Source organism: Flintibacter hominis, from assembly GCF_014287965.1.
Taxonomy (GTDB): domain Bacteria; phylum Bacillota; class Clostridia; order Oscillospirales; family Oscillospiraceae; genus Lawsonibacter; species Lawsonibacter aceti.
Genome location: NZ_JACOPO010000004.1, coordinates 228159 through 285829, shown reverse-complemented (window position 1 = coordinate 285829; position 57671 = coordinate 228159). Strand labels below are relative to the sequence as shown.

50 protein-coding genes, 1 other RNA gene and 1 riboswitch (2 of these 52 cut by a window edge) are annotated in these 57671 nt (G+C 58.8%); of the genes, 20 read left to right on the top strand and 31 right to left on the bottom strand.

The window, feature by feature from the left end; genetic code table 11:
• The 5 genes from kdpC to H8S11_RS08360 form a co-directional block, all read right to left on the bottom strand.
• On the bottom strand, positions 1–221 hold the 5' end (the start) of the coding sequence (gene kdpC, locus H8S11_RS08380) for a K(+)-transporting ATPase subunit C (RefSeq protein ID WP_186852818.1). Its footprint begins 463 nt before the window's first position; the window shows 221 of its 684 coding nt (coding positions 1–221); it begins with the start codon at positions 219–221; the stop codon falls past the left edge of the window.
• A 15-nt stretch (positions 222–236) separates the two neighbouring features.
• Positions 237–2297 carry a potassium-transporting ATPase subunit KdpB gene (gene kdpB, locus H8S11_RS08375; protein WP_147570861.1) on the bottom strand — a complete coding sequence of 687 codons (2061 nt, stop codon included), beginning with the start codon at positions 2295–2297 and terminating at the stop codon, positions 237–239.
• A gap of 15 nt (positions 2298–2312) precedes the next feature.
• Positions 2313–4136 carry a potassium-transporting ATPase subunit KdpA gene (locus tag H8S11_RS08370; protein ID WP_186852817.1) on the bottom strand — a complete coding sequence of 608 codons (1824 nt, stop codon included), beginning with the start codon at positions 4134–4136 and terminating at the stop codon, positions 2313–2315.
• A 36-nt stretch (positions 4137–4172) separates the two neighbouring features.
• Complete coding sequence (gene kdpF / locus H8S11_RS14250; protein WP_081692053.1) at positions 4173–4250, bottom strand: K(+)-transporting ATPase subunit F; 78 nt, start codon at positions 4248–4250, stop codon at positions 4173–4175.
• A gap of 281 nt (positions 4251–4531) precedes the next feature.
• Entirely contained in the window at positions 4532–6481 is a 1950-nt protein-coding gene (locus H8S11_RS08360) for a DUF4118 domain-containing protein (protein WP_243200986.1), read from the bottom strand.
• A 495-nt stretch (positions 6482–6976) separates the two neighbouring features.
• On the opposite strand from H8S11_RS08360, the gene H8S11_RS08355 reads away from it, so the two are divergent.
• The 4 genes from H8S11_RS08355 to H8S11_RS08340 all read left to right on the top strand — a co-directional run bounded on the left by H8S11_RS08355 (position 6977) and on the right by H8S11_RS08340 (position 9953).
• Positions 6977–7177, top strand: coding sequence for an alpha/beta-type small acid-soluble spore protein (locus H8S11_RS08355; RefSeq protein WP_147570859.1), 201 nt, complete (start codon positions 6977–6979; stop codon positions 7175–7177).
• 340 nt (positions 7178–7517) lie between these two features.
• Positions 7518–8420 carry a transporter substrate-binding domain-containing protein gene (locus H8S11_RS08350; protein WP_186852816.1) on the top strand — a complete coding sequence of 301 codons (903 nt, stop codon included), beginning with the start codon at positions 7518–7520 and terminating at the stop codon, positions 8418–8420.
• A 93-nt stretch (positions 8421–8513) separates the two neighbouring features.
• Positions 8514–9155: an amino acid ABC transporter permease gene (locus H8S11_RS08345; protein ID WP_147570857.1), complete on the top strand. Its 642-nt coding sequence runs from the start codon at positions 8514–8516 to the stop codon at positions 9153–9155.
• Positions 9156–9167: 12 nt separating this feature from the next.
• Complete coding sequence (locus H8S11_RS08340; RefSeq protein WP_186852815.1) at positions 9168–9953, top strand: amino acid ABC transporter ATP-binding protein; 786 nt, start codon at positions 9168–9170, stop codon at positions 9951–9953.
• Between the two features lie 130 nt (positions 9954–10083).
• Here H8S11_RS08340 and clpB read toward each other — a convergent pair whose 3' ends face one another.
• Positions 10084–12678: an ATP-dependent chaperone ClpB gene (gene clpB / locus H8S11_RS08335; protein ID WP_186852814.1), complete on the bottom strand. Its 2595-nt coding sequence runs from the start codon at positions 12676–12678 to the stop codon at positions 10084–10086.
• A gap of 186 nt (positions 12679–12864) precedes the next feature.
• Positions 12865–13296: an Hsp20/alpha crystallin family protein gene (locus H8S11_RS08330; protein ID WP_243200985.1), complete on the bottom strand. Its 432-nt coding sequence runs from the start codon at positions 13294–13296 to the stop codon at positions 12865–12867.
• Positions 13297–13539: 243 nt separating this feature from the next.
• Between H8S11_RS08330 and H8S11_RS08325 the strand changes: the two genes are divergently transcribed.
• The gene (locus H8S11_RS08325; RefSeq protein WP_186852813.1) at positions 13540–14529 is read left to right on the top strand and encodes a 2-hydroxyacid dehydrogenase; all 990 of its coding nucleotides are present in this window, start codon (positions 13540–13542) and stop codon (positions 14527–14529) included.
• A 63-nt stretch (positions 14530–14592) separates the two neighbouring features.
• On the opposite strand, the gene H8S11_RS08320 is transcribed toward H8S11_RS08325, so the two are convergent.
• The 5 genes from H8S11_RS08320 to H8S11_RS08300 all read right to left on the bottom strand — a co-directional run bounded on the left by H8S11_RS08320 (position 14593) and on the right by H8S11_RS08300 (position 23949).
• Positions 14593–15924 (bottom strand): 2-hydroxyacyl-CoA dehydratase, encoded by a 1332-nt coding sequence (locus H8S11_RS08320; protein ID WP_147570854.1) that lies wholly within the window; start codon positions 15922–15924, stop codon positions 14593–14595.
• A gap of 120 nt (positions 15925–16044) precedes the next feature.
• Entirely contained in the window at positions 16045–18978 is a 2934-nt protein-coding gene (locus tag H8S11_RS08315) for an acyl-CoA dehydratase activase (RefSeq protein ID WP_186852812.1), read from the bottom strand.
• 253 nt (positions 18979–19231) lie between these two features.
• Entirely contained in the window at positions 19232–22807 is a 3576-nt protein-coding gene (locus tag H8S11_RS08310) for a M56 family metallopeptidase (protein ID WP_186852811.1), read from the bottom strand.
• Complete coding sequence (locus H8S11_RS08305) at positions 22804–23184, bottom strand: BlaI/MecI/CopY family transcriptional regulator (protein WP_147570851.1); 381 nt, start codon at positions 23182–23184, stop codon at positions 22804–22806. The genes H8S11_RS08310 and H8S11_RS08305 overlap by 4 nt, the downstream gene beginning before the upstream one ends.
• A 105-nt stretch (positions 23185–23289) precedes the next feature.
• On the bottom strand, positions 23290–23949 hold the full coding sequence (locus H8S11_RS08300; protein WP_186852810.1) for a Crp/Fnr family transcriptional regulator: 660 nt from the start codon (positions 23947–23949) through the stop codon (positions 23290–23292).
• Positions 23950–24042: 93 nt separating this feature from the next.
• Between H8S11_RS08300 and H8S11_RS08295 the strand changes: the two genes are divergently transcribed.
• The 3 genes from H8S11_RS08295 (at position 24043) to H8S11_RS08285 (ending at position 26040) form a co-directional block, all read left to right on the top strand.
• Entirely contained in the window at positions 24043–24726 is a 684-nt protein-coding gene (locus H8S11_RS08295) for a 4Fe-4S binding protein (RefSeq protein ID WP_186852809.1), read from the top strand.
• Between the two features lie 236 nt (positions 24727–24962).
• Positions 24963–25463: an SLOG family protein gene (locus H8S11_RS08290; protein ID WP_147570848.1), complete on the top strand. Its 501-nt coding sequence runs from the start codon at positions 24963–24965 to the stop codon at positions 25461–25463.
• A 10-nt stretch (positions 25464–25473) separates the two neighbouring features.
• Positions 25474–26040, top strand: a complete 567-nt coding sequence (locus tag H8S11_RS08285; RefSeq protein ID WP_240286953.1) for an epoxyqueuosine reductase QueH — start codon at positions 25474–25476, stop codon at positions 26038–26040.
• A 92-nt stretch (positions 26041–26132) separates the two neighbouring features.
• Here H8S11_RS08285 and gltS read toward each other — a convergent pair whose 3' ends face one another.
• The 13 genes from gltS to H8S11_RS08220 form a co-directional block, all read right to left on the bottom strand.
• Entirely contained in the window at positions 26133–27377 is a 1245-nt protein-coding gene (gene gltS, locus H8S11_RS08280; protein WP_186852808.1) for a sodium/glutamate symporter, read from the bottom strand.
• A 124-nt stretch (positions 27378–27501) separates the two neighbouring features.
• Positions 27502–27858: a 50S ribosomal protein L20 gene (gene rplT, locus H8S11_RS08275; protein WP_147561805.1), complete on the bottom strand. Its 357-nt coding sequence runs from the start codon at positions 27856–27858 to the stop codon at positions 27502–27504.
• Between the two features lie 21 nt (positions 27859–27879).
• Complete coding sequence (rpmI, locus tag H8S11_RS08270) at positions 27880–28089, bottom strand: 50S ribosomal protein L35 (RefSeq protein WP_050625289.1); 210 nt, start codon at positions 28087–28089, stop codon at positions 27880–27882.
• Positions 28090–28107: 18 nt separating this feature from the next.
• Positions 28108–28695, bottom strand: coding sequence for a translation initiation factor IF-3 (gene infC, locus H8S11_RS08265; RefSeq protein ID WP_262669332.1), 588 nt, complete (start codon positions 28693–28695; stop codon positions 28108–28110).
• A 455-nt stretch (positions 28696–29150) separates the two neighbouring features.
• The gene (gene tsaD / locus H8S11_RS08260) at positions 29151–30161 is read right to left on the bottom strand and encodes a tRNA (adenosine(37)-N6)-threonylcarbamoyltransferase complex transferase subunit TsaD (RefSeq protein ID WP_186852807.1); all 1011 of its coding nucleotides are present in this window, start codon (positions 30159–30161) and stop codon (positions 29151–29153) included.
• 131 nt (positions 30162–30292) lie between these two features.
• The gene (locus H8S11_RS08255; protein ID WP_186852806.1) at positions 30293–30901 is read right to left on the bottom strand and encodes a GNAT family N-acetyltransferase; all 609 of its coding nucleotides are present in this window, start codon (positions 30899–30901) and stop codon (positions 30293–30295) included.
• The gene (rimI, locus tag H8S11_RS08250) at positions 30888–31343 is read right to left on the bottom strand and encodes a ribosomal protein S18-alanine N-acetyltransferase (RefSeq protein ID WP_147570844.1); all 456 of its coding nucleotides are present in this window, start codon (positions 31341–31343) and stop codon (positions 30888–30890) included. Before rimI ends, H8S11_RS08255 begins: the two co-directional genes overlap by 14 nt.
• 44 nt (positions 31344–31387) lie before the next feature.
• Entirely contained in the window at positions 31388–31849 is a 462-nt protein-coding gene (locus H8S11_RS08245; RefSeq protein WP_186852805.1) for a hypothetical protein, read from the bottom strand.
• Positions 31850–31979: 130 nt separating this feature from the next.
• Positions 31980–32663, bottom strand: a complete 684-nt coding sequence (locus H8S11_RS08240) for a CPBP family intramembrane glutamic endopeptidase (protein ID WP_186852804.1) — start codon at positions 32661–32663, stop codon at positions 31980–31982.
• A gap of 265 nt (positions 32664–32928) precedes the next feature.
• Positions 32929–35619: a DNA polymerase I gene (gene polA / locus H8S11_RS08235; RefSeq protein ID WP_186852803.1), complete on the bottom strand. Its 2691-nt coding sequence runs from the start codon at positions 35617–35619 to the stop codon at positions 32929–32931.
• A gap of 152 nt (positions 35620–35771) precedes the next feature.
• Positions 35772–38882 (bottom strand): S-layer homology domain-containing protein, encoded by a 3111-nt coding sequence (locus H8S11_RS08230; protein ID WP_186852802.1) that lies wholly within the window; start codon positions 38880–38882, stop codon positions 35772–35774.
• 189 nt (positions 38883–39071) lie between these two features.
• Positions 39072–39686, bottom strand: coding sequence for an NAD(P)H-dependent oxidoreductase (locus H8S11_RS08225; RefSeq protein ID WP_186852801.1), 615 nt, complete (start codon positions 39684–39686; stop codon positions 39072–39074).
• A 2-nt stretch (positions 39687–39688) separates the two neighbouring features.
• Positions 39689–40672, bottom strand: coding sequence for a pyruvate kinase (locus tag H8S11_RS08220; protein WP_186852800.1), 984 nt, complete (start codon positions 40670–40672; stop codon positions 39689–39691).
• A 212-nt stretch (positions 40673–40884) separates the two neighbouring features.
• Here H8S11_RS08220 and H8S11_RS08215 point away from each other — a divergent pair, with 212 nt between their 5' ends.
• The 4 genes from H8S11_RS08215 to H8S11_RS08200 are packed head-to-tail and all read left to right on the top strand — an operon-like array spanning position 40885 to position 43435.
• Positions 40885–41625 carry a WecB/TagA/CpsF family glycosyltransferase gene (locus H8S11_RS08215; RefSeq protein ID WP_340405266.1) on the top strand — a complete coding sequence of 247 codons (741 nt, stop codon included), beginning with the start codon at positions 40885–40887 and terminating at the stop codon, positions 41623–41625.
• Positions 41622–42290 (top strand): dTMP kinase, encoded by a 669-nt coding sequence (locus H8S11_RS08210; protein ID WP_186852798.1) that lies wholly within the window; start codon positions 41622–41624, stop codon positions 42288–42290. The genes H8S11_RS08215 and H8S11_RS08210 overlap by 4 nt, the downstream gene beginning before the upstream one ends.
• Before the next feature lie 16 nt (positions 42291–42306).
• Complete coding sequence (locus H8S11_RS08205) at positions 42307–42855, top strand: DJ-1 family glyoxalase III (protein ID WP_186852797.1); 549 nt, start codon at positions 42307–42309, stop codon at positions 42853–42855.
• Positions 42836–43435: a 5-formyltetrahydrofolate cyclo-ligase gene (locus H8S11_RS08200; protein ID WP_147570834.1), complete on the top strand. Its 600-nt coding sequence runs from the start codon at positions 42836–42838 to the stop codon at positions 43433–43435. The genes H8S11_RS08205 and H8S11_RS08200 overlap by 20 nt, the downstream gene beginning before the upstream one ends.
• A 24-nt stretch (positions 43436–43459) precedes the next feature.
• Here H8S11_RS08200 and H8S11_RS08195 read toward each other — a convergent pair whose 3' ends face one another.
• Positions 43460–43630 carry a hypothetical protein gene (locus tag H8S11_RS08195; protein ID WP_186852796.1) on the bottom strand — a complete coding sequence of 57 codons (171 nt, stop codon included), beginning with the start codon at positions 43628–43630 and terminating at the stop codon, positions 43460–43462.
• Between the two features lie 124 nt (positions 43631–43754).
• Here H8S11_RS08195 and mltG point away from each other — a divergent pair, with 124 nt between their 5' ends.
• From mltG to gluQRS, 5 genes are read left to right on the top strand one after another with little or no spacing between them, the layout of a single operon-like run.
• Positions 43755–44870: an endolytic transglycosylase MltG gene (mltG, locus tag H8S11_RS08190; protein WP_186852795.1), complete on the top strand. Its 1116-nt coding sequence runs from the start codon at positions 43755–43757 to the stop codon at positions 44868–44870.
• A gap of 56 nt (positions 44871–44926) precedes the next feature.
• Positions 44927–46147, top strand: a complete 1221-nt coding sequence (locus H8S11_RS08185) for a peptidase U32 family protein (RefSeq protein ID WP_147570832.1) — start codon at positions 44927–44929, stop codon at positions 46145–46147.
• A 13-nt stretch (positions 46148–46160) separates the two neighbouring features.
• A complete protein-coding gene (locus tag H8S11_RS08180) occupies positions 46161–46544 on the top strand; it encodes a metallopeptidase family protein (protein WP_147570831.1) in 384 nt (127 codons plus the stop codon).
• A gap of 26 nt (positions 46545–46570) precedes the next feature.
• Entirely contained in the window at positions 46571–46759 is a 189-nt protein-coding gene (locus H8S11_RS08175; RefSeq protein WP_186852794.1) for a PF20097 family protein, read from the top strand.
• A gap of 1 nt (position 46760) precedes the next feature.
• On the top strand, positions 46761–47675 hold the full coding sequence (gene gluQRS / locus H8S11_RS08170) for a tRNA glutamyl-Q(34) synthetase GluQRS (protein WP_243200984.1): 915 nt from the start codon (positions 46761–46763) through the stop codon (positions 47673–47675).
• Positions 47676–47713: 38 nt separating this feature from the next.
• On the opposite strand, the gene H8S11_RS08165 is transcribed toward gluQRS, so the two are convergent.
• The 5 genes from H8S11_RS08165 to ffs form a co-directional block, all read right to left on the bottom strand.
• A complete protein-coding gene (locus H8S11_RS08165) occupies positions 47714–49087 on the bottom strand; it encodes an MATE family efflux transporter (RefSeq protein ID WP_186852792.1) in 1374 nt (457 codons plus the stop codon).
• Positions 49088–49250: 163 nt separating this feature from the next.
• Entirely contained in the window at positions 49251–49481 is a 231-nt protein-coding gene (locus H8S11_RS08160) for a hypothetical protein (protein WP_147570828.1), read from the bottom strand.
• Between the two features lie 302 nt (positions 49482–49783).
• A complete protein-coding gene (locus tag H8S11_RS08155; RefSeq protein WP_147570827.1) occupies positions 49784–50131 on the bottom strand; it encodes a YbaB/EbfC family nucleoid-associated protein in 348 nt (115 codons plus the stop codon).
• A 27-nt stretch (positions 50132–50158) separates the two neighbouring features.
• On the bottom strand, positions 50159–51883 hold the full coding sequence (dnaX, locus tag H8S11_RS08150; protein ID WP_186852791.1) for a DNA polymerase III subunit gamma/tau: 1725 nt from the start codon (positions 51881–51883) through the stop codon (positions 50159–50161).
• A 643-nt stretch (positions 51884–52526) separates the two neighbouring features.
• Positions 52527–52791, bottom strand: an RNA gene (gene ffs, locus H8S11_RS08145) — signal recognition particle sRNA large type.
• Between the two features lie 331 nt (positions 52792–53122).
• Positions 53123–53220, top strand: a riboswitch (glycine riboswitch).
• 137 nt (positions 53221–53357) lie between these two features.
• Here ffs and H8S11_RS08140 point away from each other — a divergent pair.
• The 3 genes from H8S11_RS08140 to H8S11_RS08130 all read left to right on the top strand — a co-directional run.
• A complete protein-coding gene (locus tag H8S11_RS08140; protein WP_147570825.1) occupies positions 53358–54752 on the top strand; it encodes an alanine/glycine:cation symporter family protein in 1395 nt (464 codons plus the stop codon).
• A 115-nt stretch (positions 54753–54867) separates the two neighbouring features.
• Positions 54868–56235, top strand: a complete 1368-nt coding sequence (gene rlmD / locus H8S11_RS08135) for a 23S rRNA (uracil(1939)-C(5))-methyltransferase RlmD (RefSeq protein ID WP_186852789.1) — start codon at positions 54868–54870, stop codon at positions 56233–56235.
• A gap of 170 nt (positions 56236–56405) precedes the next feature.
• A protein-coding gene (locus tag H8S11_RS08130) for a sodium-dependent transporter (protein WP_147570823.1) crosses the window boundary here: on the top strand, positions 56406–57671 show its 5' portion. Its footprint extends 69 nt past the window's final position; 1266 of the gene's 1335 nt are visible here — the first part of the coding sequence; its start codon is at positions 56406–56408; its stop codon lies off the right edge, out of view.

The window sequence follows — 57671 nt, the reverse complement described above, 5'->3', positions numbered from 1 at the left end:
CACATGAAGTAGTCCTCAGTGAACTCCTGCCCCACATTCTTGGCGCCTACTGCCACGCCGTCCGCCATTACCAGAGTGCCCTGGGCCTGGCTGGGGAAAATCAAGGCGGACAGGCCGCTGAGAAGCACCGGGAACACCAGGCCGCACAGCACCAGCAGCGCCACCGTAACCAGGAAGGCCTGACGGATATTGTGGCCCATACCATATTTTGTCTCGTTCATAGTTCAGGTCCCTCCTTAGATTCCAAAGCCAATCATAGTCAGCAGCGGAGCGATAATCATATCGATGACCTTAATGCCGATAAAGGGGGCAATCACACCGCCCACGCCGTAGATCATCATGTTCCGGCCCAGCATTCTTCCAGAGGACATGGGGCGGTACTTGACGCCCTTCATGGCCAGGGGGATCAGGCAGGGGATGATGATGGCGTTAAAGATCAGGGCGGAGAGAATGGCGCTGTAGTTGCTGGCCAGCCCCATGATGTTCAGCACGTTCAGCTCAGGGATAGCCAACTGGAACATGGCGGGGATGATAGCGAAGTACTTTGCGATGTCGTTGGCGATGGAGAAGGTGGTCAGAGAGCCGCGGGTAATCAGCAGCTGCTTGCCGATCTCCACCACCTCCAGGATCTTGGTGGGGTCGCTGTCCAGGTCCACCATGTTGGCCGCCTCCTTGGCGGCGGTGGTGCCAGAGTTCATGGCCAGACCCACATTAGCCTGGGCCAGAGCGGGGGCGTCGTTGGTGCCGTCACCAGTCATGGCTACGATCTTGCCTTCAGCCTGTTCCTTTTTGATCAGGGCGATCTTGTCCTCCGGCTTGCACTCTGCGACAAAGCCGTCCACGCCGGCCTCCTTGGCGATGGTAGCTGCCGTCAGGGGGTTGTCGCCGGTACACATGATCGTCTTGATGCCGATGGCGCGCAGCCGCTGGAATCGCTCCACCATGCCGGGCTTTACTGTATCCTTCAGATAGATGACACCCAAGATCTTATTGTTTTCACACACCACAAGGGGGGTGCCGCCCAGGGAGGAGACCTCCTCCACATGGGTGTGCAGGTCAGCAGGAATCCTGCCGCCGTTTTCCTTTACATACTGCTCGATGGCGTCGCTGGCGCCCTTGCGGATCTTAGTGCCGTCGGGCAGATCCACGCCGCTCATGCGGGTCTGGGCAGTGAATTCGATGAATACAGAGCCTGTGGTCTCCTCACTGCTGTCACCCAGCCGGCGGGCCAGCTCCAGCGTGGACTTGCCCTCGGGGGTCTCGTCGTGGAGGCTGGTGAGGGCGGCGCAGCGAATCAGGTCGCTGCGGTTGGCCCCCTCCACCGGGAAGAAGTCGGCCGCCAGACGGTTGCCGAAGGTGATGGTGCCGGTCTTATCCAGAATCATGGTGTCCACGTCGCCGCAGGCCTCTACCGCCTTACCGCTCATAGCGATAACGTTAAAGCGGGTCACCCGGTCCATACCCGCGATGCCGATGGCGGACAGCAGGCCGCCAATCGTGGTGGGGATCAGGCATACCAGCAGGGCAATCAGGGTGGAAACAGGGATCTGCACACCGCTGTACACAGCGAAGGGGTACATGGTCACCACCACAATCAGGAAAATGATGGTCAGAGATACCAGCAGGGTGTTCAGCGCAATCTCATTGGGGGTCTTTTTGCGGGAGGCACCCTCTACCAGAGCGATCATCCGGTCCAAAAAGCTGTTTCCCGGCTCAGATGTAATGCGGATTTTCAGCCAGTCGGACACCACGGTAGTGCCGCCGGTGACTGAGCAGAAGTCGCCGCCACTCTCCCGGACCACAGGGGCAGACTCGCCGGTGATGGCGGACTCATCCACCGAGGCGATACCCTCGATGACCTCGCCGTCACCGGGGATGACTTCGCCAGCCACCACCATGACCACATCGCCCTTCTTCAGCTCGCTGGAACGGACGATGCTCTCGTTGCCGTCCTCATGGAGCAGGTGAGCCTCGGTGTCCTTCTGCGTCTTTTTCAGACTGGCCGCCTGGGCCTTGCCGCGGCCCTCGGCCACGGCTTCGGCGAAGTTGGCAAACAGAACGGTGATAAAGAGAATGACGCACACAATGATATCATAAATCCGTAGGGAGGCCGCGTCCACATCCCCGAACAGGCCGGGGAAGAAGGAGAGCAGCAGGGTAATGAAGAAGCCAATCTCCACCACGAACATAACGGGGTTTTTCATCATATAGCGGGGATTGAGCTTGACAAACGCGCCCTTCACCGCCCCCCGGAGAATCTCCGGGGTGATAAATTTCTTGTTTTGTTTCTTACTCATATGAAAACGCCCTCCTTAGGCCCACAGGGTCAGATGCTCTGCGATGGGGCCAAGTGCCAGCGCGGGGAAGAAGGTCAGCGCTGCGAAGATATAGACTACGAACACCAGGATCACAGCGAAGGACAGAGTATCCGTACGCAGGGTCCCGACGGTCTCGTTGACGAACCGCTTGCGCATCAGGGAGCCGGCGATGGCCAGCTGAATGACGATGGAGAGATACCGGCCGAAGAACATGGCCAAGCCTGCGGTGATGTTCCAGAAGTAGGTGTTGTCTGCCAGGCCCTCAAAGCCGGAACCGTTGTTGGCCGCGGAAGAGGAATATTCATACAGCACCTGGCTCAGGCCGTGGAAGCCTGGGTTGGTGATCCCCTCCAGACCTCCGGAGGTGGAAACCGCCAGGGCGGAGAAGAACAGGATCAGGAAGGGATGGATGATAATGCACAGCGCGGTGAGTTTCATCTCCCGGCCCTCGATCTTCTTACCCAGGTACTCGGGCGTGCGGCCAATCATCAGCCCACAGATGAACACCGCCAAGATGGCGTACATAATCATATTCATCAGTCCAACACCCTTGCCGCCAAAGACCACGTTGAGCATCATGTGCAGCAGGGGGATCATGCCGCCCAGGGGGGTCAAGGTATCGTGCATGTTGTTGACGGTGCCTGTGGTAAACGAGGTGGTAGTTGTGGTGAACATGGCGGACTGCGCGATGCCGAAGCGCACTTCCTTGCCCTCCATGCTGCCCATGGACTGGCTCAGGCCAATCTTGGCCAGCGCCGGGTTGCCCTGAAGCTCGGCCCAATAGCAGACGCTCAGACCAACCAGGAAGATGATGCCCATAGCCAGGAAAATCGTGCGGCCCTCCCAGCCGTAGATGGCAGCGGTCAGGCTGTGGTCGTTCAGGCGGGGACCATGGGATGTGCCAGCGGAAGATGTGGTAGACAACTGACCGCCAGAAGCGCCGCCCTTAGGCGAATTCTTATCATCGTCGTCCTTGTCATCTTTCTTCCTGCGGCCGCGGACCATCTTGCCGAAGGTGATGACGCAGGCGCCGGGGAAGAGCATCATGGAGTACAGCTCAATCAGGTCGGAAATAATGGTGGGGTTCTCCAATGGAGTGGAGGAGTTGGCACCCAGGAAGCCGCCGCCGTTGGTGCCCAGGTGCTTGATGATCTCAAGGGCGGCGATGGGGCCCATGGCGATGGTTTGGAAGGTGCCCTCCAGAGTATTCAACACGACGTTGGAATCAAAGTTCTGGGGCACGCCCTGCCACACCAGCAACAGGCCGCCCACAATGGAGAACGGCAGCAGCAGACGGGTGGTGATGCGGGTCAGGTCGGCAAAAAAGTTGCCCACATCATCTTTGGTCTTGCCGGTCAGCCCGCGGATAAACGCGATGCAAGCGGCGTAGCCGCTGGCGGCAGAGACGAACATCATAAAGATGATGACCAGCATCTGGCTTAAGTAACTCAGTCCGGACTCGCCGGAGTAATGCTGTAGATTCGTGTTGGTCATGAAGCTGATGATGGTGTTGAACGCCAGAGTCGGCTCCATGTTGCCAATGTTGTTGGGGTTGAAGATCCCGACGCTCTGAATACGCAGGATCAGGTAGCCGATGGCCACCATGACCGCGTTGGTCCCCACCAGGGCCAAGGCGTACTGTTTCCAGTTCATGCCCTGATGGGGATTTACGCCGCCAATTTTGTAAATAACGCCGTCCAGACGGTCAAAGACCGGATCGGCCAAGGTGTGGTTCCATGTGGCGATATGATACATATACCGTCCAACCGGAATGACAATAATCAGAAAAATGATAATTGTCAGCGCCAGCTGCAACATATCGTATTCCTCCTATTTTCTGCGGTATTAGGCATCTCAGAAGCGCTCCGGGTGCACCAGCGCGTAAACGAGATAGGCGCCCAGCAGCAGAACGATAATTCCAAGTGCAATCACAGTTTTGCTCTCCTTTCCGTGAGATTTAGGATTCCGGGTTATCCAACTGCTTTTGGCACCAGCGGATCAAGAGCCATACCAGACCGAAACTGACCGCCAGAGTCCCTATCATGAAAATGTCCATCATTCAATCATTTCTCCTTTCTCTTCTGGCTGACAGCTAGTGTTTGTCAGCCTCAAATTACCTCCATAGGATACTGCAATCCATAAAAAGCGAGGATTAAGGATTCCACGTTCGTATTAACAGAAAATAAAAATTGGCTGCACTGTCCTCTAAGAAATTACTCCTGTGAGCGGTCCATTCCCCAGGTCTGCTCCGATTCCACGCGGATACGCTCCTGACTGAGTCCGCACTCGCCAAGGATAGCGATCATCAGGTTTTTCTCAAAGGCATCCGGCACAGGATAACCGGAAATGGGGATCCCCACGATTCCCATGGGCCCACGGGTACCACGCACGGACAGAAACAGCCATTTGGAGTCAGGCAGCGTGTTGGTGGTAGCTCCGGCGTGCTTGTTGTTCTTCTGTACCCACTTGGCCACACCGATATCTTCCGTACTCAGCCCTGCTACCAGTGCCTGTTCGTCCGCTGGCTCGATCCGAAAACTCAGTTCCGTCTCTGGGCTGCTCAAAGCATAAAGAACGGGTCTATCAAACAGCCGGCTGAGTTGTTCCGCTGTTAGGCGCAGGCAATCCCATTCCGTGCGGACAGTCTGCAGCTTTTGGCTGCTCTCCAGCAACAACTCCGTGTAATAGCTTTTCTCCGCCGCCATACTGGCCTGCGTTTTCACCCGGCTGGCCAGAGAGCTGGCAATAATGCTGGAGGTAAGCATGATCAGGAAGGTCACAGGATAGCTGGGGTCGGTGGCCTGAAAGGAGAAGCGTGGCTCTGTAAAGAAAAAATTGAAGGCTGCGACACTGATAAGAGAACTAGCTGCGCCGTACAGGTGCCCGTTGGTGGAGACTGCAGTCAGCAGCACGCCGAGAATGTAGACGGTAATGATATTGGACTCGCTGAAGCCGGCCTGGTAAAATCCGAAGCCAAGCGCCGTAGCAAGAAGCAAGCAAAGCAGAGTAGTCCCCAAGTCCCGAATGGAGAATCGTTCCTTTGACCGCCGGACCTTCTGCATCGGCCTTTTATAGATCGGCTGCCTGTCAGGGATGATATAGACATCCAGGTCTGTCTGCTCAATCAGGCGGTCGGCCAGGCTCTTTTTCCGCAAGATGGGGTTCTGTTTGTGGTTCATTCGGCCCATGACGATCTTCGTCACTCCGCTGACCCGGGCATATTCCGCGATCTGTTCCGCCGGATCGGTACCGTAAACAGTGGCGATCTGAGCGCCTAGCTGCTCCGCCAGGCGCAGGTTGCTCCGCAGGCGTTTAATATTTTCCCCAGACAGCTCCTTGGTCTCCGGCGTCTGGACAAACAGTGCCGTGAACCCGCTGTGGAATGCCTCTGACATCCGAGCGGCGGCTCGGATCACCTTTGCGTTTGACGGGGCGGAGGACAGGCAGATCAGGATATGTTCGCCCGCCTTGGCGCTTTTCTCTTTCCCTTTGCTCACCGCGGAGCGGTTGAGCTGGTCTGCGGTCCGGCGCATGGCAATCTCCCGCAGGGCAGCCAGATTTTCCGTAGTAAAGAAATTCTGCAATGCCCGCTTTGCCTGCTGTGCACGGTAGATCTTCCCCTCCTTCAAACGTTTCTCTAGGTCGGAGGGTTCGATGTCCACCAGTTCCACCTGGCTGGCCCGGTCAAATACATAGTCGGGGATTCGCTCATTCACCACTACGCCTGTGATGGAGGAAACTAAGTCATTTAAGGATTCCAGATGCTGGACATTCACGGTGGTGTAGACGTTAATGCCCGCCTGGAGGAGTTCTTCCACATCCTGATACCGCTTAATATGGCGACATCCAGGGACATTGCTATGTGCCAGTTCGTCCACCAAGATGAGCTGTGGATGACGGTCAAGAGCTCCAACCAGGTCGAACTCCCGCAGCTTGATCCCACGGTAGTCCGTCTCCATAGTGGGAAGGACCTCCAGCCCATCCAGCAGCGCCAGAGTCTCCGGCCTGGCATGGGGCTCTACATAACCCACCACCACGTCAATGCCCTCCCGTTTAGCATGGTGAGCCGCCTCCAGCATGGCATAGGTCTTGCCCACCCCGGCGGCATAGCCGAAAAATATTTTTAATTGACCGGAAGCTACCAGGTTCCCTCCATCATGCAAAGGATTGTCCTTCCCTGAAACCATGTGAACTTCACTTCCCCTCCGATTTATTCTGGAAATCATTTTCTATTTTGCTATCCTATCATGCCAGACATTATTGCGTTATTAAGGAGTGTATATCTGATATTAAGATGGGCTTAGGATATAGCCAATTAAGAGTATTTTGGCGGAAAGAGCTAGGCAAAAAATAAAAATGGATTGTCTCTCCGAAGTTTGTGTGCTCCAGTTGGATTGTATAGAGGCAATATTTTGTGGTTGGCGTTTTATCCTTCAAGAGAAATAGGAAAGTATCGCGCGCAGCTATTTGTCAGTTGTGCGGTGTACGCTAAAAGAGAAATTTGCTTATTTAAGCAATCATAAGAGGAAAGGATATTTCAGGAAAATTGCCTGGATAAGGAAAGATGATACAGGTATAGTTGATTCGGCTGGGGAAATGATATGCGTGGATGTTCCATCCAAACCAAAACAGTCAAACAGTAAAAGGAGAGAGGAATCATGTCTAGTAACAACAGCAATAAAATTATGGTGCCTAATGCCCGTGAAGCGATGAACAAGTTTAAGATGGAAGCTGCCAACGAGGTGGGCGTCAACCTGAAGCAGGGTTACAATGGCGACCTGACCAGCAAGCAGGCTGGCTCCGTGGGCGGCCAGATGGTCAAGAAGATGATCGAGTCCTACGAGAACGGCATGAAGTAATCTGGTCCACATTGGCACAGATTATGAGCGCCTTTTGAGTGACGCAGATCAGGGGCCGGGCGGTTTATCTCTCGGAGGAGCACTGTCAGTTGGACATGAGGATGAACGACCTCATTCCCGTGACAGTTTTCCTCCAACAAAGGGGATGGCCGTCCGGCCCCCTTATCTTGTGGAAGGTGATATTTTTTCCGGAAAGAGGAAGGAGAGTGTTTGGCAAAAAAGAAAATCAAAAAAATTTTTCATTTTCCTCTTTACAATATCGCATTAGCGTGCTAAAATGCGAAAGTGTCACAGGGAGTGATCCCTGGGGTTTGCTGAAAGAATTGGAGGATACATAACTATGAAAAAGACTCTTTCTCTTGTTTTGGCCTTGGCCATGTGCCTGTCTCTGGCCGCCTGCGGCAATAACGGCACTCAGGACCAGTCCAGCCAGTCCGGCTCCAATACCTCTGCCTCGGATGTCAGCTCTGGAAGCCAGCAGGGGGACAACAGCTCTGTGGACGCGGCGGACTCCGACTGGGCTAAGATCGAGAGCAACGGTACGATGAAGATCGGCATTACCTATTTTGAACCCATGAATTATTTTGACGACAATGGCGAGCTGACTGGCTTTGAGACTGAGTTTGCCACCGCCGTCTGCGAGAAGCTGGGTGTCACCCCTGAGTTTGTGGAGATCAACTGGGACAGCAAAATCATGGAGCTCCAGGCCCAGACCATCGACTGTATCTGGAACGGCATGACCATTACCCCTGAGCTGCAGGAGGCTCTGACCATCTCTGATCCCTACATCAAGAACTACCAGGTGGTGGTGATCCGCTCCGACAACGCCGATGTCTATACGTCCACCGCCGACCTGGTGGGTAAGACGGTGGAGGCCGAGGCCGGCTCTGCCGGTGAGGCCGCCATCATTGGCGAGGGTGCAGACGAAAGTCTAAAGCAGGCTGAGTACATCTCCGCTGCCAAGCAGACCGACACCCTTCTGGAAGTCAAGACCGGCGCCGCCGACGCCGCCGTACTGGACTTTGTACTGGCCGGCGCTATGGTGGGCCAGGGGGACTACTCCGATCTGATGATTATCCCCAATCTGCAGCTGTCCGTGGAGGAGTACGGCGTCGGCTTCCGCAAAGACTCCGACGCGGCTGAGAAGGTCAATGAGGCCATGCAGGCGCTCATTGAGGACGGCACTTTGAATACCCTGGCTGAGAAATATGACTTGGCTGAACTGCTGCTGGCCAATCAGTAAAAAGAAAAGACACGGCGACCAGACCGCAAGGCAGGGGGGAGCGATCCCTCCTGCCCTGTGCTGTGTTTGATGGGAAGGCAAAGGAGAGAGAACATGAGTTTTCAGACTGTGAACGTCATGCTGGGGAAGAGTTTTTTGCTCAACTGCCAGATATTCTTCGTGACACTGTTGCTGGCGCTGCCGCTAGGGCTGATCGTGTCCTTTGGGTCCATCAGTCGCTGGAAGCCGTTGAGCGGGGTCTCCCGGCTGTATGTCTATCTGATGCGCTCCACCCCACTGATGCTCCAGCTGGCCATTGTATATTATTTGCCCGGTTTTTTGAATCCTGGACATATGCTTCCCAGGATGACGGCCGCTTGTCTGGCCTTTGTGCTTAATTACGCGGCCTATTTCTCAGAAATTTTCCGGGGCGGTATCCAGGGCGTACCCAGAGGGCAGCAGGAGGCTGGACAGGTGCTGGGCATGACAAAGGGCCAGATCTTTTACCACGTCACGCTCCTCCAGGTCATCAAGCGCATCGTCCCGCCCATGGGAAATGAGATCATCACCCTGATCAAAGACACCTCTCTGGCTAACTTTATCATGGTAAAAGAGGTCATCGCCATGGCGAAGGAGTTTGGAAACAAGGCTATGATCTGGCCATTGTTCTATGCCGGTGTGTTTTTCCTGGTGTTCAATGGACTGGTCACATTTCTGTTGAGCCGGACAGAGAAAAAGCTGGATTACTTCAGATGAGGAGGCGCTGAAATGGCTGTTTTACAGGTCAAGAATATCGAAAAGCACTTTGGGGCCACCCGTGTGCTGGAGGACATCAGCTTCGAACTGGAGCAGGGCCAGGCCCTAGCCATCATCGGCTCCTCCGGCAGCGGAAAGACCACGCTGCTACGCTGCCTAAATTTTTTGGAAACCCCGGATCAGGGACAGATCCTGGTCCAGGATAAGGTCCTTTTTGACGCCGCTGACCCCTCTACCCAGAGGGAGAGCGAGATCCGCAAGAAAAGGCTCCACTTTGGGATGGTTTTCCAGTCATTTAACCTCTTTCCCCAATACACCGCGCTGGAAAATGTGACCCTAGCCAGCCAGCTTCTGGCCAGGGAACGTCCCGATTTTAAGGAGAAAAAAAAGGAGATCTACGCCCAGATTGAGAAAGATGGCCGGGAACTGTTGGGCAGGATGGGGTTGGCCGACCGGGCTGGCCATTATCCCCACCAGCTCTCCGGCGGCCAGCAGCAACGGGTGGCCATCGCCCGGGCGCTGGCTCTCAAGCCGGATATTCTCTGCTTTGACGAGCCTACCTCTGCCTTGGACCCGGAGCTCACCGGCGAGGTGTTGAAGGTTATCCGCTCCCTGGCGGAGCAAAAGACCACCATGATCATCGTCACCCATGAGATGGCCTTTGCTCGGGATGTGGCTGACCAGGTCATCTTTATGGATGGGGGTGTCATCGTGGAACAGGGACCTGCCCGCCAAGTCATTGAGCACCCTGCGCAGGAGAGGACCCGCCAGTTTCTTGCCCGATATGCGGAGAGCTGAATGGAAAAATAGAAGAGGGGCACAGCCGCGGCTGTGCCCCTCCTCTGTTTTTGGGGATAAATATGGGGGAAATTCCTATCTTTGGAGCTGTTAGGGGCAAATCGACCTGATGAAATGAGGAATCGAAAACTCAAAGCACAGTCAACTGGCCATCCCTGACATCAACAGACAGATGGGCACCAGGCTCCACCTGATCGGCTATGATCTTTCGACCGATGAGGGTCTCCACTGTGTGCTGGAGATAGCGGCGCAGGGGGCGAGCCCCGTAGATGGGGTCATAAGCCGCGTCAATGATATGGGACTTAGCGTCGGCAGTCAGCTCCACGGTGAGCTGCTGATCCGCCAGGCGGCGGTTCAGATCGGCCACCAGAAGGTCAATAATATGGGTGACGTTATCCTTTGTCAGCGGCTTGTAGAACACAATTTCATCCAAACGGTTGAGGAACTCCGGGCGGAAGGACCGCTTGAGCAGCTCGCTCACTTGGTTCCGGGCCTCCTGACTAATCTCACCGTCTGAGCCGATGCCGTCCAGCAGGAACTGGCTGCCCAGATTGGAGGTTAGAATGATGATGGTGTTCTTAAAGTCCACCGTTCTTCCTTGACTGTCCGTAATACGACCGTCATCCAATACCTGAAGTAATATATTGAATACGTCAGGGTGAGCCTTCTCCACCTCATCAAAAAGGATGACGGAGTAGGGCTTTCTCCTCACCGCCTCCGTGAGCTGGCCGCCCTCCTCATAGCCCACATATCCCGGAGGGGCGCCGATGAGCCGGGACACGGAGAATTTCTCCATATATTCGCTCATGTCGATGCGCACCAGGTTCTTTTCGCTGTCGAACAGGGCTTCGGCCAGAGTTTTGGCCAGCTCGGTCTTACCTACGCCGGTAGGGCCCAGGAACAGGAAGGAGCCGATGGGCTTGCTGGGGTCGGCGATCCCGGCCCGGCTGCGCAGGATAGCCTCGGATACCAACCTTACTGCCTCGTCCTGTCCTACCACCCGCTGGTGGAGGATATCCTCCAGGTGGAGCAGCTTGTCCCGCTCCCCCTCCATCAGCCGGGCCACCGGGATGCCGGTCCAGCGTTCAATGATGCGGGCGATTTCCTCCTCGGTGACCTTGTCCCGCAGGAGAGAGCGGGCCTTGCCCTCGTTGGCGATGCTCTCCTCCGCCTCCAGGGCTTTCTTCAGCTCCGGGATGCGGCCATATTGCAGCTCGGCGGCTTTCTCCAGGTCGTACTCCCGCTGGGCTTTCTCCAGGGCGGCGTTGGCCGCCTCCAGCTCCTCCCGCAGCTTCTGTACCTTGCCGATGGCCCCCTTCTCGTTGTCCCACTGGGCTTTCTTGGCCTTGAACTCTTCCCGCATATCGGACAGTTCCCTCTGAATCTCAGCCAGATGCTCCTGGGACAGCTTGTCGGTCTCCTTCTTCAGGGCGGCCTCCTCAATCTCGTGCTGGATGATCTTCCGCTGGATGATGTCCAGTTCAGTGGGCATGGAGTCCATCTCGGTGCGGATCATGGCACAGGCCTCGTCCACCAAGTCGATGGCCTTGTCCGGCAGGAAGCGGTCGGTGATATAGCGGTTGGACAGGGTCGCGGCGGCAATGATAGCCCCGTCCGTGATTTTGACCCCGTGGTACACCTCATACCGCTCCTTGAGCCCCCGGAGGATGGCGATAGCGTCCTCTACTGTGGGTTCGTTGACCATCACGGGCTGGAACCGACGTTCCAGGGCGGCGTCTTTCTCGATATACTGCCGGTACTCGTTGAGAGTGGTGGCGCCGATGCAGTGGAGCTCGCCACGGGCCAGCATGGGTTTGAGCAGGTTGCCTGCATCCATACTGCCCTCAGTCTTGCCAGCGCCCACAATAGTGTGCAGCTCATCAATGAAGAGGATGATGCGGCCCTCGGACTTTTTGACCTCGTTGAGGACGGCCTTCAGCCGCTCCTCGAACTCCCCCCGGTACTTGGCCCCGGCCACAAGGGAGCCCATGTCCAGGGAGAAGATCGTCTTGTCCTTCAGGGAACCGGGCACATCTCCCTTGACAATCCGTTGAGCCAGACCTTCAGCGATGGCGGTCTTGCCCACGCCGGGCTCGCCAATGAGCACAGGGTTGTTCTTGCTCTTACGGGAAAGGATGCGGATGACATTCCGGATTTCATCGTCCCGGCCGATGACCGGGTCCAGCTTGTTCTGGCGGGCCCGCTCCACCAAGTCGGTGCCGTATTTCTTCAGGGCGTTATAGGTATCCTCCGGGTTGTCCGAGGTCACCCGTTGGTTGCCGCGGACGCTGGCCAGAGCCTGCATCACCTTCTCCCTGTCCACATGGTAGGTGCGGAATAACTCCTTTAAGGCACTGTCAGGCTGTGCCAGCAGACCGAGGAAGATGTGTTCCACTGAGATGTACTCGTCCTTCATGGCCTGGGCCTCTTGCTCCGCGCCGCGGAGGGCCCTGTCCACATCCTGGGACACATAGACCTTGTCCGCTTCCCGGCCGGACCCGGACACTTTAGGCAGTTTCTGGACCTCCCCCTTCACTGCCGCCTCAAAGCTGGGAACAGTCATGCCCATAGCGGCGAGCAGCTGGGGAATGAACCCCTCGTTGTCACTGACCAGGGCCAGCAACAGGTGGGGCTGCTCGATCTGCTGATTGCCGTATTCCTGGGAGATGTCCCTGGCCCCCTGGATGGCGGCCAGGGATTTTTGAGTAAATCGATCCATATTCATGAAAAGAAACCTCCTTTAACTTTGGTTTCAAGATTGTCATAAATTAGCACTTGACTGAATTGTTTGCTAAAACAAAAATACACCAACCTGAGATATTTTGCAAGAAAAAATTTGACGCTCGCTGGCTGGCGTATACACCGGCACCCCCAAAAAAGGGCAGGCTCTGAAGCCTGCCCTTCCTTCTGGTCACTGAATGGCAATCCTTCTGCTTTGAGGCTGTATCTCAGCCATCTTAGGCAGAATCAACGTCAACACTCCGTTCTCATAGGAGGCTCGGATAGCGTCCTCCTGAATGCCAGAGGCATCAAAGGAGCGGACAAAAGAGCCGACCCGGCGCTCCCGACACAGGTATTGGCCCTGGTCGTCCCGCTTCTCCTGCTTTTCCTCGTGCTGGGCAGAGATGGTCAGGATGCCTTCCTTCAGCTCCAAATGGATATCCTCCTTTTGGAAGCCAGGCAGTTCAGCTTCCAAAAGGAAGTGGTCACCCTCATCCCGGATATCGGTCCGAAAGGCGGTGGGCTGGCGGTTTGCGGGAGGGAAGAAGCTGCGCTCCAGGTCATCAAAAATCGTGTCTAGACCGCCGTGATAGCGGCCAAAGGGGATCATACTGTACATCATAAGAAACTCCTTTCTGAGGTGGGGGTCCGATCTCAGCGGCCCTTCCTGCCTCACTTAACTTTGGTCCTAGTATATCGTCCAAATGTGAACAGTTCTTGCACACTTTGTGTATAAATTGTAAATATTAGCACTCTTATTATTTGAGTGCTAATATTGGAGTGTTGTACCAACAAAAAAAGTGTGCTACAATATTTATATTCTTTCCCAGAGGAAAAAATTTATCAATGACCGGGAGGATGAATCATGAAAGTATTGATCTTAGGGCCGAAGGCACGCTATGAGGCCTATATGCCGGAGTTTGTTGCACAGCTGCCCTTTGAAACGGCCTACTGTTCTCTGGACCAGTCCCCACAACAGGCGGCGCGGGAAAACGCTGATGCCCAGATCCTGTTCACCGACCCCATCGTGGACGTGACGGGAGAACTGATGGACCTGATGCCCGGTCTGAAGCTGATCCAATCGGAGGGGGTGGCCTACAACCGGATTGATCTGGAGGCGGCCAGGGCCAGGAACATTTTTGTGTGCAACAATAAAGGCTGCAACGCCGCTTCAGTGGCGGAGCATACGGTGATGCTCATGCTCATGGCTCTACGTCACGGTATTACTGGCCACAACGCCCTTCGGGCAGGCCGTCAACGCGAGATGAAGGAGGCGGTCATGGCCTCCAACTCTCCGGAGCTGGGTCTATCCACTGTGGGCTTGGTAGGGCTGGGGGACATCGGTACCGCCACAGCCAGGCTGCTGGCTCCCTTCGGCTGCAAGATGTACTACTACACCGCCCACCGCCGTCTACCCCAGGTAGAGGAAGAGCTGAACGTGGAATATCTCCCACTGGAGGAGCTGGTGTCCCGGTGCGACATTGTATCTCTCCATTGTGCAGTTACCCCGGAGACCACTCATATGGTGGACAAGGCTCTGCTAGACAAGTTCAAGCCGGGAGCCATTTTAGTGAACACCTCTCGTGGCCTGTTGGTGGACAGCCTGGCCGTCCGGCAGGCCCTCATCGACGGCCGACTGGGTGCCATCGCTATGGATGTCTTTGAACCGGAGCCCACTCCCGCTGACCACCCCCTGGTGGACCTCCCTCTAGAGGTCGCGGATCGGGCCATCTACTCGCCCCATCTGGGCGGCAATACCGGCGGCTCCTTCCACCGGGCCCACACCAATATGTGGACCTCGGCCCAGCTGGTGCTGGAGGGGAAGCGGCCCAATTTTATCGTCAATGGGCTGTGAGAAAAAAGAAAAGAGGACCCGGTACACCACTGTACCGGGTCCTTTTTTGTTGAGAGGGAAAGCTTAACTGTGGGCATGAGCCAGCTTGGGAGCCACTTCAGGCTGGGGCGCTCTGGGCGCGGGGGACTCCTGATGAGTCAGGCCCTTGGCGTTGGCCAGCATCAGCTTGATGCGGTTCTCCTGGTTGATCTTGGTGGCGCCTGGGTCGTAGTCGATGGCCACCACGTTGGAGTAGGGGTACTCGTCCTTCAGCTTGCGGATCATACCCTTGCCCACGATGTGGTTGGGCAGGCAGCCAAAGGGCTGGGTACACACGATATTGTTGGTGCCGGAGTGGATGAGCTCCAACATCTCGGCGGTGAGGAGCCAGCCCTCGCCCATCTTGTTGCCGTCGCCCAGATAGCCATGGACCAGGGAGTGGAGCTCCTGGAAGGTGCCGGGGGCACGGAAGCGGCCGGACTTCTTCAGAGCGGCGATCATATCCTTCTGACAGCCCTCGATATAGGACATGAAGGCCCGGCAGGCGGCCTTCTTGATCCACTTCCCGCCGTACAGATCCACATCGGCCACCCGGTTGTAAATCTTGAAAATAATGAAATCGGTCAGGCCGGGGACTACGGGCTCCACGCCTTCGGAGAGCAGGAACTGCTCCAAATTGTTGTTGCCCAGGGGGGCGAACTTCACATAGATTTCCCCAACCACGCCCACACGAATCTTGGGTTCACCCTGGACAGGGATGGAGGCGAAGTCGGCGCAGATCTGGTCAAAGAGAGCCCGCATCTGCCCTCGGCTCATGCCCTTCCCACTCTGGAAGCCGTCTACCAGCTTCTGAGACCAGTGGGCGATCATGGCGTCGGTCTTTCCCTGCTCTACTTCATAAGGGCGGACCTGATTGGCCACGTTGACGATGATGTCTCCATACATCATGGCAAAGACCGCCTTGCGAATGAAGGGGAGGGTCAAGGAAAAGCCGGGGTTCTTCTCCAGGCCGGACAGATTGACGGAAACCACAGGAATATAGCCCATGTCCGCTTTCTCCAGAGCCTTGCGCAGCAGGTGGATATAGTTGCTGGCCCGGCAGCCGCCGCCAGTCTGGGTGATGAGCAGGCCCACCTTGTGGGGGTCATAGCCGCCGTGCTTCACCGCGTCGATGAGCTGGCCGATGACCAGCAGAGCGGGATAGCAGGTGTCGTTATGGACATATTTCAGGCCTTCATCCACAATGCCCCGGTGGTTGGTGGTGAGCATATCCACCTTGTAGCCCTCACACTCCAGCAGCTTCTGCATCATGCCGAAGTGGACGGGGAGCATCTGGGGCATCAGGAGGGTATACTCCTCCTTCATCTCCTTGGTGAACAGCAGACGGCCAGTTTCGTCATAAACTAATTTTGCCATAAAAAGTCCCTTTCTGAAAAGAGTGGAGAGCGGGGATTCAGTGTCCGGCTCCGCCGGGTGATTCAAAACCTGTTCGCCTTCAACGAACACAATATCTCCAAGCTTTACACCTAGAAATACTCAACTCTGTTTTCTGGCTTCAATAGCGGCCATCAGGCTCCGAATGCGGATCTTGACGGCGCCCAGGTTGCTGATGTCGTCGATCTTCAACTGGGTGTACAGCTTGCCGCCGTCCTCCAGGATGGAGCGCATCTCGTCGCCGGTGATAGCGTCGATGCCGCAGCCAAAGGATACCAGCTGGATGAGCTCCATATCCGGCTGGGTGCACACATACCGGGCGGCGTTATACATCCTGGCGTGATAGGTCCACTGGTTGAGAACATGGCGGGGAGCCTTATCCTCCAGATAGGCCACCGCATCCTCGGTGACCAGAACAAAGCCGTAGGAGGTGATAAGATCGTTGATACCGTGGTTGATCTCCGGGTCCATATGGTAGGGGCGGCCAGCCACCACAAGGATGGGGCGTCCCTCTGCCCGTGCCTGGGTGATATACTCCCGGCCGCGGGCCCTTAGATCCTCCTTATAGGCATCGTAGGCCGCATAGGCGGCTTTGACGGCGGACACAGTCTCCCGCTTAGGGATTTGAAACTCGTTGAAAAACCACTCGCTGGCTTTGCGCTCGAAATCCTTGGGGCGGTGAAGGCCAAAGTAGGGGTAGAGGAACCGGGTCTTTTTCAGGTCGGGTACGTTGGCGGCCAGCAGTTCGGGGTAGTAAGCTACCACCGGGCAGTTGTAGTTGTTGTCGCTGACACCCTCGTCAAAGTTATAGGGCATACAGGGGTAGAAGATGGCGTCCACGCCCTCCTCCACCAGCGCCTCCACATGGCCGTGGAGCAGCTTGGCGGGGTAACACACGGTGTCAGAGGGGATTGTGCGTTGGCCCTTGAGATAGAGCTTGCGGCTGGACTGGGGGGAGAGGACCACCCGGAAATTGAGTCGTGTGAACAACTCGAACCAGAAGGGGAGGTTCTCATACATATTCAGGCCGAAGGGAATACCGATTCTCCCTCTGGAGCCATCTCCCTGCCCCGTCCCATGGAGGGAGCGGAGGTGGTCGTATTTGTAGCGCATCAGGTCGGGCAGATGGCTGGGCTCCTCCCCCAGAGGACGGGAGCACCGGTTGCCGGAGACGAAGCGCCGCCCCCCGTCAAAGGAGTTGACGGTGAGGGAGCAGTGATTGGTGCACAGGCCGCAGGTAGCGGGTCTGGCGGTGTGGGAGAAACGGTCCAGAGCCTCCCGGCCCAGCAGCTGGCTCTTGTCCAGGTGCAGGTCACGGGCAGCCAAAGCGGCGCCGAAGGCGCCCATGATGCCCGAAATCACAGGACGGGTCACATTCCGGCCAAGCTCCTGCTCAAAGGCCCGGAGCACCGCGTCATTGAGGAAGGTGCCTCCCTGGACCACAATGTGTTGTCCCAGATCGTCGGCGGAGGCGGCCCGGATAACCTTATAAATGGCGTTTTTCACGATAGAGGTGGACAGACCGGCGGAGATATCTTCCACGCTGGCCCCGTCCTTCTGGGCCTGCTTGACGCTGGAGTTCATGAACACAGTGCACCGGGAGCCCAGATTTACCGGATGTTGGGAGAAGAGTCCCAGCTTGGAGAAATCCGCTATGTTGTAGCCCAGAGCCTTGGCAAAGGTCTCAATGAAGGAGCCACAGCCGGAGGAGCAGGCCTCGTTGAGCATGATGGAGTCCACGGCGCCGTTGCGGATCTTAAAGCACTTCATATCCTGACCGCCGATGTCGATGATGAAATCCACGGAGGGCTCAAAGTGGGCGGCGGCCTTGTAGTGGGCCATAGTCTCCACCAGACCGAGGTCGCAGGAGAAGGCGTTTTTGATCAGGTCCTCGCCATAGCCGGTGACGGCGGCGCCGCGGATCACGATACGGTCACCGCACATGGCGTAGATGGTCCGCAGCTGTTCCAGCACGATGGCCACGGGGTTACCCAGATTGGAGTGGTAATAGGTATACAGCAGGCCGCCGTCGGCGGTGATGAGGGCCAGCTTGGTGGTGGTGGAGCCAGCGTCGATGCCCAGCCAAGCCGGACCGGAGTAGGTATGGATATCCACCTCTGGGGGGCGGCTGGCGTTGTGCCGGGCACTGAATTGGTCGTACTCCTCCTGACTGGAGAACAGGGGAGGCATGGTGTCCACCAGGGTGGTGGCCTCGGCGCTGTCGGCCAGCTTTTTCAGCACCTCCTCAAAGGGGACAGGCTGATAGTCGGTAGCGCACAGAGCCGCGCCCATGGCCGCGAAACAGTCGCCGTCCTCGGGAAAGATGGCGTGCTCACCGTCTAGGGCCAAAGTCTCCACAAAACGCTGGCGCAGGCCCATGAGGAAGTGGAGAGGCCCACCCAGAAACACGATCTTGCCCTTCAGCTCCCGGCCCTGGGTCAGGCCGGCCACCGTCTGGTCCACCACTGCCTGGAAAATGGAAGCGGCCACGTCCTCCTTCCGCCCGCCCTGATTCAGGATGGGCTGGATATCGCTCTTGGCAAATACACCGCAGCGGGAGGCGATGGGGTAGATCTTCTCATGCTTTAGGGACAGAGTATCTAGCTCGTTCACCGTGACGTTCATCAGGGTGGCCATCTGATCGATGAAGGCGCCGGTACCACCGGCGCAGGAGCCGTTCATCCGCTCCTCCAGGGAGCCGCCGAAGAAAATGATCTTGGCGTCCTCCCCTCCCAGTTCGATGACCGCGTCCGTGTCGGGGATGTATGTATTCACCGCGGCGGCAGTGGCATATACCTCCTGTACGAAGTCGATGCCCGCGGCGTTGGCTACGCCCAGTCCGGCAGAGCCGGTGATGGTGACCTTGACACGCTGGCCGGACAGCATATCGGAGATGGAGTTCAATGTTTCCAGTGCCCGCTCACGGGTCTTGGAGAAGTGCCGCTCATAGGAGCGGAACAGCAGTTTATTTTGTTCATCCAGCACCACTACCTTGACGGTGGTGGAGCCGATATCGATTCCTACGCGCAGACTCATGATTTTGAAACACCTACAATAGACTGGATATCTTTCTATTTCTTCAGTATTATGATAGCGATTTTGGGGAGCAAAAACAACGGAATTAACGATTTCTTAACAGGACAGAGAGGAGGAAAGACAGGAATTTAACATCCTGTTTTTCGTGATTTTAGACATATTTAAGATAAAAATTTGTCAAGAATGTAAAAGAGTCCCGCCGGATATCCTCCGGCGGGACTCTGCAAAAGTTATTTGTGGATGAAGCGGGAAGTCATCTTTCCGGTTCTGGCTTAATTACCTGGGGATCTCCGCGCTCCAGCCTGACCCCGCCGGTACCCGAGTCTGTACACCTCCAGGTGCCGTCCTCCTGCCGTTCCAGGCAGTATTCCAGGGTGTACAGCCAATGTCCATCTGGTCCTGGATCAAGGCCGGCACCCGACTGCCAATATATGTTGTTCGCTTCCACCGGATCCACGGCCAGAGTGATGGAGGCGCACAGTCCGCTGGCCGCCTGCTGATAGACCCGGGCCTCATACAGGGCGGCGTAGGTTACGGCCGATGGGTGGCTGGACCCAAAGGAGGAATAGTATTGGGCCAGAGCCCGTCCATAGGCCTCGGCCGCCTTCTGGGGGTCGGTCACCGAGGCGGGGACCACCGGGTCCAGCAGGTCCCGGAGGTTGCTTACCACCACGTCACGAACATAGTCCTGAGTGACCAGTTCCTCATAGCCTTGGCTGCCTACCACTAGGGGGAACTCCCATAGGATGATCTGACTGCGCTCCATATGACCGATCCCCTCCACCGTCAGCAGATGGGGCACATGGCCGTAAGGATGAAACAGACCGTCGCCGTCGGCGTAATTCCCTCCAGCCCAGCCCGCTTCCTCCAAATTCCCGGTGGTCAAGCCGTAGTCGAAGGCGTACAGCTTCACGGTCCCCTCTTTCAGCAGGTCGGGGTAAGAGGACAGCAGGCGGAATTGGGTCAGTTCTACCCCAGTGTAGGGGGCGGACAGGCCGCTGTCGGTAAAGTCCTGGTTCCACTTGGCCAGCTCATCCGCCAGGAGCCGGTCCACCGCCTCCGCCACCGGGGACAGGTCCTCCCGGATGATGCTGCCGGCGGGAGGAGTCCACCGCTGACGGATGAGCTGGTACAGCTCCGGGCTTTCAAAGAGCAGCCCGTCGATGTCCACCTGGTCCTCGACCAGACCGGCGGAGAGATACAGGGTGACGTCCTCGGGCAGCAGGATGTCCAGCGTCCACAGCCGGTGGGAGGAAAAGCTGTCGGATCCGTCCGGCCCCAGATACCGGTCTGCCATTCGGTTGAGCATCCCGGCCAGCTGGTCGGACGAGACCGGGAGGTCATAGCGGCCTCCGCTGACGGACTGGATGTCCTGTAGGGTGAGAGCGGACAGACGCTGGGTCAGGTCCTTTTGAATCAACTCCAAAGAGTCCTGCTGGTGGAAGGCCAGCACCTGCTCATTCAGCGCCGCCGGGAAGGTTAGGTCCATAAACATCACACTGCCGCCTCCCCAGACCGTCAGCCGATAGCCGTAGCCCCGCCCCCATTGGTCCGGGACCCAGCCGTTGTAGGTGCCGATGACCAGCAGGTCGGGGGAGACGCCTTCCTCCCCCTTCCCCTGGAGGGCGTCGGCCAGCGCCTCCGGGGTGATCCCTAAATACTGGGCGTTTTCGGTGAGAAACGCCTGATCCTGGACCAGCAGCTCCACCAGGGCGGCGATGTGCTCCGGCTTCTCCAGCCGGGTATAGGAGCTGGGCACGTTTCCAACCTGGGTAGAGCGGTTGGCGATAAACTGATATCCGCCGTCCACCGCCCGAAGGACCAACTGGCAGGCCCCGTGGTCCCCATAGTTGAGATAGAGAATGCTGTCATGGCGGGAGCCGCTCTCAAAGCTTGGGACTGTATAATTGGTGTCCCCATGGAAGTGGTAGTAGGCGTCATACTCCGGCAGGTAGGTGAAATCGCCCAGCCCCACCAGATTGGTCTCCTCCAAAGTCAGGCCGGTGTGTTCCAGCAGGACGGCGTCCATCTCCTGCCGGGTGATTTTGGTGCAGCCGCAGTCCGGGTCCGCCCCGCCGTAACCCCGGTCGATGACCAGCCGCCGCTCCTCCTCGCTGATGGAGCTGGGATTGCCGGTCCCCAGATAGAACAGCTGGTACAGGTCGATGTCCGCCGGATGGTCATACCAGGAAGTCAGGAACTGGTTGCGAATGGAGAAATTGATGTAGGCATTTCCGCCGCTGCCGGTCCCGTTGTCAAAGAAGGAGCCGTCGTTGAAATAGGCCAGCTCCTCGGCGGTAAGAGGAACGGCGCCGCTCTGCGCCCCCTGGCGGTTCATCAGGTCATAGAGCTGGACTGCCGCCTGCTGGTGCATCAGGGCGGCCACCCGGCGTCCGGAAACCTCCGTCCCGCTGAGTTCACCGTCAGTAAGCACATAGAAGTCGCCGGAGTTCCCCCGGTCGGCGGGGGCGGCCAGCAGATATCGGACCTCCGCGCCCTGCTGGTCAGTGAGAGTCAGGGTACGCAGAGAGGCCGGGTCCAGGTCCCCCACTACCTGGGGCGGATTGAGCCAGTCCGGGCACTCCTGCTTCAAGATCTCTTTGGCCTCCGCCAGCAGCTCCGGATCGGTGATGGCGGTGGGGTCAAACTGACTGGAGGTGGTGGGCTGTCCCAGGCGGATGCTCTGGGCGCTTTGCACATCACTGAGGAAGCGTCTATAATCGCCTGCCGGACCGCCGCTCTGGTTTCCGTCAGAGAAGGTGAATACTGCTACCAGAGCCAGGGCCACACAAGCCCCAAAGACAGCGGCCGCCCTGGTTTCTGGGTGCTTCACCAGCAGGGCGATGCGCTGTTGAATGGTCTTTTTGCCCCCTGTCATGGCGGTGGAGCAGGACAGCAGATCGGCCGGCCGCAGGGAACGCTGGGCCACCATGCCCACCAGGGTGCGGCCGTAGGGGATGCGCTGGTCCTCTCCCAGACGGCGTACCGCCCCCTCGTCACAGGCCAGTTCTCCGTCCCGTTTGGACAGGAGGACAGCCAGCCACACCAGAGGGTTATACCAGTGGAGGGCCAGGGCCAGACACCGCAGGGGGGCCCAGAGGTGGTCCCGGTGGGCGTAGTGGGTGAGCTCATGGGCCAGCACATGCTCCCGTGCGGCAGAGTCCGCCGCTGCCTGGGGAGTCAGGTAGACCACGGGCCGGAATAGGCCGAACAGGCAGGGAGAGGACAGGTCCTCTATCACGTAGACGGGAAGAGGACACTCAGGAATGTCCAGGGGGCGGCGGGAGCGGCGCAGCCTTGCGGCAAAGCGCAGGTTGCTCCCAATCAGGAACAGGAGCATCACCGCTGCTCCTGTCCCCCACAGGATAGACAGGATACGGGGGACAGTGGAGAAAAAGGCGTAATCGGTATAACCGTTTTCCTCCAGGACTGTGCCGCCGCTGTAATAATCAAAGCCGAGCCCTCCCAGAGCGGGGAAGCCACGGCTGGTGATGCCGGCGCTCATGACCGGGTCCTCTCCCTGTTCTTCCCAGATATGCTGAATATAACTCTCTGGCGCGTCTATGTGGTCGGTGGGAAAGGCGTATACCGGGGTGTCCTCCATCTGAGGCGCAAAGTCCACTGCCCCTAAGGAGGACAGGAAGGGGAGCTGAATAGGGATCAGCAGCCGGATCAGCACCACCGCCCAGAGGGCATAGCGGTTCACAGAGGACAGCCGGTTCCGGGTGAGCCAACGGACAGTCAGCACCGCCAGAATTAGTAGGGTGGAGGTGAAGGCCCAGGGGATCAGGGTGGGCATGGCGCTGTTCAGAACGAAAATGCCGCTCATTTCGCTCCCTCCTCTGCCTGTCGAAGAATCTCATACAGCTCGTCAATCTCCTTCCGGGTCAGGGCCTTGTCCTGGGCCATGGCAGACACCATCAACCCCACGCTGCCCCGATACACCTTGTTCAAGAAGGAGCGGGTCTCCCGGCGGACGGCCTGCCGCCGTTCCACCGAGGGCCGATAGTGACGGGTCCGGCCCGTCACTTCACAGTGGACCAGCCCCTTCTCCTCCATCCGCCGCAGGGTAGTGATGGTGGTGCTCTTGGCCCAGCCCACCTTCTGGGACAGGCGCTCCACCAATTCCATCACCGTCAGAGGAGAGTGCTCCCAAAGGCAGTCCAACACATACCATTCGCTGTTGGTCAGGGTGACATCCGGCATAAAAACACCTCCTTAAGTCTACTTTGTAAACCAAACATAACACAACTGGTCTACATTGTCAACCAAAGAAAATGAATTGTAATTAAATTGTAAATCCTGTGTAGATCAGGGCATCTGGTTCACATTGAGGCGAAAGTGGCTTTTCCTGGCGGACAGTAGCCCTTCCCGCCTCATTTTGCCCAGCTCATTGGACAGGGCACTCCGGTCCACGCCCAGATAATCAGCCAGCTGCTGGCGGTCAAAGGGGATAGAAAAGGAGGGGCTGTTCTGGAGCACCGCCTGGTCGGACAGATAGGAGAGCAGCCTGCCCCGGATGGTCTTGGAGGAGGTGTAGAAGATGCGCCGAGAGAGGGCCAGGTTTTTTCTGGCCGTAATGGTCAGAAGGTTGCGCAGGAGGATGCCATGATGGGGTCCCTCGCCGGACAAGAGCAGGCCCATATCCAGGAACAGGACCTCTGTGTCCTGGACGGCCGCAACGTCAACCATCAGTGGTTCCCCGGGGACACAGGCGTAGGTCTCCGCAAAGACCTGGCCGGGGGCCACATGGTCCAGGATGGTCCGGTTTCCCCAGGCGTCGTGATTCTCGATGTTGACGCCGCCGGAGAGCACCAGACCCAGCCGCCCGGTCCGGTCGCCGGTCCGGAGGACGGCCTCCCCACGGGGATAGAAACGGGTCCCGGCTCCCAGACCGGCCAGAAGATCCGGAAGAACGTCCGGGGAGAGCCCTTGGAACAGGAGAATACCAGCCAAAAATTGATAGTCCATATCTTTCTCCTAAAATGTTGTTTTAACAACGTACTCTGTGGATCAATGGTACTATACTTAGCCCATCCAAGTCAAGGAAAGGCGGAAAATGACATGATTCGTAGAATTATTGAGATCAACCGAGAGAAGTGTAACGGCTGCGGCCTGTGTGCCCAGGCCTGTCATGAGGGGGCCATCGGCATGGTGGAGGGCAAAGCGGCCCTGCTTCGGGATGACTACTGTGACGGCCTGGGGGACTGTTTACCCACCTGTCCTACCGGGGCCATCACCTTTGTGGAGCGGGAGGCGGCTCCCTATGATGAGGCGGCGGTCCAGTCTAAAAAGAGGGAGCGGGAGAATGGAGAAGGACATGGCTGCCCTGGCAGCCGTATCCAGACACTGGGACGGCGTCAGGAGCAGGAAGCCGCCGTCTCATCCCAACTGCGCCAGTGGCCTGTCCAGATCAAGCTGGCTCCCCTTACGGCGCCCTACTTTGACGGCGCGAACCTGCTGATTGCCGCCGACTGCACCGCCTTTGCCTATGGAAACTTCCATCAGGATTTTATCCGGGGCAAAGTGACATTGGTGGGCTGCCCCAAGTTGGACGGGGTTGATTACAGTGAAAAGCTGACAGAAATCATCCGTCAAAATAATATCAAGAGCGTGACCATTGCGCGGATGGAGGTCCCCTGCTGCGGCGGCCTACAAATTGCGGCGGAGAAGGCCCTGCGGGACAGCGGGAAGTTTATCCCCTGGCAGGTGGTGACCATCTCAGTGGATGGTAGGATATTGGAGTAAAAGGAATGGACGGCCAAAGGCCGTCCATTCTGTTCTTGAGGCCCAAGTTCACCGAGCAGCGGGATCGCGGAGATAGAGGAGAGGAAACAGGGCTCCACCAGGTACACCCGTGGCAGGATATGGATACAGAGAATCGATTGGCTGTCCACTCAATCGAACAAATTTTCCATAAACATTGACTTAGACTATGTCCTGTTATAGAATAGAAACCAGCACAAAAGAAGGGGCGCTGTGTTTTGGAACAGGCAAATACCTGCTGCTTTACCGGGCACCGGCCCGACAAACTTCCTTGGGGAACGGATGAGCGGGACCCCAGATGCACACGGCTGAAGGAGCGGTTGGGACAGGCCCTGGAGCGGGCCTATCAGAGTGGCTGCCGCCATTTTATCTGTGGAATGGCACGGGGGGCGGACCTGTATTTTGCCGAGGCTGTGTTGGCCTTGCGGGCGTGCTTTCCGCAGGTGACGCTGGAGGGGGCGCGGCCCTGTGAGAGCCAAGCGGACCGCTGGCCCCGGGAGGAGCGGCTCCGCTATCAGGCTATCCTGGACCAGTGCGACTATGAGACTCTGGTCCAGCATCACTATGACCGGGGCTGCATGGCAAGGCGGAACCGGTACATGGTGGACCGGGCCTGCCGGATTATCGCCGTCTATGACGGTGAACCCAGAGGCGGGACGGCCCAGACCTTGGCCTATGCCATGCGGCAGGGCCTGGAGTTAGATATTTTGGAGATTTGAGGTGCGTGTGATGGATAATACCCTGATGCATATGTGCTGTGCCCCCTGCGCCAACCAGCCTATCGCTCAACTGCGGGAGGAGGGGCTGTCGGTCACCGGCTTCTGGTTTAACCCCAACATTCACCCCTATACGGAATATCAGGCCCGGAAGCGCACCTTAGAGGACTACGCAAGGGAGATCGGCATGAAATTGGTCATCGGCGGCACCTATGATCTGCGGCCGTTCGTCACCGCTGTGGCTGGAAATATTGACGGGCGCTGTCCCTACTGCTACCGGGTCCGAATGGAGGAGACAGCCCGATACGCCGCGGAGCATGGCTATGACAGCTTTACCACCTCGCTGCTCATTTCCCCCTATCAGAACCATGATGCCATCGCCGCCATTGCCCGTGAGATGGGGCAGAAGTACGGGGTGGACTTCCTGTACCGGGATTTCAGGCCACTGTTTCAGGCGGGCCAGGCCTTTGCCCGGGAGCACGGCTTCTATATGCAGAAATATTGCGGCTGCATCTTCAGTGAGGAGGACCGCTATATGGCGGCCAAGCGGAAGAAAAAGGAGTCGTCTAGAGGACTGTGAGCCTCTGTATAAATAGTGAAGAAGGGGACAAAGACCTGATAAGATCGTAAAAAAGCGCCCTGCTCCTCAGGGGAGCAGGGCGCGGGCTTTTATCAGCCGAAGATCAACGGCAGTACATTCAGAAACAGGGTAATAATAATTCCGTTGCAGAAATCAATGAACAGCGAGCCGACCAGCGGTACGATAAAAAAAGCCTGAGGCGCGGGGCCGTAATTTTTGGTGATGGCCTGCATATTGGCCATGGCGTTGGGCGTGGCGCCCATACCAAATCCGCAGAAGGCGGAGGTCATGACTGCCGCCTCATAGTCCCGACCCATGAGCCGGAACACCACGAACCGGGCGAAGAGAAACATGAGTATTACCTGGGCGGCCAGTAGAATGACCATGTCCGTAGCCAGTTCGGCCAGTTCCCAGAGCTTTAGGGACATAAGGGCGATGGCCAGGAAGATAGAGAGGGACACATTACCCCAGGTATCGATGGCCTTGGCGGGGAGAATAATGCGCTTGACATCACAGAAATTGCGGATGACAGCGGCGATGACCATGGAGCCGATATAGGTGGGGAAGGTGAACTTGATGACCGTGCCGGCAATGGTGATCTGCACGCTATTGAAGGCCATGGTCAGCAGAGTGCCCAGGCCAGATGCGACGATGAGCAGGATGGCGGCGTTGGTAAAGGCCGTATAGTCCATGCGCTCCGCCCGCTCCTTCTCTTCAGGAGTCTCGTCAGCGGCTTCAATGACGGACTCGGTGGTCTCGTTGGAGCGCAGACCATATTTGTTGATAAGGCTGCGGGCGGTAGGGCCGCCCATCAGGGAGCCGGCGACAAGACCAAAGGTGGCGGCGGCCATAGCCAGCACCTCAGCGCCGGCCAGACCCATCTTTTCCAGTTCGGGGCCGTAGGAGCCCGCGGTACCGTGGCCCCCTACCATGGGGATGGAGCCGGTGCACAGGCCGAGACGGGGATCCCAGCCAAGCAGGACGGACAGCACAGAGCTGGCCAAATTTTGCAGGATAACCATTAAGATAGCGACAAACAGGAAGGTAAATACCTTTTTACCCCCCTTTTTCAACAGTCGGAAGCAGGCGGTATAGCCTACGCTGGTAAAGAACAGGGTCATAAAGAAGTTTTTGATGTTCTCATCAAAGGATAGGGCCAGTACACCGCTCATATAGAGTCCCAGATGAACGAGGGCGAAGATCAGGCCCCCCACCACAGGGGCGGGGATACAGCATTTTCTCAGGAACTCGACGCGCTCGGTGAGAAATCGGCCCAGTACGAACAGGAGCATGGCAATGCCTGCAGTCTGGTAGATATCTAAGGTGAATGTGGGCATAGGTGTCCTCCTTTTTGATTGGGTCGGCTGTGGAAAGGGAGAAAATCAGCCGCCGGGAATAATCAGATGTGCCAGAAAAAAGCTCCGGTGCTGAAATCCAGTACCGGAGCGCAATTTCACAGAATTAGGCCAGAGCCTTCTTGGCGGTTTCCGTCAGTTGGACGAAAGCTGCCTTATCGTTGACTGCCAGCTCGGCCAGCATCTTGCGGTTGATGACGATGCCGGACTTCTTCAGGCCGTTCATGAAGGTGGAGTAGTTCATGCCGTTCAGCTTGCAGGCGGCATTGATTCGGGTGATCCAAAGCTGACGGAAGTCGCGCTTCTTCAGCTTGCGGCCGGTATAGGCGTACACACCGGACTTCATGACAGCCTGGTTGGCCATCTTATAATGCTTGGACTTGGAACCCCAGTAGCCCTTGGCCAGCTTGAGGATCTTATTTCTTCTCTTGCGCGTCATCATCGCGCCTTTCACTCTTGCCATTGTTCGTTACCTCCCTCTGTCTTACTTGTACAGGATCATGCGCTTGATCGCGGCCTCATTGGTCTTGTCGGCATAGGTGGTGCCGCGCAGAGCCCGCTTCAGCTTGGTGGTCTTGCCGTGGCCGTTGAGCAGGTGACGCTTCTTGGTCATGGCGCGCTTGACCTTGCCGGTCTTGGTGAGAGAGAAGCGCTTTTTGGCGCCGCTGTGAGTCTTGATCTTGATCTTCGGCATAACAGAAAACTCCTTTACTTACTTTTTGGCGTCTTTGGCAGGCTTGGGGGATAGGAAGATGGACATATGACGTCCCTCCAGCTTGGGGCTCTTATCCATAACAGCCAGCTCGCCGCACTCCTCCGCGAACTTGAGCAGCAGATCCTGACCGATATTGGTATGAGCCATCTCACGGCCGCGGAAGCGGACTGTGACCTTGCAGCGGTTGCCCTCAGATAAAAACTTTTGGGCGTTCCTCAGCTTAACGTTGAAGTCATTGAGATCAATACTGGGGGACATCCGGATCTCTTTGATCTCCACCACGCGCTGATTCTTGCGGGCTTCCTTCTCGCGCTTGGTCTGTTCGAACCGATATTTGCCGTAGTCCATGATTTTGCACACAGGGGGAACGGCGTTGGGGGAGATCTTAACCAGATCCAGGTTCTGTTCTTCCGCTAGACGAAGCGCCTCCTGGGAAGACATGATGCCCAACTGTTCGCCGGCCTGGTCGATCAGTCGAACTTCCTTGTCGCGGATCTCGTCATTGGTTTGATGACCTGTGTTAGCGATGGGAAAGCACCTCCAGACAAAATAAAATACGGATAGCCGATATGGCCCCCGTATCACAGCAAAACACCACTGGACATCCAGTGCTGATCTTCCATGTTGACCCTTTGGCGCTGGCCTGGGGTGAGGACGGGGAACCGTACCTACTTTATTGTACCGCAACATTCTACCACCACGTCCAGCTAATGTCAATAGGAGGAACGAAAAATTTTGTATGGCAGCCGCCAGAGACCTATGTACAGGTATAAAAGATTTACATAATCGGAATTGTAAAAAGTAAGTACAAAAAGTTATTCACACTTTCCACATGGTTTTCCACAAAAGGGGCGGCTCAAAGCGCCATGATTCGGGCGGCTGTGGATTTCTTACGATTAGAAATAGGGAAAAAATGTAAAGAACCCAAAAATTATGGGTGACATAACGCAAAATTGAGAGGGGAGGTATCCAGACTGTAATACTACAGACGGAGCACAGGGAGAGCCGCCCGCTGTTCCGCCAGGCGGGAAACAGTGGGCTTATCCCAGAGAGATATCCCGGGTGGCGTAAGCATTTAGCTCCCAACCGGCTGTGTGGCCAGCCTGCCACTCATAGTACCCCTGACAGCCGACCATAGCGGCGTTGTCGCCGCAGTAGCGCAGTTCGGGGAGGTAGAGCTGATCCCCGCTCTGGGCACAGGCGGCCTGGAGATCGGCCCGAATGCGGCTGTTGGCCGCCACGCCGCCAGCCACCGCCACCTTGCCATAGCCCTTTGCCTTGGCTGCGGCCATAGCACGGGGGACCAGGGACTGGCTCACCGCCCGGCCAAAGCTGGCGGCGAAAGAGGGCAGGTCCAGGGGTTCCCCTTTCTGCTGGGCGTTGTGGATCAGATTCAGGCTGGCTGTTTTGAGGCCGGAGAAAGACATATCCAGCTCGTGCCCGGTCACATGGGCCAGGGGGAGCTCATACCGCAGGTCATCGCCCCCCTGGGCCAGCCGGTCCATGGGAGCGCCGCCAGGATAGCCGATGCCGAGCACCCGCGCCACCTTGTCAAAACACTCGCCGGCGGCATCGTCCCGGGTGGAACCCATGATCTCCATCTCTGTATAGGACCGCACATCCACGATGGCTGTGGTGCCGCCGGATACACACAGGCATACGAAGGGGGGCTCCAGGTCCGGGTGGGTGATATAATTGGCCGCGATGTGGCCCCGGACATGGTGGACCGGGATGAGGGGCAGGTCCAGAGCCATGGCTGCCCCTTTGGCGAAGTTGACCCCTACCAGCACAGCGCCGATGAGGCCGGGGGCATAGGTAACCGCTACGGCGTCTAGATCGGCGCGGGAAAGCTCGGCGTCAGCCAGAGCTTTGTCGGCTAGACCGGATATGGCCTCGATATGCTTGCGGGAGGCCAGCTCCGGTACCACGCCGCCATAGATGGTATGCATCTCAATTTGGGAGGACACGCAGCTAGACAGCACCGTCCGACCGTCCTTGACAACGGCGGCGGCGGTGTCGTCACAGGAGGATTCAATGGCAAGAATATTCATCGTATCAATACCTACTTTCTGATCGAGGGAACCAGCGGACACCGCTGCGAAGGAAGTGCGCGCTGGCGGCTGAGGGAGACGCAGGGCTTGCCAGGAATAGAGATGACGATGTAGACGGGGAGGGGCGCCCCTCACTCCTCCACCCAGTCTCCCATGGAGTTGGGCCGCTGCCCAGGGAGCAGGGGGATCTGGATGAAACGGTCGTATACCTGTTTGGGCATATGTCCACTGTAAATTTTCTGGTGGACGGCCAGCAGCTCACCCGGAGTGACGTCCTCACGGCCTCGGATCAGGGTCTGGTAGTGGACACCAAAGAGGGCGCAGTCATAGCCGCCGTATCGGAACCCGTTGCGCAGATAGAAGCCGAGCCGGCGCCGGCGCAGCTCCTCCCCCTCGGGACTGCCGCCCTCTGGTGCCTCCGCCTCGCCGAAGATGCCTCGGTAATCCTTGTAGTAGCCGGCCAACAGGTCCAGCATAATGGTCCCCAGCCCCTGACTGCGCCTGCCTTCGATGGTTCCCAGATAGTCCAGCAGGGCAAAGGGAATACCTGGCTCCAACCACAGCAGGGCATAGCCCGCCAGTTCATCTCCATCATACAGGCCAAGGGCCTGATACTTCTTCTCAGCCATCAGGTTCAGCATGGCCTTTAGGGGCTTCAGCTCCTGGGGCGGGAAAGCGACTTTCAGCTCGCTCTCATACAGGGCGGACAACTGCTCCGCGGTCAATTCAATCAGCTTCATGTTCAAACTCCCGTGTCATAATTAAGGCGTCCTCCCGCGGATTTTGGTAGTATCCCGGCCGCAGGCCAGCCTGGTGGAAGCCATACTTTTCATATAGGCCGATGGCGGCAGTGTTGGATACCCGTACCTCCAGAGTGAGGAAGGCCAGATTGGCGGCGCCGAAGCGGCAGTACACATCCAGCAGGGCGGAGGCCACTCCATGCCGCCGGGCGTCGGGGTGGACGGCGATATTGTCGATGTAGCCCTCGTCCAACACCACATGTAAGCCAGCGTAGCCCAGAATATTGCCTTCCCCGTCGTCGGCCACGATAAAGCTGGCCTGGGGGTCGAAAAGGGCGTCAGAGAGCATGGTCTCGCTCCAGGGCGTGGAGAAACATTCCCGCTCCAGGGCGGCGATTTGGTCTATGTGGCTTCGGTCCATGGGGACAATCTCGTAGTACATTGTATTGACTCCTTATGTGATAGGGTAAAGGTTGGGTCTGCCGGTTATTTGTTCGGCCCGCGCAGTTTCCGAACGCCCCAGAGGGATAGGAGAATCCCAGTTCCGAAGGGGAACAGGAGGAGAAGGGCCGCCTGAGGCGGGGGACAGGAGGGATAGAATTTGGCGAGCCATTCCAGCTCTATGTACCCGTAGGGGACGCAGACGCACATGGCAGTGAACAGCAGGGCGGTGAGGCTCTCCAGGAAGAAGGCTCCGTAACGGGGTGTTTTCCGCACCGCCGCCAGAACCAAAACCAGCAGAGTGACAGCCAGCATCTGGATGGAGAGAAGGACCATAAGGGGAGGCCGCCATTCAAAGTAGCAGAACTTCCCCCAGCATAGCGCCAGGGCAGAGAGCGTACTCATGGGGATGACCAGGGGGAGCCAGGCGGGGCGGAAGAAAAATACAAGGGTAAGCATCAGCAGGGGGAAGAGGAGAAAAACAGTTAAGACAGTCCAGAATGTCATAAGGGAGCCTCCTTGCAAAGCGGATTTACAGTTCAGACGCGGTGGGAACCGCATAGACCCACTTGTTGTTTCATCAGCCAGATGGGATACCAAGGCCAGCAGACAGAGGGCGCAGGACACTCTCCTTTCGTCAAATGATCCCCCACAGGTGAAGGGCGATGGTGTTGATGGCCAGGTTGGCCCCCATGTGGACCAGCCAGCCGGGCCATATGGTCTGGCTTTTTGCGTCCAGAGCGTTGAACAGAAGCCCGGCGCAGGCCAGCCCAGCGGTAAGCAGGACCAGCAGGGCCGGGTGGAACCAGCCGTCCATGATGGACACATGGTACAGGGCAAAAGCTAGGGCGGAAAAGGTCCAGGCCAGCTTTTTGTAACCGGATCGGTACAGGGCAAGAAAGGCAAAGCCCCGGAAAAAGAGCTCCTCCAGCATGGAGTTACCAAAGATGATATAGAGGGCCGCCAGTGGAAAAGTAGCGGCGGTGAAGCCCTCCTTGGCCTGTAAATTGCCGGAGATGGCGGACAAATCCAGCCAGGGAGAGAGCAGCGTGTACCCGCCCAGCAGCAGGAGGAATACTCCGCCCCCCAGCAGCAGGGGCAGCCTCATCGCCCCCTGTTCGGGCCGGCCGAAGGACCGGAGGATCGTCCGGTCGCCGGAGGCCAGCACATAGGCGGCGGCGCAGCCCAGAAAGACCAGCGCCTTAGCCGACGACTTTACCGGGTAGACGGGGGACAGCACCCACTCCACCCAAAGCATAGCTAGACAGCCCAGAACGGTCAACAAGGTCGTCAGAACTGGGCGGCGGTCGGTCCCACTCATCCTGACACCCCCAGCAGCGCCCACTTGACAAGTCGAGCAGTGGTATAGACGGTACGATCCATGGAGGATACCTCCCTGCTATTCTGTTGTCAGTGTATCAGATTCCTGCCGATTTGACAACAAAACCAGGACAGTCGGTCACTTTCGAGGGATAGGTGGCGGAGATGCGGGGGGAGGAATGCCCATTGGACGTTCCTAACCAAGCAGGTTCAAGGTGAAGTATTCCGAAAGGACAAGAGGATGCGGTCCGGGCCAGCGCGGCGGGCTAATGGGCGTCCGCCCAGCTCTTTCCAGCGTGAGTCTCGGCCAGCAGAGGGACGGACAGAGCAGCCACGCCCTCCATCTCCTCCTCCACCAGGCTGCAGATTCTATCCGCCTCCTCCGCCGGACACTCCACGATCAGCTCGTCGTGGACCTGGAGGACCAGGCGTCCCTTCAGCCCCTCGGCGCGAAGCCGGTCCCGCACCCGGATCATGGCCAGCTTGATGATGTCGGCGGCGGTGCCCTGGATGGGGGCGTTAAGGGCTACCCGCTCCCCAAAGGACCGGGTGTTGAAGTTGGAAGATTTCAGCTCCGGCACCCAGCGGCGTCGACCAAAGAGGGTGGCCACGAAGCCGGTCTGTTTGGCCTGCTCCACTACGCCGTCCATATAGGCCCGGACACCGGAGTAATGGGCGAAATACTTGTCCATATACTCCTTGGCCTCCTGGACAGATACGCCGATGTCCTGGGACAGCGAGAAGGGAGAGATGCCGTACACGATGCCGAAATTCACCGCCTTGGCCGAGCGGCGCATGGAGGGGGTGACCTCCTCGGGCCGGACACCAAAGACCTGGGAGGCGGTGATGGTGTGGATGTCCGCTCCGCTCTTAAAGCCGTCGATCATAGCCGAATCGCCGGCCATATGGGCCAGGAGCCTCAGCTCGATTTGGGAATAATCCGCATCCACCAGCACACGGCCGGCCGGGGCCGCGAACATCTTGCGCAGCTCGGCCCCCAACTGGGTGCGGACGGGAATGTTCTGAAGGTTGGGTTCAGTGGAGGACAGCCGCCCAGTGGCGGTCACCGTATTCTGGAAAGAGGTGCGGAGCCGCCCGTCAGGACCGATGACCTTGGACAGACCGTCCACATAGGTGGACTTCAGCTTGGTGAGCTGGCGGTACTCCAGAATCTCGTCAATGATGGGGTGCTGGCCCCGCAGCTTGTCCAGCACCTCGGCATTGGTGGACCAGCCGGTTTTGGTCTTTTTCACAGGTGGGAGCCCCAGCGTTTCAAATAAAACATGGCCCAGCTGCTGGGTGGAGTTGATGTTGAAGGTGGCCTCCCCAGCCAGCTCGTAGATGCGGGACTGGGCCTGGTCGATGCGCTGGGTGAGCATCTCCCCAAAGGACACCAGGGCGCCCCGGTCAATAAGAAAGCCCTCTGCCTCCATCTCAGCCAGCACCGAGCACAGGGGCAGCTCGATGGTCTCATACAGGTCCCACATCTCCAGCTCCCGCAGGCGCTTTTCCAACACCCCGTGGAGGGCGCCGATGAGGGCGCAGTGGGAGGTGAGGGCGGCGGCGGGGCCCACCGGATCAGCCAGGGGGCCGAAAGCTCCCTCGGCCAAATAGTCGCCAGCCTTGGCGGGCTGAAAGCTGAAATAGGTCAGCCCCAGCTTTTCCAGGTCATAGCTGCCGTCGGTAGGGGCCAGGAGATAGGCGGCCACCTCGGTATCAAAGACAAAGCCGGCGGGGGAGATCCCTTCAGCCAGCAGGGAGCGCCACAGGCCCTTCAGCCCGTGCGTAACCTTTTTAATGTCCGGGTCTGCGAAAAAAGTCCGCAGAAACTCGTTGTGTCCCTGGAATTTGTCTGCGAGGAACAGGGCAGCGTGGTTCTCCTTCTCGTTGAGCCGGCACTCCACACATATTACGTCCAACCCCGGCAGGGCCAGGACATCCACGCTGTCCTTGGTAGACCAGAGGGCCAGCAGCTCCTTCAGCCGGACCTGTGTGGTGACGACCTCGGTGGTACAGGAGTCTTCCGCCCCCGGCTGGCTCTGGGCCTCTCCCTCCCCCTGGGGAGCGGCGAGGTGGTACTTGTCGATGAGCTTGGCGAATTCCAGATCCAGGAACAGCTGGTACAGAGCGTTGTTGTCCGGCGGCTGCCGCAGGTTGCGCTCCGGGTCGAAATCGATGGGGGCGTCGGTGTGGATGGTGGCCAGGTCATAGGACATGCGGGCCATCCCTTTGCCCTCGGCCAGCTTTTTTACCACGCCGGGCTTGGCGGGGGTGGACGGAGCCATACAGATATCGGGCATATGGTCATACAGGCAGTCAATAGAGCCGTACAGCTGCACCAGGGCCATGGCGGTCTTTTCACCCACCCCCTTGACACCGGGGATGTTGTCGCTGGCATCCCCCATCAGGGCTTTCAAGTCGATAATGTGGATGGGGTCAAAGCCATACTCCTCCCGAAAGGAGGCCGGGGTCATGTCACGGGTGTCGGTGCGGCCCATGCGGGTGGACACCAGCTTCACTGTGGTGGTGTCTGTCACTAGTTGGAGGGAGTCCTTGTCTCCTGTGACGATGATGGTCTCCCAGCCCGCCGCCCGGTCCTTCACGGAGATGGTGCCGATCAGGTCGTCAGCCTCCCAGCCATCCAGCTCGTACATGGGGATGTTCATGGCCCCCAGCACCTGCTTGAGCAGGGGAAGCTGGCTGGCCAGCTCGTCGGGCATCCCCTTGCGGGTGGCTTTGTATCCCTCGTAGGCCAGGTGGCGGAAGGTGGGGGCGGCCCGGTCAAAGGTGACGCAGAGAGCGTCGGGCTGGCTGTCGTCCAGCAGCTTGTTCAGAATGTTCAAAAAGCCAAAGATGGCGTTGGTAGGCTGACCTTCCCGTGTGGTCAGGTTCTGGCTGACTCCGTAGAAGGCCCGGTTGACGATGGAATTGCCGTCAATGACCATCAGTTTTTTCATAGCGGGAGCTCCCTCTCACTCCGGCAGAAGGCCGGACATAAAATTACATTTTACAGTATAACAGTCTTTCCCAAGAAGGGCAAGGAAAAAACCTGGGTCCCGAAATGGGACCCAGGTTTTTTCGGACTCTGGGGGCCGGTGGGGATAGGAGCTCACAGCCTGGCCCGGTCCACCAGCCCAGTGAGCTGGCAGAGAATGACCGACACCTCGGCCCGGGTGATGTCGCTGCCGCCGTGGAAGCGGCCCTCCTCATCCCCAGTGAGCACACCGGCCCGGTACCACCGATAGACCACATCGCCCAGCTCATCCCCCTCCCCCAAGTCGGGGACATCGCCGTCCCGGACGGTGTTGATTGCCTCCATCTGGTCATCGGGGATGGCCTGATCCAGAATGGCGACCATATCATACCGTGTGGCCTTGTCGTTCAGACAGGACTGAGGAAAGTCACGGGCGGTGAGGATGCCGTTGTCCAGACAGTACTGGTAATAGGGCATATACCAGCCGCCGGAGGTCTGGGGAAGCGGGTCGCCGCTCTCACGGCTGTGGATCTGATAGGCCAGCACCAGAGTCTGGGCGATAGACAGGTCGCCGCCGGGCTCGAACCTTTCGTCTCCCATGCCGGTCATCAGTCCATTTTGGACTACCTTCTCCACGTAGGGCTGGAACCACTGGCCCGCCTTGATGTCGGAGAAGTGGGGGGCGGCACCTTGGTCGGGCCGCTCTGTTTGACCGGGCGTTGAGGTGCCGCTGGGCTTCCGCTCCTGGTCCACCGTCCCTTGGACAGACTGGCCGCTGGGGGTAAAGATACCGTCAATGAGAACCTCGCCATCTGGGGCGTGGAGGGAGCCATCAGAGCAGAGAGCGGTATTGGCGATAACAGTGTCCTCCCCGGTTTTGATGGGGAAGCTCTGGACGTGGAAGCCGTAGCTGGAAACCGTGTCGCCCCCCTCTTCGGTAATGCCCCAGGTGTATAGATCACCGCTTTTTAATACGGCGGCGCCCCGCTCGGCGGAGATTACATCCCGGTCAATGATCTTGACGGGCGTGGACTGCCCAACTCCCTCGCTCCAAGGGGTGACGGTGTCATAGGCCATGCCGTTGCCCACCTCGCCATTGTCATTGACACCCCAGGTCCACAGGCCGCCCTCCTGATCGATGGCCCAGCCGCTCTCCCCCTCCATACCGACGGAGATCATGCCGTCCAGCAGTTTGGTCAGGGGCAGAGGAGCGTCGCCGTTGTAGAGAATCATCTTGCCGTCGCCGCCATAGCCGTCGGCGCCCCAGACCCAGACGGAGCCATCCTCTTTCAGGGCCACGTAGCGGGACAGGCCGGCATCCACCATGACCACATTGTCCATCACATGGTGGGGTCCGTAGGAATCGGGGGCGGCGGCGCCATAGTCAGTGCCCGAACCGTCCTCTCCCGCGCTCACCAGGCCGTAGTACCACAGAGAGCCGTCGGTACGTACCACCATGGCGCCGAATTTGCCGGTGGCCACAGATCGGACATTGTCCGCTACCTTGATGGGAGTTTCAGACCAGGCGTCAAAGCTGTCCAGCAGCCCTAGGGAGCCCACATAGTAGCCCCAGGCCCAGAGAGTGTCGTCCTCCTTTACGGCCAGGAGCAGGTCGTTGTCTGAGCAACAGATCTGGCGCACACCGTCCATGAGCTTGACAGGGTACTGGGCCTTCTCCTCTTCGGTGAGATAGCCGGGGCCTGCGTCCCACAGGGAGCCGTCCTCCCGGATAGCCAGACGGCTGGGGTTGCTCAGTACGATCCGACGGGAGAGAAGATCGGCCTGCTCCACAGCCTGCCGAATGGTGGCTGCCTGGCGGGGATCGGACAGGGCGGAGGGCCGGCTGGGCCGCTCCGGCTGTTCAGGCTCCGCGGGCGGCTCAGACTCCTCTCCCGCTGTGGGGTAAGCGGTGACGCCGTCCTCGTCCAGAACATAGAACACGGGGACGGAGTCATCGGTGGCGTACCACACCACTTGTCCGTTGTAGACGATGGGGGTGCAGTCGGAGGCCATGACACCCTCGGCGGTCCTGAGGTCAGACACCGAGCCCTCGGCGGAGTAGCGGGCATAGCCGATGGAATCGGTGTTGTAGTAGTAGCCGTTGTCCGCCTTCTCCGCCATAGACCAGATGATATAGCCATCCTCCAGGCTGGTGGGGACAAGGACGGGCTGGGAACCATAGATGTTCCCGCCGTTGGCGTAAGAGGTGATCTGGCGGGTCCTGGTGCCGCTTTGAGAGAAATCATCTTTGCTGGTGTAAGCCAGATAGATGTTTTTCACGTCGGCGGTCAGGTTGGAGGAAGCGCCCTTCCCAGTGTAGCTGTACGCGGTGAGGTAGCCGGTGGAGGTCTCGGCCAGACCGGTGACCTGGGCGCCGGTCACGTTGGCGCCGATGGAACCAGGCCAGCTGGCTACTAGGAGCTGGGTCCCCCGCCGCCCGCTTTGGCCGTCACAGCGGTACAGGGACGCCCCACGGGGATAGGCGTCGCCGTGGTCCAGCGCGACCAGCCTGCCCTCCTGGTCCACCAGCATCAGCTGGTTGAAGGAGTGGGATACATAGCCCGTGGCGGGATTGGACACAGCGGAGGCCACGTCGGAGATGGTCATGTCCTCCTGGCGGACTGTGAAGGACAGGCTGGCCTGGTGGTTCAGACCGTCGGAGCTGGCGTACATCTCGTGGCTGGTGCGGATGTACAGCAGGCCGCCGTCCTCGGCGCAGGTAAAGCCGCCGGCGTCAAAGGGGATGGTGGTGTTGGCCCCTCTTAGGCTGGCCTGGTGCAGCCGCTCCCAGCTCTTGGAGTATTTGACCACCCGGACTACCTCGGCGCTGTCGCTCTCTGAGGGATTCTCCTGGCCGAAAACCACGAAGTTGTAGTCCTCCCCGGCAAAGAAGCCGCCCCAGATTGGGAGCTCTACTTCCAGTTCTCTAGTCTCCTTCAACTGGAAGTGGCTGTCATAGGTCTCTACCACTAGGGTGGTGGGTGTGAGCCACTCCAGGAACTGGCCAGTCTGGCCATTCACCAGCTGGCTGCCTTTCCGGTACTCCACCCGAACCAGGTCCTGGCCATCCTGGTATAGATAGGAGGAGCGGGGGACGGCCCAGTTACCGTTGTAGTAGCCATATCGGTTGGTGGAGATCAGGGGCTCCGGCTGGCTGGCGGCCGAGACGGCAGGGACAAGGGACAGGGACATGGCCAGAGTGCAGAGCAGGCTGGTCAGGCGGGGAAAAAACCTCTTGTGCTTCATATACGTGTCATCCTTTCTGAACAGTCAGGCGGCTGAACCGCCGGGTAAGGTGGGGGATAGGGACCGGCCTTCGTGGGTGGGCCCCGTGGTTACAGTACCCTATCCGGCGGAGAAAGGAAGAGAGAAGGGAAAATGAGAAAAAATTTTGGAGCGCCATATGGCGCTCCAAATCTAAAGGAGGGGTGGGGACTATCCATGAAGGCACATCGGCTCCTGGGCCAGCTGGCGGGCCAGGGAAGCGGCCCTATCTCCGGCACGGCGAAGGACAGCCTGGACGTCGGTTCCCTGGATATCCAGGCCCTCCGCGGCCACACAGTAGGCGTGGGGAATCCCAAACATAGCGCCCAGGGCTTTTAGGTAGTCAAAGCCGTAATTCTGCCCCTCTACGGGGCCGCCGGCGGAGGTGAGATAGACCAGGGCGCGGGCCTGGCTCAGTCCGACCTGCCGCCCGTCCTCGTCATAGCGGAAAGTGATGCCCAGCGCACTGGACCACTCCAAATAGACCTTCAAAACGGCGGGAAAGGAGAGGTCCCAGTAAGGGGCGCCCACGACCACCAGATCGGCCGAGGCGATCTCGCGGGCGGGGGTCAGCCGTGGATCATCTTCCCCGCGGGCGATCCAGCCGTCACGTTGGTGGGCCAGCTCCCCTGTCAGGATGGGCAGAGACTCTCTCAAATCTCTGTGGCAGACCTGCGCCTGGGGATGTAGCGTAGTATATTCCTCCAAAAAACGCTGGCACAACCGCCAGGTACGGGACAGCTCAGGCCCCCGTACACAGGCATCCAAAAAAAGCAGACGTTCCATGCTTAGAGTCCTTTCTCCGCCTCGTGGGCGGTTTTGACAAGATATTCCATCGCCCGGACAGGGTACTGGCCAGCGGCGGTTTCCCCGGTGAGCATCAGAGAGGAGGCACCGTCCAGCACGCCGTTGTAAATATCGCATACCTCGGCCCGGGTGGGCACCGGACGATGCTCCATGGACCACAATAGCTGGGTGACCAGGCAGAAGTCACGACCCGCGGCCACGCACCGCCGGGCGATATCCTTCTGAACCCCAGGCAGCTCCCAGAGGGGCATGGAGTTTCCAAGGTCGCCCCGTGCGATGCAGAGCTGGTCGGCGGCGGAGATGATCTCCTCCAGATGGTCCAGACCCTGGCGGTTCTCTATTTTGGCCATGATTTGGATGCGGCCCAGCCCACGCTGGTCCAAGGCCTGGCGCAGTGCCTGGATATCCTCCTGTCCCCGGACAAAGGGCTGAAGAATGTGGGTCACTCCAAACTGTCCAGCCAGGTCCAGATTCATCAGATCCTCCTGGGTGAGGACTGGTGTATCCGGGTATACTCCTAGAATAGCCAGGCTTTTCCTGCTGTGTAGAGTGCCGCCCCGCAGCACCCGGCACAGCAGCACAGAGGAGCTGGCCTTTTTCACCTCTAGGAGAATGGCGCTGTCGTCAATGGAGATCTGGTCCCCCGGCTTGGCGCTGGACACCACTACCTGGGGGACAGGGAGGCCGTCCTGGCCAAGCAGGATATCGTCTCCGGTCTTGATGGGGATGGGGATGGGGAGTGTGCCTAGCCGCAGCTCCGGCCCCTGCAGGTCGATGATGAGATGGGGGCGGTCCACCCCGGCCTGTCGTGCCGCGGGAAAGAAATGCTCCTCTAGCAGAGCGGAGCATTGGGACAGGCTGGTGTGGGACAGGTTGAGCCTGGCCCCGGTCATCCCGGCTCGGAACAGGCGGACCAACAGAGCCCGGTCACGGCAGAGCCCGCCTAAGGTCCCATAAAATTCCATGAGGGTACCTCCCGTGTATGTGATGCCTTACGGTATCTATTATTATGAGGAAAGAGCGGAGGAAAGTCAACGGTAAGAAAGCGCAGGTGTTCCAATGTCCGCCTTGGACAAACCTTCATGGAAAATTCATAGACTTTTTTGCCAGAGCGTGGTAAAATACTATAATCCTGGCATATGCCCATTGGGCAATGCTTTACTGTTCCCTGGGAGGGATGGCTTTGAAGAAAGATATTCTGGGTGTCCGGTTTGACGACGTGTCCCGGCAGGAGGCTGCCCAGCTGGGCGCCGCCATGCTGGAGCAGGACCAGTTCCACTATGTGGTGACACCCAATCCGGAATTTATCCTGGCGGCGGAAAAAGACGCCGACTTCCGTCAGGTGCTCAACAGTGCCGACCTGGTCATCCCAGACGGCATTGGTGTGGTCTATTCGGCCAAGATACTGGGCACACCCCTGAAGGAGCGGGTTCCCGGTATCGAATTTGCCGCTGATATGCTGGCCAAGCTGGACCAGATGGGGGGTCGGCTCTACCTGCTGGGGGCGAAGCCCGGCGTGGCCCAAGAGGCCGGCCGCCGCATCCTGGAGCAACACCCTAATATCGTCCTGTGCGGCACTCATGACGGCTATTTTAAGGACGAGGAGGCCGTGCTGCTGGAGGTGGCCGCCGCTCGGCCCGATCTGCTGTTTGTCTGCCTGGGCGCGCCCAAGCAGGAGAAGTGGATGGCCCGGTGGGGCAGGCACACAGGTGCTCGTCTGGCCATTGGCCTGGGGGGTGCCCTGGATGTCTTTGCCGGCAACGTGGAGCGGGCGCCCGAATCCTGGCGGAAGCTGGGTTTGGAGTGGGCCTACCGCCTGAAGAAGGAGCCCCAGCGGGCGGGGCGGATGGCCAAGCTGCCTCTTGTGCTGGTCAAGTCCGCCGGCGCCCGCCTGAGGGGCAGGAGGGACCAGTCATGAGGGGCCGGCTGATCGTCATTGAAGGGACCGACGGCTCTGGCAAGTCCACTCAGTTCGGCCAGCTGTGCCAGCGGCTGGACGCCATGGGCCAAGAGTACAAAAAGCTGGTATTTCCCCAGTACCAGGAGCCGTCCTCCGCTCTGATCCGGATGTACCTAGGGGGTGAGTTCGGCAGCCATCCAGGGGACGTAAATCCCTACGCCGCCTCCGCGTTTTACGCGGTGGACCGATACGCCTCCTTAAAAAAGGTGTGGGGGGAATACTACGACGGGGGGGGCCTGGTCCTTACCGACCGGTATACCACCTCCAACGCGGTCCACCAGGGGGCCAAGTGCCCAGAGGGGGAGCGGACCGCCTTCCTCCGCTGGCTGGACGATTTTGAACACGACAAGCTGGGACTGCCCCGGCCTGACCTGGTGCTCTATTTGGATATGCCTACCGAAAAGTCGGTGGAGCTGCTGCGCGGCCGGGAGTCGGCCACCCATACCAAGGCGGACATCCATGAGCTGGACACGGAGTATCTAGCCACCTGCCGCGCCTGCGCCCACCAGGCCATTGGGGAGCTGGGCTGGAAGCGGATCTCCTGTTTAGACAGGGAGGGGCAGCTCCGCTCCATCCAGGAGATACACCAGGAGATCTGGTCCCTGGTGACCCCCTTACTGTAAAAGGAGGTATTCTAATATGGTCTATATCCTGCTCGCTCCCGGCTTTGAAGAGGCGGAGGCCCTGGTCCCCGCCGACCTGCTCCGCCGAGGAGGCGTGGAAACGGCCCTGGTGTCCACAGACGGAGCGGTGGTGGCCGGAGGCCGGCAGATCACAATAAAAGCGGATCTGACTTTGGACCAGGTGGAGCTGGACCGGGCCGACATGCTGGTTTTGCCCGGCGGCGGTGTGGGAGTACAGAAGCTGGGCCAGGAACCTACTGTGGAGAAGCTGGTCCGGGAGGCGGCGAAGCGGGGGATCCCTCTGGCCGCCATCTGTGCGGCCCCTACGCTGTTGGGCAGGTGGGGGCTGCTGGAGGGCAGACGGGCCGTCTGCTATCCCGGCATGGAGGGACAGATGAACGGAGCTGTGGCAGCTGACAGCCCGTCCCACGTGGTGGTGGACGGCCCAGCCAAGCTGATTACCGGGCAGGCGGCCGGCTCCGCCTTTGATTTCGGACTGGCGCTGGTGGAATACCTGGCCGGCCGGGAGAGAGCGGAGGAAGTCCGTGCTTCCATCTGTTACTGAAGAGAAGGCGGCGCTGCGCCGAACAGTCCGCCGCTGGCTGGCGGCTTTGCCCTCGTCAGAGCGGCGGGAGAGCGACCGGGCCCTCTTTGCCCACTTCCTATCTCTGCCCCAAGTGGAGGGCGCAAAGACGATCTTCGCCTTTTGGGGCATCCCAGAGCGGGAACCGGACACTGGAGAGCTGGTCCGCCAGCTGGCGGAGCGGGGGAAGGTGGTGGGCCTGCCCCGGATGCTCCCCGGCAGGGGGATGGAGGTCCGTGGGTATGCCTCGGACCGCCCGCTGGTGCCGGCGGCCTTTGGCCTTCTGGAGCCGGACGAACAGGCCCCTCTGCTGGAGCGGGCGGCCATCGACCTGATCCTGGTCCCCGGCCTGTGCTATGACCGGGAGGGCTACCGCCTGGGCTTCGGCGGCGGCTACTATGACCGGTGGCTGGCCGGCTGCTCCGGGTGGAAGGTGGGGCTGTGCCGGGCCGCTCTCCTGCAGGACCGTTTGCCTAGGGGACCTTATGATATCCCGGTGGACCTGGTGGTCACCGAGGAGGAGTGCCTGTCCCACCTTTCTTCGGCAAAAAGCGGGGGTTGATCCCCCGCCCTTTTGCCGGTCCACTCAGCAGCAGCCGCAGTTGTCGTTGCCGCAGCCGTTGTCGCAGCCACAGCCGCAACTGTTGTTGCAGCCGCAGCCGTTGCCGCCCCAGCCGCCGCAGGCGAACAGGATGATGATGAGCAGGATGATCCACAGGCAGCCGTTGCCGCCCCAGCCGTTGTTTCCACAACACATATGTTTTCACACCTCTCTAAAATCCCGCCGGGACGGTGTGTCCCGTGCGTTCTGTACTATTCTATGGAGGTCCCTTGTCCCTGGTGACAAGGACCCGGAAAAATTTTATTAGGAGCTGACCTGAATGCCCCAGGAACGAAGAAGTGAACGAAGAAGCGGGCGGGAGGAGCGCACCGCCGCCCGCCGTCCCCGCCGCGGCTCGACCGGCCGGACCGCCGGCTTCGCCGTGCTCTATGTGGTAGGAGTCATCGGAGTGTCCATCCTGCTGGCCTGCCTGCTTTGGATCGCCGCAAACGATGTGCTGGCCCTGAATAAGGATGAGAAGGAAGTGACCATTACCATCTCCTCGGAGGACAGCTTCAACAGCATCGTGAACCGGCTGGAGGATGAGGGGCTGATCGAGTATAAGTGGCTCTTCAAGCTCTTTGCCGCCTTCACAGGGGGCAAGGACGATGTGACGATGGGTACCTATACCCTGAACACGGATATGGATTACCGGGCTCTGCTGGCCGGCATGAGTGCCAACTCCGCCACCCGGTCGGTGGTGGATGTGGTCATCCCAGAGGGCTATACCCTGGACCAGATCTTCGCCCTGCTGGAAGAGAAGGGGGTGGCCACGGTGGAGGAGCTTCAGGAAGCCGCCGCCAACCACGACTACGCCTTCTCCTTCCTCCAGGATATCCCGCTGGGGGATTACCACCGGCTGGAAGGCTACCTCATGCCGTCCACCTATGAGTTCTATACCCCCCACGATCCGGTGTATGCCATCAATAAGCTGTTGGTCTACTTTGACTCCATGGTCACCGATGATATACGGGCCCAAGTGGAGGAAACAGGCTATTCCCTGCGGGAAATCCTGACTATCGCCTCCATGATCGAGCGGGAAACGGATGGATCTGACCGGGAGGAGATTGCCTCCGTCATTTATAACCGCCTGGAGCATCCTGAGGGTGAAACTGTGGGCCTGCTCCAGATCGACGCTACCCTGGCCTATATCAACGGCGGAAAGGTGCCGACGGAGGCGGACAAGGCCATCGATTCCCCCTATAACACTTATATGTATAAGGGCCTGCCCCCGGCGCCCATCGCCAATCCTGGCATGGAGGCCATCATGGCTGCCCTGGAGCCGACGGATACCAGCTACTTCTATTACGCTCTGGGCGACGACAATCTCCACCATTTCTTCAATACCTATGACCAGCTCCAGAGCTTCCTCAATTCCCAGGAGCGATACAAGTGATTCCCAAAGGGGCAAGGGCCGGCGCCCTTGCCCCTTTCTGAAGGAGATAGATAAACATGAGAAACAAGATCGAGCTGCTGGCCCCGGCGGGGGACATGGAGAGACTGGAGATGGCGGTGGCCTATGGGGCGGACGCTGTCTATCTGGCCGGAACCGACTTCGGAATGCGGTCTTTTGCCGGAAATTTCTCCCGGACAGAGCTGAAACAGGCCGTGGACCTATGCCGCTCCCATAGGGTCAGAGTCCATGTGACCTGCAACACCATGCCGCGCAACCAAGAAGTAGCCCGGCTGCCGGAGTGGCTGGAATATCTCAATGAGGTGGGCGTGGACGCCATCATTCTGGCAGATGTGGGCACCCTGGCCCTGGCCAGGAGACACGCCCCCAAGGTCCAGTGTCATATCTCCACTCAGGCCAGCATCGTCAATTACCAGTCCGCCCAGGCCTGGCACGACCTGGGGGCTAGTCGGGTGATTCTAGCCAGGGAGCTGTCCCTGGAGGAGATTCAGGAGATCAGGGCCAAGACTCCAAAGGAGCTGGAGATCGAAGTCTTTGCCCACGGGGCCATGTGCGTCAGCTATTCCGGCCGGTGCCTGCTGTCTAACTACATGACCGGGCGGGACTCCAATCGGGGGGAGTGCGCCCAGCCCTGCCGGTATCAGTACGCTCTGATGGAGGAGAAGCGGCCGGGAGAGTACTTCCCTGTCTATGAGGAGAATGGACAGACCTATATCATGAACTCCAAGGATATGTGCATGATCGACCATGTGGCCGACTTGATGGAGGCGGGGGTGGACTCTCTAAAGCTGGAGGGGAGGGCAAAGTCCGCCTACTACGCGGCCATCGTCACCGGAGCCTACCGCCACGCCATCGACGCGGCGGCGGCGGGAGAGCCGCTGGACCCGGTGTGGCGGGACGAGGTGGAGCACATCAGCCACCGCCACTACTCCACCGGCTTTTTCTATGGACAGCCGGGGCAGTACACCGAGAATTCCCGATATGTCCGGGACTGGCAGATCGTGGCCAAGGTGCAGTCCTGTGACGGGGAGGGAAATGCCCTTTTGACCCTGAACAATAAATTCCGAGTGGGCGACAGTCTGGAGTTGGTGGGGCCCAATGTCCGGCCCCAGGCTTTGTGGGTGGAGGGCCTCTGGGATGGGGATGGCCTTCCACTGGAGGAGGTCCGCCACCCTCAGATGACCTTCCGCATGAAGCTGCCCTGTCAGGTGCCGCCCCTCTCCCTGCTCCGCCGAAAAGCGGACCTGAGTCCCCAGTAAGGAGGAGAGGATCATGGTACCCACCTATGAACAGATGGGCGACTGGCTGGAGGAGATCGCCGGCGGGTTCCCCGACGCCTTCTTTCTGGACCTGGACGGGGGCATCCAGCTGGAGGAGGAAGCCCTGCCTGATCCGGACTTCCCCCCCGGCGAGATGTACATTATGGGAGAGTATGTCCACGATATGCTGGGGCGGTATATCGTCCTGTATTACGGCTCCTTTGCCGCCCTGCTGCCGGAGGAGGACGAGGAGGGCTGGAAGGACGAGATCTTTGCCACCGTGGCCCACGAGTTCACCCACCATCTGGAGGAAACTGCCGGCCTCCACGCCCTGGACGACAAGGACGCGGAGTTTTTAAGGCAGGCGCTGGAGGAGTATGGAGAGGAGAAAAAATGATGCTGTGCCCATGGTGTAACCAGGAGATGAAGCAAGGCTTTCTGCAGAGTAGCCGGAGTATTATCTTTTCCCCTGAAATTGCGGAATGGGTGGTCATGGCTCTGAGGGAGGGAGAGGTCAAACTGACCAAGCACTTCTGGAGCACGCCTAGGGCGCCGGCGTGGCACTGTGCCGGATGTAAGCGGGTAGTTGCTGAATATGGAACGGAGGAGTAACATGATCGGCCGCTTTGCCCCCAGCCCCAGCGGACGGATGCACCTGGGCAACCTGTGGTCCTGCCTGCTGGCCTGGCTGGCCGCCCGGAGCGCGGGAGGTTCCATCGTCCTGCGGCTGGAGGATTTGGATCCGGACCGGTGCCGGCAGGAGTATTGCGACCAGGTGATGCGGGATCTGGAGTGGCTGGGGCTGGACTGGGACGGGGAGCCGGTCTATCAGTCCCGGCGGACAGAGGCCTACGCCGCCGCCTTCCGGGATCTGGAGAAGCAGGGGCTGGTCTATCCCTGCTACTGTACACGTGCAGAGCGTCTGGCTTCCTCTGCCCCCCACCGCTCGGACGGAATAACTGTGTATGACGGACGGTGCAGGAGCTTGACGGCTCCGGAGCGGGAGAAGCTGGAAAAGACACGCCGCCCTGCCTGGCGGGCGGCAGTGGGGGAAAAATCCATTTCTTTTTGTGATATGTTATGCGGAAAATACGAAGAGGATTTAAAAATGGACTGCGGAGACTTTATTCTCCGCCGGTCCGACGGGGTGTACGCCTATCAGTTGGCGGTGGTGGTGGATGACGCCGAGATGGGGGTGACCCAGGTGGTGCGGGGGAGCGACCTGCTCTCCTCCACCCCCCGGCAGATCTGGCTCCAGGAGCGGCTGAACCTGCCCCATCCCCAGTACGGCCATGTCCCCCTGTTGCTGGCCCCGGATGGCAGGCGGCTGGCAAAGAGGGACCGGGACCAGGAACTGGGGCAGCTCCAGAGTCGGTTTACTGCCCCACAGATTGTGGGAACGCTGGCCCATGCCGCCGGGCTGCTGGACCGGGAGGAGGAGGTTGCGCCGGAGGAGCTGCTCCCTCTATTCCGCTGGGACAAACTCCCCCGAAAGGACCTCACGCTGTCCATAGGAGAGAAAATATAACGGCCTGACGGTATTCGTCAGGCCGTTATATTTGTATGTCATACCCGTTCCTTCCCAAATTCTCTCAGAAAATAGTGTACCATGATGGTGCCAGAAATGAGGAAGGCTGCCAGGTCGGAGACGGCCTGGGTGAGCTCCAGACCGGTGAGACCCAACTGCCAGGACAGGAGGTAGACCAGAGGGATGAACACGCCCTGGCGGCAGACGGCCAGGATGGTGGCCCGGACAGACTTGCCCAGGGACTGGAAGAACATATTGGCGAAGGTGAGCACCGCCCCCAGTGGGAGGGTAAAGCACTGGTAGCGGAAGGCCCGGGTGCCGATGTCGATGACCATAAGGTCGTCCCGGAACAGGGTGACGATTTGGGGGGCGAAGGCAAAGCCTACCACTGCGCATACTGTCAAGATGATGGTGCAGGTCTTGACGGAGAACTTCACCGCCTCCTTGACCCGGTCCAGCCGTCCGGCCCCGTAATTATAGCCTAACACTGGCTGGAAGCCCTGGCCGAAGCCGATGACGATGGACTGGATGAAGGTGAACACCTTGGTAACGATGGCCAGAGCGGCCACCGCCGCGTCGCCGTATATCTTGGCGTTGAAGTTCAGTGCCATAGTGGACAGGGACAGGATGCCCTGGCGGAAGAAGGAGGGCATTCCCTGCTTCAGAATGGACAGATAGAGCTTGGGGGAGCGGGAGATACAAGAGGGGCTGACTCTTAAATCACTTTTCTTCAACAGGAAGAAGGAGGCGAGAATGCACAGACTGACACACTGACTCAGCAGGGTAGCGATGGCCGCCCCGGCGATGCCCAGGTCAAAGATAAAGATGAAGACGGGGTCCAGGACCATGTTGAGCACACCACCAGTGCCCAGGCCAAAGACGGCCAGGCTGGCCTTCCCCTGCCAGCGGAGCAGGTTGTTCAGGGTAAAGGACAGGACCATCACTGGGCAGCCCATCAGAATATAGCGGGCGTAGTCCATGGCGTAGGGGTAGATGGTCTCCGTACTGCCCAGGGCCCAGATCAGGCTGCCCAGGTTGCACAGTCCGAGTACGGCCAGCAGCAGCCCGAGGACCAGGGCCATGAGGACGGCGCTGGAGGCGTAGGCATCCGCGTCACGGTGATTCCCCTGGCCCATCAGACGGGCGGCAATGGAGCCGGAGCCCATGCCCACCGTGAAGCCAACGGCCTGGATGATGGACATGATGGAAAAGACGATACCTACCGCGCCGGAGGCGCTGGTGCTCAACTGGGACACGAAATAGGTATCGGCCATGTTGTAGATGGAGGTGACCATCATGCTGATGATGGTGGGGATGGCCAGTGTGACGATCAGAGAAGGGACGGGGGTTTCCAGCATCTTGGTCCGCTGGTCAGGCGGTTCATGGAGCTGGTGCTGATGAAACAGGGGCATTTCCTCACTTCTTTCCAGACAGTGAAAGCTCCCGCCCCGGCGCCGCCACGCCGGACAGAGAGGGGAGGGGTCACTGTTCTCTTTTTCTTTCATTTTATACTGATTTCAGCTCTATGGCAAGAAAAAAAGCAGGACCGAAAGCCCGGTCCTGCATTTGTAATAGTCAACTCTGTTCCTTTGGCCGAATCCAGATGCGGTAAGTCAGATACACCAGGGGGAGCCGGGCAAGGGGAAGGAGGAGCCAGGGATACCAGCCCTTCCAGAGATACAGCCCACCAGTGATGAGAGAGGACAGAACGGTCAGGCAGGCGAATACGCCGAACCACATGGCGGCCTGAACGCAAAACCGCGCCTCCCCCTCCTCTTCATAGCGGATCTGGTCATAAAAGGACATACGGGCAAAACTATATATGGGGAGACAGATGGGGAAAAACAGTCTTGAGATAACTTGTGGGAAAGAAGAGTAGAGGATCCAGAGAGAGGACTCGATTCCCCAAGTAATTAAAATCAGGGTGGCTGGGATCTCTTGCTTATACCTGCGTTTTATAATGAGCCCCCCTTCGATAAAACATGGACTTGTATGAGATTGATATTTATAATATGGTAAAAACATACTATAAAATCAAATAATTGTCAAATAAAACTGTAAAAATAAATAAAAAGCCGCCCGGTTTGGGCGGCTTGAAGGGTTAAAAATCAGAAAGGAAGACCCAGTCCGCCGGTGATGGACTGCATGGTGGAGGCGGCGTCGCTGTCAGCGGCCCGCATAGCCTCATTGACGGCGGCCACGATCATGTCCTGGAGCATCTCCACGTCGTCGGGGTCCACGGCCTCCGGGTCGATGACCAGAGCCTTCAGCTCATGCTTGCCATTGACGGTGGCGGACACCACCCCGCCGCCGGCCGCGGCCTGGTACTCCTTCTCCTGCAGCTCCTGCTGCAAACGCATCATGTCCTGCTGCATCTTCTGGGCCTGCTTGAGCATATTCATGTTCATGCCGCCGCCCATGCCGGGCATACCGCGGCCGCCAAAACCTTTTGCCATATCAAACACTCCTTTTTGTCCTGAATCTTATTGTATGATGATGTTGTCAAACTTTTCCCCAAAGGCCAGCAGCTGGTCCAGAGCATCACCGGAGCCCTTCGACTGGGGGGAGGGCTGGCTGGGAGCGGGAGACAGGTCCTCCTCGGGGGGCCTGCCAGCGACGATGCTCACTCTGGGCTGTCCGCCGAAAGCGTCGCCCGCGGCGCGGGCCAGCCCCTCCAGAATAGCGGGCTTGTTGAGCATGGAGCGGGTGAACTCACTGTCTGTCCACAGGGTCAACTGCCCATTTTTCCACACGCCGGTCACCTTGGACGGATTGTGGAGATAGGGCAGGACGGAGGGTGACACCTTTCCCTTCAACCCAGCCGCAAAGGCGGGCCAAAAAGACCGATCCCCTCCGCCAGAGTCGGGCGCGGCGGGCACCGGCGTGGGGGCGGGAGCCTCCACGGGAACATCAAATACGCGCTCCGGTTCTTCCGGAGGCTCCTCTGGCAGCGGGGGGCGGTCATCCCAGGGGGGCGGATCCTCCGCGGGAGAGGGCGCCGGTCCGGCGGGAACGCTGGGGGCGGTAGGGGTGGATGGAGGGGGAGCGGCCGGAACAGGCGCCCCGCCAGCCAGCAGCTCCTCCAGCCGTGCCACCCGGGCAGACAGTCCGGCGGCGGAGCCATCTAGACTCTCATCGCATAAGCGGATCAGGCACAGCTCCGCGTCGGTCCGGCGGTTGCTGCTCCGCGGCAGCTCCGCGGCGGTGGATTGGAGTAAAGTCAGCGCCTGGAGCAAACGGGCGGCGGAGAATTGCCCGCCTAGCTGGCGCATAGTGGCCTCGTCGTACCCTCCGGCCAGCAGGGAAGTCCCTCCCTGGGGCGCCGTCTTCCGCAGCAGCAGGTCTCGGGCCAGGGAGGACAACTCACCGAGCACGGAGCCCACATCCTTACCGTTGCCGTACAGACGGCCTAGGGTGTCCAGGGCGGCGGCGGCGTCCCGCCCGGCAATATGGCCCATGAGTTTAGCGGTTTCCAGGTTGCCCGCCAGACCCAGCGTGTCCAGAATGGTCTGCTCGTCTACCCTCTGCCCCCCGCCGGAGCACTGGTCCAGCAGGGATAGGGCATCCCGCAGTCCACCATCCGCCAGGCGGGCCAGCAGAGCGGCGCCCTCGGCGGTCAGGTCGATGCCCTCCTGCCCAGCCACATATTCCAAACGCTGTGCAATTTGACCGGGGAGGATCCGCTTGAAGGAGAACTGTTGACACCGGCTTTTGATGGTAGCGGGCACCTTATGCAGCTCGGTGGTAGCCAGGATGAACAGAAGGTGGGGAGGCGGCTCCTCCAGTATTTTCAGCAGGGCGTTAAAAGCGGGGGTGGACAGCATATGGACCTCGTCCACGATGTAGACCCGTTTTTTGACGGCGGCAGGGGTGTAGACCGCCTCATCCCGCAGGGCTCGGACTTGGTCTACGCCGTTGTTGGAGGCGGCGTCCAGCTCCAATACATCCAAAATGGAGCCATTCTCAATGCCCAGGCAGGCGGGGCACTGGTTGCAGGGGTCACCGTTCTGAGGGTTTTCACAGTTGACCGCCCGAGCCAGAATCTTGGCGCAGGTTGTCTTGCCGGTGCCTCGGGTGCCGGTGAACAGATAGGCGTGGGACAGCCTGCCACCTGCCACCTGTTGGCGCAGAGTCTCGGTGATGTGGGATTGGCCTACCACATCCTCAAAGGTGCGGGGCCGCCACTTTCGGTATAGGGCCTGGTACATCAGATCACCTCACGGAGAAAAACAGCCCCGCCGTTTGGGGCGGAGCCAATTTAAAAACAAAAACCACAGAATGGATGAGGACTGCCGCTTGCGGCAGTAGGAATAATATGGAGTTTGCAGGAAAAAGAGGGCCGTAATCGGCCCCCAAAGGACAGCCCAGCGGAGCGGGTGTCCTTTGGAAAAGGAGAAGCAACGAAATGAGTGAGGACTGCCGCTTGCGGCAGTACGAATGATATGGAGTTTGCAGGAAAAAGAGGGCCGTAATCGGCCCCCAAAGGACAGCCCAGCGGAGCGGGTGTCCTTTGGAAAAGGAGAAGCAACGAAATGAGTGAGGACTGCCGCTTGCGGCAGTACGAATGATATGGAGTTTGCAGGAAAAAGAGGGCCGTAATCGGCCCCCAAAGGACAGCCCAGCGGAGCGGGTGTCCTTTGGAAAAGGAGAAGCAACGAAATGAGTGAGGACTGCCGCTTGCGGCAGTACGAATGATATGGAGTTTGCAGGAAAAAGAGGGCCGTAATCGGCCCCCAAAGGACAGCCCAGCGGAGCGGGTGTCCTTTGGAAAAGGAGAAGCAACGAAATGAGTGAGGACTGCCGCTTGCGGCAGTACGAATGATATGGAGTTTGCTTCGACGCGGAGTAAGACCGCACACCGGCCTTTGAAGCGTGAAATATGCCCGTTACCTGGACAGCCGGCTCAAGAACAGTGACCCCACGGCACACGGAGCGGACCGCTTAGTGCTGCTCGGTTCCCCGCCTGACACGGTTCACGGGACCCCGTTGCGCGGGACCGGTCTATCATCACTGCTTATCCAGGGCAGACGACACATTACACGTCCGGGGGCCGGGATTCATCCCCGCTGTAGCGGATTGCGGGTATAGGGCACCGCTATCTCCCCGACTAGTGCGGCCTTGCTCCGCGCCGAAGCGGAACAACGCTATCATGTATTTTACTATATCCGAGGGAATTTATCAATGAAAAATTTAAAAGGGGGAAAACAGAGGCGAGAGCCTGGAAGAATGCCTCTTTTCAAGGCGGACTGCACAAAAAACAAGGCCCGGCACACAGAAATTCCACTGTGAGAGAATAAATGTCCACCAGAGGTTGACAAAATCCGCCGGGTGTGGTATGGTAACGGAGCAACTGAATAGGACAGACGAAGTATCCAGGAAAATGGCCAGACGGCATGCCGAAGGAGTAACACTCTCAGGTGTCCCCAGAGGGGATGAGGACTGGATGCGGATGTAACTCTGGAGAAACTCGAAAACGAGTGCCGAAGGTGCAAGGCGGGGCGGCGTGTCCCGTTAATCTCTCAGGCAAAAGGACAGAGGAAACAGATGCCCTGTGGGCATCTGTTTTACACGTGCGCAGGTGCGCTGGGCGTGTATTCTCCGGAGCGGTCGGTTTATTCGGTCGTTCCGTTTTTATTTTTGTAGGAGAGGAAAGAGTATCAAATGCAAGAATTGGTTGCGTCCATGGAATCGGCACTATATCCTGTCGTAGTAAGCATTAATACCTATTTGTCCAACTATATCCTGGTCTTCCTGCTCATCGGAGTCGGTCTCTGGTACTCCATCAAGACCCGCTTTGTCCAGGTGCGCTGCTTTGGGGAGGGGATGAGAAAGGTTTTTGGGAACCTGTCCCTCCACGGCGGAAAACAGGAGCACGGCATGAGTTCCTTCCAGGCCTTAGCTACCGCCATCGCGGCCCAGGTGGGCACCGGCAACATCGTGGGCGGATCGGGGGCCATCCTGGCCGGCGGCCCCGGCGCCATCTTCTGGATGTGGGTCATCGCCTTCTTTGGTATGGCTACCATCTATGCGGAAGCCACCCTGGCTATCCAGACCAGGCAGAAGAGCGACGATGGCTCCTACAAGGGCGGGCCCGTTTACTACATCACGACTGCCTTTAAGGGCGGCTTCGGCAAGTTCCTAGCCGGATTCTTTGCTGTGGCCATCATCCTGGCCCTGGGCTTCATGGGCTGCATGGTTCAGTCCAACTCTATCGGCTCCACCTTTGAAACAGCCTTCGGTGTGCCCTCCTGGATCGTGGGCATCGTGCTGGTAGTCATCTGTGGCTTCATCTTCGTGGGTGGTGTACAGCGGCTGGCCTCTGTCACTGAAAAGCTGGTCCCCATCATGGCTGTGATTTTTCTGGTAGGCGGACTGGGTGTCCTTGCCGCCCGCATCCAGTATATCCCCGCCACCTTCGCCATGATCTTTCAGTACGCCTTCCAGCCCCAGGCCATCATCGGCGGCGCTTTCGGCTACGCCTTGAAGGAGGCCATCAGTCAGGGCGCGAAGCGGGGCCTGTTCTCCAACGAGGCCGGCATGGGCTCCACCCCCCACGCCCACGCCCAGGCCAATGTTACCGACCCCCACGATCAGGGAGTGGTGGCTATGATCGGTGTATTCATGGATACCTTTGTGGTGCTGACTCTGAATGCTCTTGTGGTCATCTCCACCCTGTATACCCCCGGCGGGCCGCTGGCCGAGTGCGGCGCGGCCGCCGCCAGCCAGGTACTGAATAAGACCAACCTGGCCCAGACCGCCTTCGGCTCCGTCTTTGGCGCCGAGGCGGGGGCTATGTTCGTGGCCATCTGTCTGTTCTTCTTCGCCTTCTCTACTATCCTGAGCTGGAATCTGTTTGGCAAGATCAACGTAGTCTATCTGTTCGGCAAGAAGGGCGCCGTAGTCTACTCGATCCTGGCGCTTGGGTTTATTTTCCTGGGTACTGTGACCGGAAGCGACTTTGTGTGGGAGCTGACCGATATGTTCAACAACCTGATGGTTATCCCCAACGCCATTGCCCTCTTCGCCCTGACCGGTTTGGTGGTCAGGACCACTCACGGTGTGGGTGTGAAAAAGTAATACGAGCCTGTCCCTCTCCAGGGGGCGTCCGGACTGGTCCGGGCGCCCCTTTTTGTCCTTTACCACAGAGGCGGGACATGATATAGTATTGCTGAAAAGAAAGTGGGGTGGCCTTATGGCGGATTGGAAGAAGAATAGTATCCACGCCTTGGATATCACCGGATACACCGCAGAGGGGATGGGGGTGGCCCGGCTGGAGGGCCGGGTGGTCTTTGTGCCCTTTACCATCGCGGGCGAGCGATGGAACGTCCGGCTAGAGAAGGTGAATAAGACGGTGGCCTGGGGACGGGGAGTGGAGCTGTTGCGGCCGTCGCCGGAGCGGCTGGGACCCGGTTGCCCTGTTTTCGGCAGATGCGGTGGCTGCCAGTTCCGACACATGACTTACGACGAGGAGCTTCGGGCCAAGGGGCAGCACATCGCCGACGCCCTGGAGCGGGTAGGCGGCGTAAGACTGGAGCTGCCCCCGGTGCTGGGGGCAGAGAAGCCCGACCGCTATCGAAACAAGGTCCAATTCCCAGTGGATCGAGCGGAAGACAGGGTCCGGGCGGGTTATTACCGGGCCAGGAGCCACCAAGTGTTGGAGGTGGAGGACTGCCTGCTTCAGCCGGAGCGGGTCTCGCGCCTCCAACGCGCCTTTGAAGAATGGGCGGCTCATCTCCCTTCCGAGTATCATATGGAGGGCCGGTTCGTCGTGCGCCACCTCTATGTCCGGACCAACAGTAGGGGTGAGGCGCTGGTCTGTGTCGTGGCCTGGAAGCCTGTGCTGCCCGGTGCGGACCGACTGGTGTCAGCCCTGCGGGAGTGCGAGCCAGGTGTAGTGGGTGTGGTGCTCAATGTCAACCCGGCGGACACCAACGTCATCCTGGGTCCGGAGTACCACACCCTCTGGGGGAGGGACTATCTGGAGGAGGAGCTGTGCGCCTATACCTTCCGCCTGTCTGTGCCATCCTTTTTCCAGATCAACCAGGCACAGACAGAGCTGCTATACGCTGTGGCTCTGGACTTTGCCGCCCTGACCGGAAGGGAGACCGTGCTGGATCTGTACTGCGGCATCGGCACCATCTCCCTGGCCCTCTCCCGGAGGGCCGCAAAAGTGATCGGCGCGGAGATTGTTCCCCAGGCCATCCAGGACGCCAGAGAGAACGCCAGGAGAAACGGCGTGGAAAACACAGAGTTTTTCTGCGGTGACGCCGGGACGGTAGCCGCCAGGCTAAGTGGGGAGGGAGTTCGCCCCCAGGTCATCTGTGTGGACCCGCCCCGGAAGGGGCTCCAACCGGAGGTGCCTGCCATCCTGGCCGGCATGGCTCCGGAACGGATCGTCTATGTGTCCTGTGATCCGGCCACCCTGGCCAGGGATGTGAGGCGGTTTGGGGAGCTGGGCTATCGGGCGGTGAAGGCACAGGGGGTGGATCTGTTTCCACGGACCGCCCATGTGGAAACGGTGGTGCTTCTGTCGCGGGAGTCGGAGATCGATGTTGGTTAAGGAGGAGCATATGAAGACAAAAAGATATAAATATTTTTTGGGGGGTAATAAAGAAATCAAGAATAAGTCCATGGTACTAGACAGTCTATTCCTTTTGTGATAGTATAAAAAACTGATTCGCTGGAGCAGATCTTTTAAAAAGTGAAACTAGAAATTAGGAGAATCAGAGTATGGCAAATCAGAAAAAACACCAGAACGGGGGATTTAGTTCCTCCATAGGCTTTGTCATCGCCTGTGTTGGTTCAGCTGTGGGGCTGGGTAACATCTGGCTGTTTCCCTATCGGCTGGGCCAGTATGGAGGGGCGGCCTTCCTGATCCCCTATCTGCTGTTCGTTTTCCTGTTTGGCTGGGTGGGCCTGTCCGCTGAGTTCGGCATCGGCCGTCTGGCGGGTACTGGGACCATCGGCGCCTATGAGCGGTGCTTTCAGGAGCGGGACCCTAGACTGAAGCGGGTGGGCAGCGTGGTCAGCTGGCTGCCTCTGATGGGATCCCTGGGTATCGCCATCGGCTATGCCGTCATTCTGGGCTGGGTGCTCAACAGCCTGGCCGGCGCCCTGTCCGGAACTTTGATGACGGCGGAGCCCACCGCCTTCTTCACGGCGGCCGCCTCTCACTTTGGCAATCCCCTGTGGCATACCGTAGTGATAGCTATGGTCTGCCTGGTGCTGATGTTCGGCGTCACCTCTGGTATCGAAAAGGTGAGCCGTATCCTAATGCCCTTGTTCTATGTCCTGTTCATCATTCTGGCCATCTGGGTGGCTACTTTACCTGGGGCGGGAGAGGGCTACCGCTTCCTGCTGGTCCCAGACTGGTCCAAGCTGCTGGAGCCATACACCTGGGTCATGGCCATGGGGCAGGCTTTTTTCTCCCTGTCTATCACTGGCTCTGGAATGATCGTGTACGGAGCTTATTTGGACAAGAAGGAGGATATCCCCAAGGCGTCCCTGCGGACGGCAATCTTTGATACCATGGCCGCCCTGCTGTCCGCCTTGGCCATCATGCCGGCTGTCTTTGCCTATGGCCTAGACGTGAAATCGGGCCCGCCTCTCATGTTCATCACTCTGCCCACCGTGTTCCAGCAGATGCCTATGGGCCGGCTGTTTGCCGCGTTTTTCTTCCTGTCAGTCCTGTTTGCCGGTCTTACCTCTCTGATCAATATGTTTGAGGCCGTGTCCGAGAGCTGGCAGACACACTTCAAGCTGGGGAGAAAGACGGCGGTAGTCATCTGCTCTGCACTGACAATTGGAGTAGGGATCTTCATGGAGTCAGAGGAGCGGGTAGGAGCTTGGATGGACTTTATCACCATCCAAGTGGTCCCCATCGGAGCTGTGCTGGGTGCCATCTCCATCTACTATGTGCTGGGGTGGAGCAAGCTTCGGAAAGAACTGGAGACCGGCAGGCAAAAGCCACTGAGCAGGGCGTTTGGTCCTGTGGGA

What these genes read in the sequence shown, in the direction of transcription:
- H8S11_RS08370 (WP_186852817.1), bottom strand. Translation starts at nt 4,136, where the DNA reads ATGTTGCAGCTGGCGCTGACAATTATCATTTTTCTGATTATTGTCATT.
- H8S11_RS08355 (WP_147570859.1), top strand. Translation starts at nt 6,977, where the DNA reads ATGTCTAGTAACAACAGCAATAAAATTATGGTGCCTAATGCCCGTGAA.
- tsaD (WP_186852807.1), bottom strand. Translation starts at nt 30,161, where the DNA reads ATGAATATTCTTGCCATTGAATCCTCCTGTGACGACACCGCCGCCGCC.
- H8S11_RS08255 (WP_186852806.1), bottom strand. Translation starts at nt 30,901, where the DNA reads ATGAAGCTGATTGAATTGACCGCGGAGCAGTTGTCCGCCCTGTATGAG.
- H8S11_RS08210 (WP_186852798.1), top strand. Translation starts at nt 41,622, where the DNA reads ATGAGGGGCCGGCTGATCGTCATTGAAGGGACCGACGGCTCTGGCAAG.
- H8S11_RS08140 (WP_147570825.1), top strand. Translation starts at nt 53,358, where the DNA reads ATGGAATCGGCACTATATCCTGTCGTAGTAAGCATTAATACCTATTTG.
- clpB (WP_186852814.1), bottom strand. Translation starts at nt 12,678, where the DNA reads ATGAATATGGATCGATTTACTCAAAAATCCCTGGCCGCCATCCAGGGG.
- H8S11_RS08175 (WP_186852794.1), top strand. Translation starts at nt 46,571, where the DNA reads ATGAAGCAAGGCTTTCTGCAGAGTAGCCGGAGTATTATCTTTTCCCCT.
- kdpB (WP_147570861.1), bottom strand. Translation starts at nt 2,297, where the DNA reads ATGAGTAAGAAACAAAACAAGAAATTTATCACCCCGGAGATTCTCCGG.
- H8S11_RS08325 (WP_186852813.1), top strand. Translation starts at nt 13,540, where the DNA reads ATGAAAGTATTGATCTTAGGGCCGAAGGCACGCTATGAGGCCTATATG.
- H8S11_RS08295 (WP_186852809.1), top strand. Translation starts at nt 24,043, where the DNA reads ATGATTCGTAGAATTATTGAGATCAACCGAGAGAAGTGTAACGGCTGC.
- rimI (WP_147570844.1), bottom strand. Translation starts at nt 31,343, where the DNA reads ATGTACTACGAGATTGTCCCCATGGACCGAAGCCACATAGACCAAATC.
- H8S11_RS08225 (WP_186852801.1), bottom strand. Translation starts at nt 39,686, where the DNA reads ATGGAACGTCTGCTTTTTTTGGATGCCTGTGTACGGGGGCCTGAGCTG.
- H8S11_RS08160 (WP_147570828.1), bottom strand. Translation starts at nt 49,481, where the DNA reads ATGTCCTTTTATGACCAGATCCGCTATGAAGAGGAGGGGGAGGCGCGG.
- polA (WP_186852803.1), bottom strand. Translation starts at nt 35,619, where the DNA reads ATGAAAAAACTGATGGTCATTGACGGCAATTCCATCGTCAACCGGGCC.
- rpmI (WP_050625289.1), bottom strand. Translation starts at nt 28,089, where the DNA reads ATGCCGAAGATCAAGATCAAGACTCACAGCGGCGCCAAAAAGCGCTTC.
- gltS (WP_186852808.1), bottom strand. Translation starts at nt 27,377, where the DNA reads ATGCCCACATTCACCTTAGATATCTACCAGACTGCAGGCATTGCCATG.
- H8S11_RS08180 (WP_147570831.1), top strand. Translation starts at nt 46,161, where the DNA reads ATGGTACCCACCTATGAACAGATGGGCGACTGGCTGGAGGAGATCGCC.
- H8S11_RS08240 (WP_186852804.1), bottom strand. Translation starts at nt 32,663, where the DNA reads ATGAGTGGGACCGACCGCCGCCCAGTTCTGACGACCTTGTTGACCGTT.
- H8S11_RS08340 (WP_186852815.1), top strand. Translation starts at nt 9,168, where the DNA reads ATGGCTGTTTTACAGGTCAAGAATATCGAAAAGCACTTTGGGGCCACC.
- H8S11_RS08350 (WP_186852816.1), top strand. Translation starts at nt 7,518, where the DNA reads ATGAAAAAGACTCTTTCTCTTGTTTTGGCCTTGGCCATGTGCCTGTCT.
- rplT (WP_147561805.1), bottom strand. Translation starts at nt 27,858, where the DNA reads ATGGCAAGAGTGAAAGGCGCGATGATGACGCGCAAGAGAAGAAATAAG.
- H8S11_RS08300 (WP_186852810.1), bottom strand. Translation starts at nt 23,949, where the DNA reads ATGGACTATCAATTTTTGGCTGGTATTCTCCTGTTCCAAGGGCTCTCC.
- H8S11_RS08330 (WP_243200985.1), bottom strand. Translation starts at nt 13,296, where the DNA reads ATGATGTACAGTATGATCCCCTTTGGCCGCTATCACGGCGGTCTAGAC.
- H8S11_RS08195 (WP_186852796.1), bottom strand. Translation starts at nt 43,630, where the DNA reads ATGTGTTGTGGAAACAACGGCTGGGGCGGCAACGGCTGCCTGTGGATC.
- H8S11_RS08305 (WP_147570851.1), bottom strand. Translation starts at nt 23,184, where the DNA reads ATGCCGGATGTCACCCTGACCAACAGCGAATGGTATGTGTTGGACTGC.
- H8S11_RS08185 (WP_147570832.1), top strand. Translation starts at nt 44,927, where the DNA reads ATGAGAAACAAGATCGAGCTGCTGGCCCCGGCGGGGGACATGGAGAGA.
- H8S11_RS08155 (WP_147570827.1), bottom strand. Translation starts at nt 50,131, where the DNA reads ATGGCAAAAGGTTTTGGCGGCCGCGGTATGCCCGGCATGGGCGGCGGC.
- H8S11_RS08165 (WP_186852792.1), bottom strand. Translation starts at nt 49,087, where the DNA reads ATGCCCCTGTTTCATCAGCACCAGCTCCATGAACCGCCTGACCAGCGG.
- H8S11_RS08315 (WP_186852812.1), bottom strand. Translation starts at nt 18,978, where the DNA reads ATGAGTCTGCGCGTAGGAATCGATATCGGCTCCACCACCGTCAAGGTA.
- H8S11_RS08215 (WP_340405266.1), top strand. Translation starts at nt 40,885, where the DNA reads ATGGCTTTGAAGAAAGATATTCTGGGTGTCCGGTTTGACGACGTGTCC.
- H8S11_RS08345 (WP_147570857.1), top strand. Translation starts at nt 8,514, where the DNA reads ATGAGTTTTCAGACTGTGAACGTCATGCTGGGGAAGAGTTTTTTGCTC.
- H8S11_RS08285 (WP_240286953.1), top strand. Translation starts at nt 25,474, where the DNA reads ATGGATAATACCCTGATGCATATGTGCTGTGCCCCCTGCGCCAACCAG.
- H8S11_RS08220 (WP_186852800.1), bottom strand. Translation starts at nt 40,672, where the DNA reads ATGGAATTTTATGGGACCTTAGGCGGGCTCTGCCGTGACCGGGCTCTG.
- H8S11_RS08320 (WP_147570854.1), bottom strand. Translation starts at nt 15,924, where the DNA reads ATGGCAAAATTAGTTTATGACGAAACTGGCCGTCTGCTGTTCACCAAG.
- dnaX (WP_186852791.1), bottom strand. Translation starts at nt 51,883, where the DNA reads ATGTACCAGGCCCTATACCGAAAGTGGCGGCCCCGCACCTTTGAGGAT.
- mltG (WP_186852795.1), top strand. Translation starts at nt 43,755, where the DNA reads ATGCCCCAGGAACGAAGAAGTGAACGAAGAAGCGGGCGGGAGGAGCGC.
- gluQRS (WP_243200984.1), top strand. Translation starts at nt 46,761, where the DNA reads ATGATCGGCCGCTTTGCCCCCAGCCCCAGCGGACGGATGCACCTGGGC.
- H8S11_RS08310 (WP_186852811.1), bottom strand. Translation starts at nt 22,807, where the DNA reads ATGAGCGGCATTTTCGTTCTGAACAGCGCCATGCCCACCCTGATCCCC.
- H8S11_RS08245 (WP_186852805.1), bottom strand. Translation starts at nt 31,849, where the DNA reads ATGACATTCTGGACTGTCTTAACTGTTTTTCTCCTCTTCCCCCTGCTG.
- H8S11_RS08230 (WP_186852802.1), bottom strand. Translation starts at nt 38,882, where the DNA reads ATGAAGCACAAGAGGTTTTTTCCCCGCCTGACCAGCCTGCTCTGCACT.
- H8S11_RS08205 (WP_186852797.1), top strand. Translation starts at nt 42,307, where the DNA reads ATGGTCTATATCCTGCTCGCTCCCGGCTTTGAAGAGGCGGAGGCCCTG.
- rlmD (WP_186852789.1), top strand. Translation starts at nt 54,868, where the DNA reads ATGGCGGATTGGAAGAAGAATAGTATCCACGCCTTGGATATCACCGGA.